The sequence below is a fragment of the Roseibium sp. RKSG952 genome (assembly GCF_009711355.1).
On record NZ_SMMF01000962.1, the window covers coordinates 1 to 47,117 of the forward strand.

The 47,117-nt window shown below is 57.7% G+C and carries 52 protein-coding genes; 30 read left to right on the forward strand and 22 right to left on the reverse strand.

The window, feature by feature from the left end; genetic code table 11:
- Positions 1 to 892, forward strand: an 892-nt coding sequence (locus tag E1297_RS43985) for an efflux RND transporter periplasmic adaptor subunit (RefSeq protein ID WP_155149708.1), incomplete at its 5' end; no start/stop codon positions are given.
- Between the two features lie 5 nt (positions 893 to 897).
- Positions 898 to 4,299: an efflux RND transporter permease subunit gene (locus E1297_RS43990; protein WP_155149709.1), complete on the forward strand. Its 3,402-nt coding sequence runs from the start codon at positions 898 to 900 to the stop codon at positions 4,297 to 4,299.
- On the opposite strand, the gene E1297_RS43995 is transcribed toward E1297_RS43990, so the two are convergent.
- Positions 4,266 to 4,715: an NUDIX hydrolase gene (locus E1297_RS43995; RefSeq protein ID WP_155149711.1), complete on the reverse strand. Its 450-nt coding sequence runs from the start codon at positions 4,713 to 4,715 to the stop codon at positions 4,266 to 4,268. The genes E1297_RS43990 and E1297_RS43995 overlap by 34 nt on opposite strands.
- Before the next feature lie 4 nt (positions 4,716 to 4,719).
- Positions 4,720 to 5,532 (reverse strand): protein-disulfide reductase DsbD domain-containing protein, encoded by an 813-nt coding sequence (locus E1297_RS44000; protein ID WP_155149713.1) that lies wholly within the window; start codon positions 5,530 to 5,532, stop codon positions 4,720 to 4,722.
- Positions 5,533 to 5,678: 146 nt separating this feature from the next.
- Here E1297_RS44000 and E1297_RS44005 point away from each other — a divergent pair, with 146 nt between their 5' ends.
- Positions 5,679 to 6,233: a YqgE/AlgH family protein gene (locus E1297_RS44005; RefSeq protein ID WP_155149715.1), complete on the forward strand. Its 555-nt coding sequence runs from the start codon at positions 5,679 to 5,681 to the stop codon at positions 6,231 to 6,233.
- Here the strand turns inward: E1297_RS44005 and E1297_RS44010 are convergent, their stop codons facing one another.
- Entirely contained in the window at positions 6,234 to 7,184 is a 951-nt protein-coding gene (locus tag E1297_RS44010; protein WP_155149717.1) for an L-threonylcarbamoyladenylate synthase, read from the reverse strand.
- Between the two features lie 136 nt (positions 7,185 to 7,320).
- Here E1297_RS44010 and E1297_RS44015 point away from each other — a divergent pair, with 136 nt between their 5' ends.
- The 7 genes from E1297_RS44015 (at position 7,321) to E1297_RS44045 (ending at position 13,831) form a co-directional block, all read left to right on the forward strand.
- Entirely contained in the window at positions 7,321 to 9,024 is a 1,704-nt protein-coding gene (locus E1297_RS44015; protein WP_155149720.1) for an acyl-CoA dehydrogenase, read from the forward strand.
- Entirely contained in the window at positions 9,024 to 10,070 is a 1,047-nt protein-coding gene (locus E1297_RS44020) for an MBL fold metallo-hydrolase (protein WP_155150498.1), read from the forward strand. The genes E1297_RS44015 and E1297_RS44020 overlap by 1 nt, the downstream gene beginning before the upstream one ends.
- 6 nt (positions 10,071 to 10,076) lie before the next feature.
- Entirely contained in the window at positions 10,077 to 10,529 is a 453-nt protein-coding gene (locus E1297_RS44025) for a DUF6173 family protein (protein ID WP_155149722.1), read from the forward strand.
- 64 nt (positions 10,530 to 10,593) lie between these two features.
- Positions 10,594 to 12,432 (forward strand): glycerophosphodiester phosphodiesterase, encoded by a 1,839-nt coding sequence (locus E1297_RS44030; protein WP_209016354.1) that lies wholly within the window; start codon positions 10,594 to 10,596, stop codon positions 12,430 to 12,432.
- Positions 12,419 to 12,979 carry a hypothetical protein gene (locus E1297_RS44035; RefSeq protein ID WP_155149724.1) on the forward strand — a complete coding sequence of 187 codons (561 nt, stop codon included), beginning with the start codon at positions 12,419 to 12,421 and terminating at the stop codon, positions 12,977 to 12,979. The genes E1297_RS44030 and E1297_RS44035 overlap by 14 nt, the downstream gene beginning before the upstream one ends.
- Before the next feature lie 66 nt (positions 12,980 to 13,045).
- The gene (locus tag E1297_RS44040) at positions 13,046 to 13,180 is read left to right on the forward strand and encodes an aa3-type cytochrome c oxidase subunit IV (RefSeq protein WP_155149726.1); all 135 of its coding nucleotides are present in this window, start codon (positions 13,046 to 13,048) and stop codon (positions 13,178 to 13,180) included.
- Between the two features lie 18 nt (positions 13,181 to 13,198).
- On the forward strand, positions 13,199 to 13,831 hold the full coding sequence (locus E1297_RS44045; protein ID WP_209016355.1) for a hypothetical protein: 633 nt from the start codon (positions 13,199 to 13,201) through the stop codon (positions 13,829 to 13,831).
- Here E1297_RS44045 and E1297_RS44050 read toward each other — a convergent pair.
- Both E1297_RS44050 and E1297_RS44055 read right to left on the reverse strand, forming a co-directional pair.
- Complete coding sequence (locus tag E1297_RS44050) at positions 13,820 to 14,152, reverse strand: AzlD domain-containing protein (RefSeq protein WP_155149728.1); 333 nt, start codon at positions 14,150 to 14,152, stop codon at positions 13,820 to 13,822. The genes E1297_RS44045 and E1297_RS44050 overlap by 12 nt on opposite strands.
- Positions 14,149 to 14,865 carry an AzlC family ABC transporter permease gene (locus E1297_RS44055; RefSeq protein ID WP_155149730.1) on the reverse strand — a complete coding sequence of 239 codons (717 nt, stop codon included), beginning with the start codon at positions 14,863 to 14,865 and terminating at the stop codon, positions 14,149 to 14,151. Before E1297_RS44055 ends, E1297_RS44050 begins: the two co-directional genes overlap by 4 nt.
- Here E1297_RS44055 and E1297_RS44060 point away from each other — a divergent pair.
- The 6 genes from E1297_RS44060 (at position 14,864) to E1297_RS44085 (ending at position 20,045) form a co-directional block, all read left to right on the forward strand.
- Entirely contained in the window at positions 14,864 to 15,820 is a 957-nt protein-coding gene (locus E1297_RS44060) for a formate dehydrogenase accessory sulfurtransferase FdhD (RefSeq protein ID WP_155149732.1), read from the forward strand. The genes E1297_RS44055 and E1297_RS44060 overlap by 2 nt on opposite strands.
- Before the next feature lie 123 nt (positions 15,821 to 15,943).
- Positions 15,944 to 16,897 (forward strand): AEC family transporter, encoded by a 954-nt coding sequence (locus E1297_RS44065; RefSeq protein WP_155149734.1) that lies wholly within the window; start codon positions 15,944 to 15,946, stop codon positions 16,895 to 16,897.
- A 48-nt stretch (positions 16,898 to 16,945) separates the two neighbouring features.
- Positions 16,946 to 17,590 carry a molybdenum cofactor guanylyltransferase MobA gene (gene mobA / locus E1297_RS44070; protein WP_155149735.1) on the forward strand — a complete coding sequence of 215 codons (645 nt, stop codon included), beginning with the start codon at positions 16,946 to 16,948 and terminating at the stop codon, positions 17,588 to 17,590.
- Complete coding sequence (gene mobB / locus E1297_RS44075) at positions 17,587 to 18,078, forward strand: molybdopterin-guanine dinucleotide biosynthesis protein B (RefSeq protein ID WP_155149737.1); 492 nt, start codon at positions 17,587 to 17,589, stop codon at positions 18,076 to 18,078. The genes mobA and mobB overlap by 4 nt, the downstream gene beginning before the upstream one ends.
- Positions 18,079 to 18,177: 99 nt before the next feature.
- Positions 18,178 to 19,455 carry a gephyrin-like molybdotransferase Glp gene (gene glp / locus E1297_RS44080; protein WP_155149739.1) on the forward strand — a complete coding sequence of 426 codons (1,278 nt, stop codon included), beginning with the start codon at positions 18,178 to 18,180 and terminating at the stop codon, positions 19,453 to 19,455.
- Complete coding sequence (locus tag E1297_RS44085) at positions 19,452 to 20,045, forward strand: GNAT family N-acetyltransferase (protein WP_368669853.1); 594 nt, start codon at positions 19,452 to 19,454, stop codon at positions 20,043 to 20,045. The genes glp and E1297_RS44085 overlap by 4 nt, the downstream gene beginning before the upstream one ends.
- Here the strand turns inward: E1297_RS44085 and E1297_RS44090 are convergent.
- The 3 genes from E1297_RS44090 to E1297_RS44100 all read right to left on the reverse strand — a co-directional run bounded on the left by E1297_RS44090 (position 20,042) and on the right by E1297_RS44100 (position 22,040).
- Positions 20,042 to 21,037 carry a hypothetical protein gene (locus E1297_RS44090; RefSeq protein WP_155149741.1) on the reverse strand — a complete coding sequence of 332 codons (996 nt, stop codon included), beginning with the start codon at positions 21,035 to 21,037 and terminating at the stop codon, positions 20,042 to 20,044. The two genes, E1297_RS44085 and E1297_RS44090, sit on opposite strands and share 4 nt — an antisense overlap.
- A gap of 14 nt (positions 21,038 to 21,051) precedes the next feature.
- Positions 21,052 to 21,522, reverse strand: a complete 471-nt coding sequence (gene greA, locus E1297_RS44095; protein WP_155149743.1) for a transcription elongation factor GreA — start codon at positions 21,520 to 21,522, stop codon at positions 21,052 to 21,054.
- Positions 21,523 to 21,659: 137 nt separating this feature from the next.
- Positions 21,660 to 22,040, reverse strand: a complete 381-nt coding sequence (locus E1297_RS44100) for a VOC family protein (RefSeq protein WP_155149745.1) — start codon at positions 22,038 to 22,040, stop codon at positions 21,660 to 21,662.
- An 86-nt stretch (positions 22,041 to 22,126) separates the two neighbouring features.
- Here E1297_RS44100 and soxR point away from each other — a divergent pair, with 86 nt between their 5' ends.
- From soxR to E1297_RS44120, 4 genes are all read left to right on the forward strand, one after another.
- On the forward strand, positions 22,127 to 22,582 hold the full coding sequence (gene soxR, locus E1297_RS44105; protein ID WP_155149747.1) for a redox-sensitive transcriptional activator SoxR: 456 nt from the start codon (positions 22,127 to 22,129) through the stop codon (positions 22,580 to 22,582).
- 137 nt (positions 22,583 to 22,719) lie between these two features.
- Positions 22,720 to 24,366, forward strand: a complete 1,647-nt coding sequence (locus tag E1297_RS44110) for an electron transfer flavoprotein-ubiquinone oxidoreductase (RefSeq protein WP_155149749.1) — start codon at positions 22,720 to 22,722, stop codon at positions 24,364 to 24,366.
- Between the two features lie 104 nt (positions 24,367 to 24,470).
- The gene (locus E1297_RS44115; protein ID WP_209016356.1) at positions 24,471 to 26,183 is read left to right on the forward strand and encodes a tetratricopeptide repeat protein; all 1,713 of its coding nucleotides are present in this window, start codon (positions 24,471 to 24,473) and stop codon (positions 26,181 to 26,183) included.
- Positions 26,173 to 26,994 carry a 4-(cytidine 5'-diphospho)-2-C-methyl-D-erythritol kinase gene (locus tag E1297_RS44120; RefSeq protein ID WP_155149753.1) on the forward strand — a complete coding sequence of 274 codons (822 nt, stop codon included), beginning with the start codon at positions 26,173 to 26,175 and terminating at the stop codon, positions 26,992 to 26,994. The genes E1297_RS44115 and E1297_RS44120 overlap by 11 nt, the downstream gene beginning before the upstream one ends.
- Here E1297_RS44120 and E1297_RS44125 read toward each other — a convergent pair.
- Entirely contained in the window at positions 26,987 to 27,985 is a 999-nt protein-coding gene (locus E1297_RS44125; protein ID WP_155149755.1) for a polyprenyl synthetase family protein, read from the reverse strand. The genes E1297_RS44120 and E1297_RS44125 overlap by 8 nt on opposite strands.
- 56 nt (positions 27,986 to 28,041) lie before the next feature.
- Between E1297_RS44125 and E1297_RS44130 the strand changes: the two genes are divergently transcribed.
- The 3 genes from E1297_RS44130 (at position 28,042) to E1297_RS44140 (ending at position 29,311) form a co-directional block, all read left to right on the forward strand.
- On the forward strand, positions 28,042 to 28,257 hold the full coding sequence (locus tag E1297_RS44130) for a DUF2007 domain-containing protein (protein WP_155149757.1): 216 nt from the start codon (positions 28,042 to 28,044) through the stop codon (positions 28,255 to 28,257).
- Positions 28,254 to 29,024 (forward strand): tRNA1(Val) (adenine(37)-N6)-methyltransferase, encoded by a 771-nt coding sequence (locus E1297_RS44135; protein ID WP_155149759.1) that lies wholly within the window; start codon positions 28,254 to 28,256, stop codon positions 29,022 to 29,024. The genes E1297_RS44130 and E1297_RS44135 overlap by 4 nt, the downstream gene beginning before the upstream one ends.
- A gap of 122 nt (positions 29,025 to 29,146) precedes the next feature.
- On the forward strand, positions 29,147 to 29,311 hold the full coding sequence (locus E1297_RS44140) for a YdcH family protein (RefSeq protein ID WP_155149761.1): 165 nt from the start codon (positions 29,147 to 29,149) through the stop codon (positions 29,309 to 29,311).
- Here E1297_RS44140 and E1297_RS44145 read toward each other — a convergent pair.
- From E1297_RS44145 to E1297_RS44200, 12 genes are all read right to left on the reverse strand, one after another.
- On the reverse strand, positions 29,308 to 30,174 hold the full coding sequence (locus E1297_RS44145; protein WP_155149764.1) for a DMT family transporter: 867 nt from the start codon (positions 30,172 to 30,174) through the stop codon (positions 29,308 to 29,310). The genes E1297_RS44140 and E1297_RS44145 overlap by 4 nt on opposite strands.
- Complete coding sequence (locus tag E1297_RS44150; protein ID WP_155149785.1) at positions 30,167 to 31,117, reverse strand: transcriptional regulator GcvA; 951 nt, start codon at positions 31,115 to 31,117, stop codon at positions 30,167 to 30,169. Before E1297_RS44150 ends, E1297_RS44145 begins: the two co-directional genes overlap by 8 nt.
- 290 nt (positions 31,118 to 31,407) lie before the next feature.
- Complete coding sequence (locus E1297_RS44155) at positions 31,408 to 31,638, reverse strand: hypothetical protein (RefSeq protein WP_155149787.1); 231 nt, start codon at positions 31,636 to 31,638, stop codon at positions 31,408 to 31,410.
- Between the two features lie 24 nt (positions 31,639 to 31,662).
- Positions 31,663 to 33,156, reverse strand: a complete 1,494-nt coding sequence (locus E1297_RS44160; RefSeq protein ID WP_155149789.1) for a S8 family serine peptidase — start codon at positions 33,154 to 33,156, stop codon at positions 31,663 to 31,665.
- Between the two features lie 142 nt (positions 33,157 to 33,298).
- Positions 33,299 to 34,021 carry an acetoacetyl-CoA reductase gene (gene phbB / locus E1297_RS44165; protein ID WP_155149791.1) on the reverse strand — a complete coding sequence of 241 codons (723 nt, stop codon included), beginning with the start codon at positions 34,019 to 34,021 and terminating at the stop codon, positions 33,299 to 33,301.
- A 186-nt stretch (positions 34,022 to 34,207) separates the two neighbouring features.
- Positions 34,208 to 35,383 (reverse strand): acetyl-CoA C-acetyltransferase, encoded by a 1,176-nt coding sequence (locus tag E1297_RS44170; RefSeq protein WP_155149792.1) that lies wholly within the window; start codon positions 35,381 to 35,383, stop codon positions 34,208 to 34,210.
- Positions 35,384 to 35,579: 196 nt separating this feature from the next.
- Positions 35,580 to 36,413, reverse strand: a complete 834-nt coding sequence (locus tag E1297_RS44175; protein WP_155149793.1) for an EAL domain-containing protein — start codon at positions 36,411 to 36,413, stop codon at positions 35,580 to 35,582.
- A gap of 117 nt (positions 36,414 to 36,530) precedes the next feature.
- Positions 36,531 to 36,722 (reverse strand): hypothetical protein, encoded by a 192-nt coding sequence (locus E1297_RS44180; RefSeq protein WP_155149796.1) that lies wholly within the window; start codon positions 36,720 to 36,722, stop codon positions 36,531 to 36,533.
- Positions 36,723 to 36,815: 93 nt separating this feature from the next.
- A complete protein-coding gene (locus E1297_RS44185) occupies positions 36,816 to 37,787 on the reverse strand; it encodes a sterol desaturase family protein (RefSeq protein WP_155149798.1) in 972 nt (323 codons plus the stop codon).
- Positions 37,784 to 38,170: a hypothetical protein gene (locus tag E1297_RS44190; RefSeq protein WP_155149800.1), complete on the reverse strand. Its 387-nt coding sequence runs from the start codon at positions 38,168 to 38,170 to the stop codon at positions 37,784 to 37,786. The genes E1297_RS44185 and E1297_RS44190 overlap by 4 nt, the downstream gene beginning before the upstream one ends.
- Positions 38,171 to 38,229: 59 nt before the next feature.
- Complete coding sequence (locus E1297_RS44195; protein ID WP_155149802.1) at positions 38,230 to 38,559, reverse strand: hypothetical protein; 330 nt, start codon at positions 38,557 to 38,559, stop codon at positions 38,230 to 38,232.
- 93 nt (positions 38,560 to 38,652) lie between these two features.
- Entirely contained in the window at positions 38,653 to 39,219 is a 567-nt protein-coding gene (locus E1297_RS44200) for a TlpA disulfide reductase family protein (RefSeq protein ID WP_155149804.1), read from the reverse strand.
- Between the two features lie 21 nt (positions 39,220 to 39,240).
- Here E1297_RS44200 and argH point away from each other — a divergent pair, with 21 nt between their 5' ends.
- From argH to E1297_RS44225, 6 genes are all read left to right on the forward strand, one after another.
- Positions 39,241 to 40,629 (forward strand): argininosuccinate lyase, encoded by a 1,389-nt coding sequence (gene argH / locus E1297_RS44205; protein WP_155149806.1) that lies wholly within the window; start codon positions 39,241 to 39,243, stop codon positions 40,627 to 40,629.
- Positions 40,629 to 40,811, forward strand: a complete 183-nt coding sequence (locus E1297_RS44210; protein ID WP_155149808.1) for a hypothetical protein — start codon at positions 40,629 to 40,631, stop codon at positions 40,809 to 40,811. Before argH ends, E1297_RS44210 begins: the two co-directional genes overlap by 1 nt.
- 85 nt (positions 40,812 to 40,896) lie before the next feature.
- Entirely contained in the window at positions 40,897 to 41,046 is a 150-nt protein-coding gene (locus tag E1297_RS49345) for a hypothetical protein (protein WP_170332411.1), read from the forward strand.
- 199 nt (positions 41,047 to 41,245) lie between these two features.
- Positions 41,246 to 41,512: a hypothetical protein gene (locus E1297_RS44215; protein ID WP_209016357.1), complete on the forward strand. Its 267-nt coding sequence runs from the start codon at positions 41,246 to 41,248 to the stop codon at positions 41,510 to 41,512.
- A gap of 128 nt (positions 41,513 to 41,640) precedes the next feature.
- Complete coding sequence (gene lysA / locus E1297_RS44220) at positions 41,641 to 42,906, forward strand: diaminopimelate decarboxylase (RefSeq protein ID WP_155149810.1); 1,266 nt, start codon at positions 41,641 to 41,643, stop codon at positions 42,904 to 42,906.
- A gap of 36 nt (positions 42,907 to 42,942) precedes the next feature.
- Positions 42,943 to 45,486: a TIGR02302 family protein gene (locus E1297_RS44225; protein WP_209016358.1), complete on the forward strand. Its 2,544-nt coding sequence runs from the start codon at positions 42,943 to 42,945 to the stop codon at positions 45,484 to 45,486.
- Between the two features lie 15 nt (positions 45,487 to 45,501).
- Here E1297_RS44225 and E1297_RS44230 read toward each other — a convergent pair whose 3' ends face one another.
- Entirely contained in the window at positions 45,502 to 46,239 is a 738-nt protein-coding gene (locus tag E1297_RS44230; protein WP_155149813.1) for a zinc-ribbon domain-containing protein, read from the reverse strand.
- 184 nt (positions 46,240 to 46,423) lie between these two features.
- Between E1297_RS44230 and E1297_RS44235 the strand changes: the two genes are divergently transcribed.
- A complete protein-coding gene (locus E1297_RS44235) occupies positions 46,424 to 47,101 on the forward strand; it encodes an ATP-binding cassette domain-containing protein (protein WP_170332405.1) in 678 nt (225 codons plus the stop codon).
- The last annotated feature ends 16 nt before the right edge of the window (positions 47,102 to 47,117 follow it).

Consider the following 47,117-nt stretch of genomic DNA (forward strand, 5'->3'; position numbering starts at 1 on the left):
CCAGCAGGCGGTGCTTGCGCGCAGGATTGCGCTGGCACAAGCCGAATCCCGGGTGGATCAGGCGACAACTCTTCTGGCCCGGGCCCGTATCGCGCTTGAGGCTGCCGAACGCGATTTGGACGATATGACCATTCGCGCACGGTTCGACGGGACTCTTACCGGTGTCACGCTGGTTGAAGGTCGGTTGGTCGCAGCGAATGAGAAGCTTGCGGAACTTGTCGACCCAAACGCGCTTGAAGTCGCCTTTCGTGTCTCAACAGCACAATATGTTCGCCTGCTGGATCCCGAGGGTGATCTGATCGATGCTCCAGTCACCGTATCGCTTGAGGTTACCGGCACGGATCTGACGGCCAGTGGTCGCATCAGCCGTGACAGTGGCTCGGCTGGCGAAGGTCAGACAGGGCGGTTGATCTATGCACGCCTTGATGATGCGCCCGGGTTCAAACCCGGTGATTTTGTCACGGTCTCGGTCGAAGAACAGCCGCTTGAGCGTGTTGTCCGACTGCCGTCTTCGGTTCTGGATGCAAATGGATCGGTTCTGGTGCTGGGCGTGGATGACCGGCTGGAAACTCTGCCCGTGCAACTGGTGCGCCGTCAGGGGGACGAGGTATTGCTGCGCGGCCCGGGTCTCGAAGGTCGCGAGGTAGTGGTCGGGCGTACACCCCTGTTGGGAACCGGGGTCCGGGTGCGCCCCCTGCGGGTCGAAGCAAGCGTCGAAGCCGAACCGGATATGGTTGAACTGACCGATGAACAACGCGCCCGCTTTGTCGCGCAGGTCGAGGCAAGTGACCGGATGCCGAAAGATGTGAAAGCCCAGGTACTGGGGCAGCTGAACGAGGCGAAGATTCCTGCCTCGCTTCTGCGTCGCCTTGAAAACCGGGCCGGGGGCTGACGGCTATGGTCCGCGAGATTCCCGGCGCGGCGGGCGGTATTCTCAGCTATTTTACACGTCACAGGACCGTTGCGAACCTGCTGTTGCTGGTGATGCTGGTACTGGGTGCTGCGGCAATCCCCAATATGCGGGCGCAGTTCTTTCCTGATGTCATTCTGGAACGCGTTGACGTTAACGTCGTCTGGGATGGTGCAGGACCGGAAGACGTCGACAACGGAATTGTTCAAATCCTCGAGCCTGCGCTGCTGGCCGTTGAGGGCGTGGCAAGCACCGAAGCCACCTCTCGCGAAGGGTCGGCTCGGATTCGGTTGGAGTTTGAGCCCAACTGGGACATGTCGCGCGCTGTGGAAGAAGTGCGCACAGCCGTCGATAGCGTGACCAATCTGCCCGAGGATTCCGAGGAACCTTCAATCCGGCGTGGTGCGTGGCGGGACCGGGTTACCGATGTGGTGATTACTGGCCCGATAGAAGCTGAACAACTGGCAAAGTTCACCGATGAACTGATTAATCGACTGTTCGCAGCGGGGGTCACGCGCACCACGATCCGCGGTGTGGCGGCGCCGCGCATTGTGGTCGAGGTGCCGACAGTCCAACTGATCGCCAACGATATCACGATGTCCGAGATCGCCTCGGCGGTCGCGGCCGAAGTCACGACGAATCCGGCAGGTGATGTCACAGGTGCAAATGCCCGCATTCGGACCGGCGTTGAAAAGCGTACGCCTGAAGAAATTGAGGCAATTGCGCTGCGGACCTTCGAGGATGGCTCCAAGCTTGTGGTCGGCGACGTGGCCGAAATCCGTGTCGAAGGCGTAACTCGTAATCGCAGCTATTACGTCGGGGACAACCCGGCCATGTCCATTCGCGTGGACCGCTCCAATCTTGGGGATGCGATTGGCATTCAGCATACGGTCGAGGACGTGGTGGCCGAAATGCAGGCCAGCCTGCCCGAAGGTATCACGGCCGAACTGATCCGCACGCGGGCGCAGGCCATCACTGATCGTCTGGATATTCTGGTCGACAACGGGCTGGTTGGTCTTGGCCTCGTGGTCTGTCTGTTGTTCCTGTTTCTCAATGCGCGCATCGCGTTCTGGGTGGCTGCGGGTATCCCCGTTGCGATGTCGGCAGCCATCGCGTTCATGTATATCGGCGGGTTGTCGATCAATATGGTCTCGCTCTTTGGTCTGATCATCACGCTGGGTATCGTGGTTGATGATGCCATTGTGGTGGGAGAACACGCTGATTTCCGTGCCCGCCGATTGGGTGAGGCCCCGATGGTCGCAGCCGAACGTGCCGCTCGCCGTATGGCTATGCCGGTCTTTGCGGCAACCGTGACCACAGTAATCGCCTTTTTTGGCCTGACTCTGGTGGGAGGGCGGTTTGGAGAGTTGATCCGGGACATACCCTTCACGGTGATCGCGGTTCTTATTGCCTCGCTGATCGAGTGTTTCCTGATTCTGCCCAACCACATGGCACACGCCATCGCGCATTCGGCCAAGGAACATTGGTATGACTGGCCAAACCGGATCGTGAACAGAGGGTTCCGCTGGGTGCGCGATCATCTGTTCCGCCCCTTGGTGGCCTGGGTGGTCTGGGCGCGATATGTGGTCGTCGCACTGATGATCGCGATACTCGCCAGTCAGATTGCGCTGTTCATCCGAGGCGATGTGAACTGGCGCTTCTTCAATGCACCCGAACGCGGTTCGGTGACCGGCAACTTCATCATGGCCGAAGGTGCGACACGTGCTGATACGCTGGAAATGATGCGGATGCTGCAACAAGCTACCGACGAGCTTGGGAAGATTTACGAAGAGCGTCACGGACGAAATCCGATTGACTATGTTCTCGCCGAGGTTGGTGGCAGCGCCGGATTCGGCTTGTCAGCTGCCGAAGGCAAAGACGAAGACCTGCTGGGCGGCATTTCAATTGAATTGATCGATGCCGATCTGAGGCCCTATTCCAGCTTCGAGTTTGTAGGTGAGCTGCAGGATTTTGTTCCACGCCATCCCAAAGTTGAACTGCTCAGCTTCCGAGGCTGGCGATCGGGGCCCGGTGGCGATGCCATTGATGTTCAGTTCTACGGCGCTGATGTGAACACGCTGAAATCAGCCTCTGAGGATTTGCAGACCGAGCTCTCCAAATACCCTGAGGTATCGGCGCTTGAGGACAACCTTGCCTATGACAAAGAAGAATACATCCTTGATCTGACGGCTCAGGGCGAGGCGCTGGGCTTTCGGATCGAAACGCTGGGTCGCGTCCTGCGTGACCGCCTGAACGGGATTGAGGCAGCAACATTCCCGGATGGTCCGCGCAGTGCTGAAATCCGGGTGGAGTTGCCTGAGGGTGAGCTGACTGCTGATTTTCTTGAGCGAACCCTGATGCGCACCCCGGATGGCGTTTATGTACCTCTGGCGGACATCGTTTCGGTTGAACGCAAATCCGGATTCTCGACCGTGCGACGCGAAAACGGTCTGAGAGTGATTTCGGTGAATGGCGACATTTCCGAAGATGACCCGACTCAGGCTGCCGAAATTGGCCGGGCCATGCGCGAAGAGATCCTGCCCAACATTGCTGCTGAGCGTCAGGTTGAATGGCGTATGGCCGGTCTGAGTGAGCAGGAGGATGAATTCCTGTCCGAGGCACGCTCGGGGCTGATCCTTTGCCTGACTGGCATCTACCTTGTTTTGGCCTGGGTTTTTGCCAGCTGGACACGACCGTTGGTGGTCATGGCGATCATTCCGTTTGGTTTGGTCGGCGCGATCTGGGGACATTACATCTGGGATGTACCGCTGAGCATGTTCACGGTCGTAGGCTTGCTTGGGATGACCGGGATCATCATCAACGATTCTATCGTTCTGGTGACCACAATTGACGGCTATCAAAAAGACCGTGGCCTTGTGCCTTCGATTGTCGAGGGCACCGCCGACCGATTGCGACCCGTCATGCTGACAACTCTGACCACGGTTCTGGGCCTCACGCCATTGCTTTATGAGGGGTCTCAGCAGGCTCAGTTCCTGAAGCCAACGGTCATCACGCTGGTTTACGGCCTGGGTTTTGGAATGTTGTTGGTGCTGCTTTTGGTGCCTGCGTTGCTGGCGATACTACAGGATATGTCCCGGCCAATGACCGCGATGCGACGTGCTGTTCGGGCCCCGGACCATGTTGTGCGCGGTGCAGTTGCGATGACCGGTGCGATTTTGATGGCGTGGTTTGGCGTATCGATGATCTGGCCTGCCGTTGCTGGCACACCCCTTGATCTGCTTTCCGGCTTCTATCCCGCCGAAGATGGGGTTGCCGTCCTGCGAATGGGGTTGGGCGTTTTCCTGACTGGCGCTGTTCTAATCCTGACAATCAGCGCAATCGCATCCGGGTCGCTTTATGCGCGGCTGTCGGGGCGGGCAAAGGCCTGATCCGCCCTCAACGCCTGCTCTAGCAGATCAGGAACGCGATCGCTCATCGGCAGTTTGCCCTGACGGATCTGATCAATTGGAAACCAACTTGCGTCTTTTGCATCGTCACCCGCCTCGGGTTCGCCCGAGATATATTGGCAGGCGACCCCGACAAGCAGGTAGTGCACGCTGACCTGCCCCTCATCATCCCGTTTCAAAAGGTCGAGGTTGTCGAGATAGTGCAGGGGTTCTGCCGTGATCCCCGTTTCCTCAAGTAGTTCACGCTCGGCGGCTTGCAGAACGGTTTCGCCCCATTCCACGTGCCCGCCGGGAAATCCCCACAATCCAGCGTCAGGTTGCTTACTGCGCTGGACTAGCAACACCTGTTCCTGATGCAGGACAACGGCAAGGGCGCCGATCTTTGGCGATGGTGTCATTCAATCAGCCCGCGCTGCATCCCTGGATATCAACCGAGTGTTTCGCACCCAGCACAGTAATACGAACTTCGGAACGGTCCAATGCAAACGGACCGCCCGACGCGCTGATCACCTCGGATCTTGCAACCAGAGTATTTCCGTTCCGTGATGTTTCGGGCGGTGACGCCCAAAGCGTTGGATTGCCCGGTTCAATGACAGCGATTTCCTCACCGCCGCTTGAGGGCATGGTGATATGCGCTTCGATCTGCATGCCGTCTGCTGTTGGCGTGAGATGGCACGCGGCTTTGGCGACACCTGCTTCGCGGGCCGAATATGGGCGTTGTGCCAGTGCAGCGGCAATCGCTGGATTACGCCCGGCATTCGCATCGACGGTGTGGTCGAAATCCAGACGCCCGGGAACGCAGACATCCTTGCAGACGCCCAGATCTATCTCGCCGCGCAGTCGCACGGGTTTCTTTGCATTCCTCGGCGTAATCTCAATCGGCAGAACCAGCTGGTCTTCGTAGCCGATTGAACGCAGCCCATTCTGGTCAAAGACATGAGGTGCGGGCCAGGTGATCGAGATATCCTCGATATTGGCCGATCCGCTCCAGTCAAACTGCGGTGGAATCCCCGCATCACCGGGTGCACGCCAATAGGTTTTCCAACCATCTTTCAGGTCCAGCCGAAGCGCGCCTAGATAGGTGCCCTTGGAGGTCTTCCCGCCATCCAGAATCTCGAGCTGAACAAGGTTGTCGACGCCCTGCGCCATGGCGGGAGCGGCAAAACAGAGACTTGCGGACAAAGCAGCCGCGATGGGTTTGCGAAATGGCTTCATGCTACATACATGCGTGTTACGGCCCGGATTGCCAAGTCACGTTCCGGTCACCACGATGAAATCGGGGGAATTCGCCGTTGGTCCCTTGCCAATGCCCATTGCACGGGGCCATTGTTAAACCAGTCAGTGCCAAGAGATTTCTACGTATGGAACTTACCGGAAAACTGTTGATTGCGATGCCCGGCATGGGCGATCCGCGCTTTGATCATTCGGTGGTCTATATGTGTAGTCATGGCGATGACGGGGCGATGGGGCTGATCATCAACAAGCCCTCTGATCTACGGGTCAAAACCCTGCTTGGACAGCTCAATATTCCATGCCAGATTCCGGTTGTTGGTGAGCGTCTGGTTCATTTTGGCGGGCCGGTCGAAATGTCCCGCGGTTTTGTCCTGCACAGCTCGGATTACGAAGCCAACCTGCATTCGATGCAGATTACGGATGACTTCAGCATGACGGCCACACTGGATGTTCTGGAAGATGTGGCCGCCGGGCGTGGCCCGCTGAATTCGATGCTGATGCTTGGCTATTCCGGCTGGGGGCCGGATCAGCTTGAAGATGAGATTGCCATGAATGGCTGGCTCACGACTGAAGCCACGCCAAAGCTGGTCTTTGATGTCCCCGACGATGAAAAATGGTCGGCGGCGCTTGCCTCGCTTGGTGTCGATCCTCTGACCCTTTCAGCCAGCGCCGGTCGCGCCTGATCAGCTGTCGCGCGGGGCCGCTGCACGCCGCAGACGGTCATTGATTGCAGCACCCAGCCCATTTTCGGGGATCGGGGTGACAGCTATCGGGCGACCTGAGCCGTCGAGCTTATGTAATGCCGCAAACAGATTGGCTGCCGCCTCAATCAGATTTCCTTCAGCAGACAGGTTTTCGTCGCACTCTACCGGCCCGAAACCTAGCAAAACCTCGTCCCCCTGACGCGACTGCGCATTCAGGCGCACGGATGCATCCGGCGCATAGTGGGATTGCAGCTGCCCGGGTGCCGTCAGCAAATCTCCGGACTTGTGGTGGTGCAATTCGGTACCAAGAACGGCTTCGATGTCTTCAAGCACCACACCTCCAGGCCGTAGCAGAGCGGGCTCGCCCGCAAGGCCGACGATGGTGGACTCAAGACCGACACCACATGGACCGTCATCCAGAATGGCCGCAATACGTCCATCCAGACCTTCGCGAACATGCTCTGCGGTGGTGGGGCTGATCCGGCCGGACGGGTTGGCCGAGGGTGCCGCGACCGGACCGTCAACCGCCTCGAGAAGCGCGCGTGCCATCGGATGTGCGGGAACACGGACAGCCAAAGTGTCCAGACCCGCCGTTACCAGCGAAGACACTCCATGACCATCACGCAAGGGCAGAACCAGTGATAGGGGGCCGGGCCAGAAGGCATCCGCCAGTTTTTCCGCCTGACCGGACCACTGCACGAAGCGCCTGGCAGCTTCGGCTGAAGCGACATGCGCGATCAGCGGATTGAAGCTTGGCCGTCCTTTAGCTGCGTAGATAGAGGCGACCGCCTCGCCGTTTCGGGCGTCACCACCTAGGCCGTAGACGGTTTCGGTCGGGAAGGCGACCAGCAAGCCCTGACGCAGCAGGTCAGCAGCCTGAGCGATACCGGATGGATCGGCGGATAAGTATTCAGTGCCGTTAGGGATCATGTATGGTGACGCCGCGTTTTGGTTGCTTGCAACATAGGGAAGCGTAGGTAATCGTCCCAGCCCAGATGATTAACGGCGTGGCTTGTGGAATCCAAGCCCATGTGTACAAGGCGCCAGACAAACTCCGAGGGAAGCCATGCCATATCGCGCTCCAATCTCCGATTACGAGTTCCTGCTCAGCAATGTTGTGGGGTTTGACCAGGTCGCCGCCACCGACAAGTTTTCCGAGGCCAGCGCGGACGTGGTCAGCGCGATCCTGTCCGAGGCGGGCAAGATGTGCGAAGAGGTCATGGCTCCGCTTCAGCGTCCCGGCGATCTGGAACCGGCCCGGCTGGAAAACGGTGTTTTGCGTACGTCGACCGGTTACGCCGATGGCTGGAAAGCGATTGCAGAAGGCGGATGGATCGGGATGAGCGGCGATCCCGAATATGGCGGCATGGGGCTGCCGATGACCGTGACCACGGCCGTAAACGAAATGATGAGCGCGGCTTGCCTGTCGCTGCAGCTGGCTCCGTTAATGAGTCAGGGACAGATCGAGGCGCTGGAACATCACGCGAGCGACGAGCTGAAAGAGCTGTATCTGCCCAAGCTGATGTCAGGTGAATGGTCGGGAACGATGAACCTGACTGAACCGCAGGCCGGATCGGATGTCGGGGCGTTGTCCTCAAAGGCTGTGCCAAATGGTGACGGTACTTACGCTGTGTCCGGGCAGAAGATCTATATCTCGTGGGGTGACAACGACTTCTGCGAGAACATCTGTCATCTGGTGCTGGCGCGGTTGCCCGATGGCGTTCCGGGCACCAAGGGCATTTCGCTGTTCCTGGTGCCTAAGTACATTCCGGATGAAAACGGCAAGCCCGGCGTCGCGAACGATCTCAAGGTCGTCTCGCTCGAGCACAAGATGGGTTTGCACGGCTCTCCGACCTGCGTGATGCAGTATGACGGAGCGACCGGTTGGCTGGTCGGCAAGGAACATGGCGGTATGGCGGCCATGTTTACCATGATGAACAATGCGCGTCTGGGTGTTGGCGGGCAAGGTGTCGGCTCCGCCGAAGGTGCCTACCAGCATGCACTGGCCTACGCGTTGGAGCGGAAACAGGGCAAGACACCTTCCGGCACAATCATCGATCATGCGGATGTGCGTCGTATGCTGACCGAAATGCGCGCTGACGTCTTTGCAGCGCGAGCGATCATGCTGGCCAATGCCCAAGCCATCGATATGGCGCAGGCGACCGGTGATGCAGAATGGGCGGCTCGTGCCGCGCTGCTGACGCCGATCGGCAAGGCCTTTGGTACCCAGACCGGGATGCGGGTCGCCGAAACAGGTGTGCAGGTGCACGGTGGTATGGGCTTCATCGAGGAAACCGGGGCCGCGCAGTACTACCGCGATGTCCGCGTGACTGCGATCTACGAAGGTACCAATGGCATCCAGGCAATGGACCTTGTCGCCCGCAAGATGATGGATGGTGGTGAGGCAGCCTCGCGCCTTCTGGACGAGATAGAGGATCAGGCTGAAAAAGCCCGGGCGACCGTGCCCGAACTGGCTGGTCCGGTCTGGGAAGCAACCGAATCCCTGCGCGAAGCCACCGAATGGCTGGTGTCGCAGGATGACCTCAATAACCGCTTCGCCGGGGCGGTTGCCTATCTCAATGCTTTCGCGCGGGTGCTGGGCGGGCACTACCACCTGTCCGCAGCGCTGGCTGATCCGGACGGTCCGCGGGCGAAGCTGGCGCGCTATTACATCAACGCCCTGCTTCCTGAACATGCAGGCCTGCTGGCGCAGGCGCAGAACGGTGCCGAAGACCTCTTTGCGCTCAGCGCCGATGAGTTGGCCGCGTGATGGACGGCGTGCAGCCTCCGGCGATCCGATACCCCTGGTCCGAACCACCGGCACCGGGTGAGGCCATTGAAGTCGCTGATGGCGTTCTTTGGATGCGTCTTCCGTTGCCGATGGCACTGGATCACGTCAACGTCTATGCGCTGGATGACGGTGACAGCTGGACTGTCATCGACACCGGCATGTCATCGAAAAAGACGCGTGGCATCTGGGAGCAACTGATGTCCGGTCCCCTGTCTGGGAAACCGGTCAAACGCATCGTGGTTACACATCACCACCCCGATCATGTCGGGAATGCGGGTTGGTTTCAGTCAGAACACGGTGCCGAACTGATAACCAGCCGTACAGCCTGGCTGTTCGCCCGGATGCTGACGCTGGACGTTCAGGAGAACTGGCCTCAGGAAACGCTGGATTTCTATCGCAGCGCAGGTATGGCTGCGGAGGTTCTTGAAAAGCGTATGGTCGAGCGGCCGTTCAATTTCTCGGACACTGTTTATCCGATGCCGCTGGGCTTTACCCGGATCAAGCAGGACGACGTGATCCATATGGGCGGGCGCGACTGGGATGTGCATATGGGCAATGGCCATGCCCCCGAACATGCCACGTTCTGGAGTCGGGACGACAATCTGGTGCTGACAGGTGATCAGATCATCAGTTCGATCAGCCCCAACCTGGGAGTCTACGCGACCGAACCCATGGCCGATCCGGTCTCGGACTGGCTTGAGGCTTGCGAGCGTCTGCAATCGCTGGCGCATCCGGATCAACTGGTGTTGGGCGGTCACAAGCTGCCGTTTACCGGATTGCCTGTACGGATGCGGCAACTGATCGAAAACCACCATGGCGCGCTGGAGCGTTTGATTGACGATCTGGATACGCCAAAAGCCGCTGCTGATTGCTTTGCCCCCCTGTTCAAGCGACCAATTCGCGAAGGTGAATATGGCCTCGCACTGGTCGAAGCGGTTGCACACCTGAACCATCTCTACCACATTGGGTCTGTGAGCCGGTCGCGTCGCGCGGACGGGGCATGGGAATACCAGCGCAAAGGGTAGATGCGTATGCAGGACAAGATCGAAACATCGGCCGAGGCTGCCGAGGCAGCAGCGTTGCCACGCTGCTATGAAGTGCATGCCAACCCGAATACCGAATCCGGCACCAAAGCTCTGCCCGAGCCGCTGCAAAAGCCCGTTGCCACCAAAAGCCCCGCCCAATGGGCATATGAGCGACTGATCCTGTACATTCAGAACTTTGAAAAGACGCTGGATGGCGATCACGAAGTTGCCATGGGCTTTACCGGAGGTGACGCGGGCGTGATGCGGATCGAAGGGATGGGGTATTTCGATCCCGATATCATCACCTTCTATGGCTCAGATGGCGCCGGCGCACGTACGCAACTGGTGCAACATGTCAGCCAGCTGAACGTGATGCTGCGTGCCTTGCCCAAGTCCGTTGAGGATAAGCCTGCCAACCGTATCGGTTTCCGACTGGCGGCAGATCTGGAAGAATCCTGACAACCTGACTTGCAATTCACGCTTTCGCAGCCTTGAATGAGTGCGATACTCAGGAGGGCGCCGCGTGACATATTTCTCAGCTGTTACAAATGCCTATGCCGGTGCCTGGGCCCGGCGGCGGGTCTTTGTGCCGATCTATATTGCCGTGCGGTTGCTCTTGGTGGCCCTGATCGCGCCGGGTGTTGCCATCGCTGTAAATCTGGCCGTTTCGCTGTCCAATCAAACAGCGCTGACGGATCAGGACATCGCGATGTTCATCCTTTCACCCGCAGGATTTATCGCTGCGATCGTGGTTTTGAGCATGTTCCTGCTGGCAGAGGTCTTCGTGTTTTCTGTCATGGCAGGCTCACTGCGCATGGGTGAGCGTGATCCATGGCGCGCAGGCAGTGCCGCCATCCGTCTGATCCTGTCACGTCTACCTGCGCTGTTTGGCTTTGCAGTGCGCTTCATATTACGGGTTCTGTTGCTGGCCCTGCCATTCGTGGCGGTCGCCGGAATAATCGCGTGGTGGACGCTGACCGAGTATGACATCAACTATTATCTGACCTTTCACCCGCCTGCCTTTAAGGTTGCCGTTGTTCTGATCGGGATTGTCGTGCTGGCACTGGCATGGGTCCTGATCCGCAAGCTCTCGGCCTGGGCTTTGTCCTTGCATCTGGTTCTTTTTGAAGATTGTGCACCCTCTGCCGCGTTTGATCAGAGCGCTGAACGGATGGAAGGCAAGCGTGGCCGCCTGAAGGTTGAGCTTGTGTTGTGGCTGGCTCTGCGTTTCGTCATCGCGGCACTGATTGCAGCTGTTGCAGGCATATTATTCGCGTTGGTGCCTTTGCAGGATGGGGTAAATCTGAGATTTGCTTTGACCCTGAGTTTGCTGGTGGCTGGACTGTGGTCTCTGGCCGGGCTGGTTTTGGCAGCGACTGCACTGGGTGCGTTGGCGGTGCTGTTGGACGGGTTCTTTGAAACCAAAACCGGTGAAATCCCGCATCCCGAACCCGCAAACATACGCACACCCATGTTTTTGACGGTTGGCGCTGCAATTGCGGCGTTGCTGTTTGGATTGTGGATGGGGCAGGGCCTGCTCGAGCGGGTTCAGGCCCCTGATCATGCCGAGGTTATCGGTCATCGCGGTGCTGCTGCGCTGCGCCCGGAAAACACCATGGCCTCGGTCCTGAAGGCCATTGAGGATGGCGCGGATTGGGTCGAGATTGACGTTCAGGAGACCGCAGACGACGTGGTTATCGTCGCCCATGACAGTGACTTCATGAAGCTTGCTGGCGTGAATCTGAAGGTCTGGGACGCCACGATGGAGGATGTGGCTGAAATTGATATCGGCAGTTGGTTTGGTCCGGAGTATGCCACAGAACGCACCCCGACTCTGCGGCATGTTCTGAGTGCGGCGAAGGGAAAGTCCAAGGTCATCATAGAGCTGAAGTACTATGGCCATGATGTCGATCTGGAAAACCGTGTGATTCAGATCGTTGAAGAACTGGGAATGCAGGATGACATTGCGACAATGTCGCTGAAATACCCAGCTGTCCAAAAGATGAAATCTCTGCGCCCCGATTGGCGTTCCGGTGTTTTGGCCGCGACAGCCATTGGAGACCTGTCCGGCCTGGAAGGGGATTTTGTCGCCGTCAACGCTGCGATGGTCACTCCGGGCCTTATCCGGTCGGTTCATGATGCAGGCAAGGATATCTACGTCTGGACCGTGAATGACCCGTTGCAGATGTCTGCAATGGCTTCGATGGGCGTGGATGGTCTGATCACCGACCGGCCTGCAATGGCCAACGAGGTGCTGCGGGTTCGCGCTGAAATGGGGCCGGGTGAGCGGTTGCTGCTGTGGCTTGCAACAACCTTTGGTCTTTCAGTGGATACTGAGGCAATGCGCGATGAAAGCCCCTGAACTGTCGCTAGTTCTGGCTTGTCTGGCAGTTCCCGTTCAGGCGCAAGAATTGATGCGCGGTGTGGAAATGCCGGGCCACCGCGCATTGATTGAACAACGCGGTACTGGTGAACTGACAGAGTTCGAAACCGACGGATGTTCGGGCGGTATGTCGGCAAGTTGGCGGCTGGTGGCGGACACCTTTCCGGAATTCGCAAGGCTTTACGAAGAGCGCCCTCCTTGGGAAGACTGTTGCGTCATTCACGATAGGGCCTATCACAACGCTGGCGGTGCGTTGCGCGCAGAAGATAGCTTTGATGCCAGATTATCCGCAGATCAGACACTGCGGTCCTGTGTCAAAGAGCACGGGAATGCCCATGCCGAAGAATACGCGATCCGTTACGACATGACACCGGATCAGGTCCGTTCGGCACATTCCATTACTGCAGAAGGCATGTACATGGCGGTCCGTTTTGGCGGGGGCCCCTGCACCGGCCTGCCATGGCGCTGGGGGTTTGGTTACCCAAACTGCTCAGTCTTTGCTTTGCCCACCCCTGCGCGGGAATGACGTGGTGACAGGCCCTGAGTTTTCCATTATTCAACCGATAAACACGCGAATTGGGATTCTAGAGACATGGCTGAATACAAGCACGGCGAGATGGACATCACCGTTCAAACCAAAACCTTTGACGGTTTCATCAAATTCACCACATGGTGCGTTGTGGCGATCGTCCTTCTGTGCCTGTTCCTGGCAGTGTTCGCTGCGTAAATCTGGGCGAGTGCATCCGTGATCAGGATTTTGATTGCCTGCCTTCTGGCAGTGACCGTGTCTGGCTGCGCCGTATCCAAGCGTCCGCAAGCCGATCAGGCTGAGATTGTTGCGCGATCCTATCAAGATCCGGGTCCATCCACACTCACGCTTTATACCATGATCAACACCCGTACAGGGTCTGGCGCGCATACATCCTTGATGATCGGCGCCAGCGAGCGGGTAATTTTTGATCCGGCGGGTTCTTTCCGGGCAGATATTGTGCCGGTCAAGGATGACGTCCTGTACGGAATTACCCCGGCTGTTGAACGGGCCTATCGCAGCTCGCATGCACGCGAGACGCACTATGCCCTCGTTCAGACGATCGAGGTCAGCCCACAGCAGGCCGAGGTTGCCTATCAGCTTGCCAAGCAATCCGGACCGGTGGCGGGGGCCTATTGCGCCAATTCCACCTCTCGGATTCTACAGCAGGTTCCCGGGTTCGAGCAGATCGATGTGACCTTTTTCCCGGTCAAATTGGCCGAGCAATTCGGGCAAATCCCGGGCGTCGTGACCACGGAATACCGGGAATATGACGATGCGGACCTTCAGAAAGGTCTTGCAGCAAACAATGCGCGCCTCAATCAGCAGGCAGCGGGTTTATCCCAGTAAATACAGCAGACCATAAAGTGTGGCGGCCCCGGTAAAGATGGCCGCCAGCACATTCTTGGTGACAAGACCAACGGTCAGGGCAACTGCCGCTGCAGCCATGCGTGGTGCATCAGGCTGCCCCGCAGTTGCGGATGGCCAGACAACCAGTGGCGCAATCAATGCAGGCAGGATCGCAACCGCCGTGTAGCGCAGATGGCGCAGCAGCCATGGTGGCATCGGGCGATCCCCGACAAATCCGATGAAGACAAAGCGCAGGGTATAGCTGCCGACAGCCAGCCCTACGATGATGGTCCACATGGTTACTGGATCGACCTGGTTCATGCGTTGGCCTTTCTGCGTTCCATCATCAGTTCAGCCTGCGCACCAGCCATCATTCCGGCACACCCCGCGATCAGCAGGCCAAGATTGTAAGGGATGGCCACCGTCAGCAGCGAAACTAGTATTGCGACCATTGAGGCGACCACATGGGGCAGCGTTCGCATCATTGGGCCAATCATCGCCAGAAACGTAATTGGCAGCGCAAAATCCAGCGCCCAGCTTTCGGGTATACGCGTGCCAAGCACGGCACCCATGTAAGTGGCCAGTATCCAGAGCGGAGTGATCGGTGCCACAGAACCAAAGAAGTAGGCCATGCGCTGCGGGATTGTCAGATCGGGTTCTTTCTCGAACTGCACGATCGAGCAGGCATAGGATTGATCGACCGTCAGATAGGCCGCGATAGCGCGCTGCCACATCGGAGCGGCCCCCAGATAGGGGGTCAGCGAGGCTGAATACATCGCCATCCGCAGATTGACCGCCAAAGCCGAAACCAGGATGATCGCCGTTGGCGTGTTTTCCTGCAGCAATTGCAGCGCTGCAAACTGCGCCGCCCCGGCAAACACCGTCGCGGTAAAGGCCATCGTCTGCACGATGTTTAGCCCTGTTTCGGTCGCGAAGACGCCAAACAGGGTGCCAAATGGGATCGCTACGAAAATGAACGGGGTTCCATCCCGAAAACCCTTCCAGAAGTATGACTTGGATGTGGTGAATGCCATGGCTAAATCCTATGGTGTTGGACAAAGCAGTAGCTGGCTTGTGAAAGGGTTGCAATTGGCCGTCGAAACAGATCTGTCGGAATACATCATCGCGCCAGACCCAAGTGCCGCGCGCCTGACACGCGCAGTTGAGGGCGTGGATCAGAATGGTGATGTCAGCAACATTTCCGTGGTCGAGGAGCGCCCGCTGACGATCTTCCTGAATTCACAGGAAATCGTGACGGCAATGACGATCGGAGACTATCCGGAGTATCTGGCGCTGGGCTTTCTGCGCAATCAGGGCATGTTGCTGCCCGATGATCAGATCACGCGGGTCGATTATGACGACGATCTGGAAACTGTCATTGTGCGTACCGCGCGTGAAACCTCCTACGAGGACAAGCTGAAGAAAAAGACCCGCACCAGCGGATGTGCCGTGGGCACGGTATTCGGAGACATGATGGAAGGGCTCGAGGATGTGCGCCTGCCACAGGTCCGGGTCCGGACGTCATGGCTTTATGATCTGGCGGCCAAGATCAATCGCACCCCTTCTCTTTATCTCGAAGCGGGTGCGATCCATGGCACGGTCCTGTGTCGCGAGGATCGTCCACTGGTCTACATGGAAGATGTCGGGCGCCACAATGCCGTGGACAAGATTGCAGGCTGGATGCTGTCCGAAGGGGAAGCCGCCGAAGACAAGATACTCTATACGACGGGACGACTGACCTCGGAGATGGTGATCAAGACAGCGATGATGGGCATCCCCGTTCTGGCCTCACGATCAGGCTTTACCGCATGGGGCGTCGAAATCGCGCGCGAAGTTGGCCTGACCCTGATCGGCCGCATGCGTGGTCAGCGGTTTGTCTGCCTGTCTGGCGAAGACCGGCTGGTCCGAGACGCCGACCCGGCAACCGTGGCGGTAGAAGACAAGAAGCATCGCCGGAAGAGCGCTGCAGACTTACCGGCCCCCGACTGAGTATGCTCGGATCGTCTTGATCCAAAAAACACTGCAAAATCCTGAAGATATGTCCTAGGGTGTCGCAATGTTCGGCCCGTTTCCCGGGCCAAAGCGCCGGCCATATTTTAGATTGGGGTTTGCATGGAACTCATTAATCTCATCGCACCGGTTTTTGCGGTCATCCTTACTGGGTACGTCTTTTCCTGGACCAACCTGTTGGCCAAGGACACCTCTGAGTCGCTAGTACAGTTTGCGGTCTATGTTCTGATCCCAGCGATCATGTTCTATCTGATCGGGCAGGAAAAGTTTGAAAACCTCCTCAACTACGGCTTCTACCTTGCCTATGGGGGAACTCTTCTGGTGCTTTTTGTGGTGCTGTTCATCGGCTTCCGGTTGGTACTGGGCAAGCAAGTTGGTTCCGCCACCGTTGCTGCATTCGCGGCCGTTGCCTCCAACACCGCGCTTGTCGCTCTGCCTGTGCTGCATGCGATCTTTGGCGCAAGCGGGGCGTTGCCTGCCGTGCTGGCAAATCTGGTGGTGGCGATGCTGCTGTTGCTGCTGACCACCATTCTGGAAAGCAGCTCGAGGCAATCAGCGGCGACAAAAACGCCTGTGCCGACGATTATCCTGAATATCTTGAAAAACCCGATCATCGCCGCGACGCTGGCCGGTGTCATCTATTCCTTCACCGGGATCGGTTTCGCAGACGCTGTTTCAGATTACCTCGCACTGCTGAGCCAGGCACTGGCCGCAGTTGCACTGTTTGCAATCGGGTATACGACCAGCGTCCGCACGATCCTGCAGACCGGCCCTCTGATCCTGTTTCTGACCCTGACGAAACTGATTGTCGCCCCCGGCCTTGTGCTAATCGCCGCGCATCTTGTGGGGCTCGATCCGCTTTGGACGATTGCGGCGACGGTTTCGGCGGCGGTACCGACTGCAAAGAATATCTTTCTGTTGGCAAAACACTATGATCAGGAACCTCAGCTAGCGGCACATATAGTCTCGGCAACTTCGTTTCTGGCGGTCGGAACGCTGATCATGTGGCTGTTTGTCCTGCATCAACTTTATCCATCGGCATTTCAGCTAGGCTGAAGGAACTGTAGGGTGGCAGCGGCATTGGGCGTAGAACGAGGTTAGAGAATGAAGCGACCTTTGGGGGTTATCCTCGCTGGTGGTCTCGCCACCCGAATGGGCGGCGGAGACAAGGGTTTGCTGCAACTTGGCGGGCAGAGCCTATTGAGCCATGTGATCAACCGTCTCGCTCCGCAGGTGGACGGGCTTGCGCTGAATGCCAATGGTGATCCAGCGCGCTTTGCCGATTTTGATTTACCGGTGATTGCAGACACGATCGAAGGGTTTGCCGGACCACTGGCCGGTGTTCTCGCCGGACTGGATTGGGCAGCGGAACAGGGTGCGGACAGCATCGTGACCGCTGCCGCCGACACGCCATTTTTTCCGCACGATCTGGTTATGCGGCTGATGAATTCAGCTGAGGATCAGAAACATCCTCTGGTCATGGCAACGACACCACGTACCGGAGAGGAGGCGCTGAAATCCGGAGGTGGAAAGCGGGTCAATCGGCACCCCACCTTTGGGCTTTGGCCGGTGGACCTGCGGGACGACCTGCGGGCGGCTTTGAATGACGGGCTGCGCAAGGTAGTTCTGTGGACCGACAAGCATGACGGGCGTGAGGCGCTGTTTTTAGCTGACCCATTCGATCCGTTTTTCAACGTTAACACGCCCGATGATTTGCAACTGGCGCAAGAGATGCTGGAGCGCGCATGAGGATATACGGAGTCACCGGTTGGAAAGACGCGGGCAAAACCGGATTGATGGAGCGGCTGGTGGCAGAAATCACAGGGCGTGGATTTTCCGTTTCAACCGTAAAGCACGCCCATCACGCCTTTGATGTCGATCAGCCGGGGCGCGACAGCTATCGCCACCGGACGGCTGGCGCTAATGAGGTGCTGTTAGCCTCAGGCAAGCGCGTGGCGCTGATGCAGGAACTTCGCGGCGCTCCGGAACCATCACTGGAGGAATTGCTTGGCCGCCTGTCGCCTGTCGATCTGATTTTGATCGAGGGCTATAAACGCGAGCGGCACCCCAAGATCGAGGCTTTTCGAAAAGAACCCGGAAATCCCCTGATCGCGGCCAATGACGAGACCATTCGCGCAGTCGCCAGTGACACGGAACTTACTCTGGATCGTCCGGTTTTTGATCTGAACGATACGCAGGCTATCGCTGACTTTGTGCTGCAGGAGGTTGGATTGTGAGGCTAATCCCCCAAATATCAAAGTCAAAGGATCAAAGTATCCCAGACACGTCCAGCGGATCAGAGACCTGAGTGTCGGCGAACAAAAGGAACGTTGAAATTGACCAGTTCGCAAAACAAACCCGACATTGCGCCGCCGCCTTTGCAGAACGATTGCTTCGCTCTGCCCTCAGGGGTGAACTGGACGCCGGTTGATGATGCGCTGGCTTTGCTGCGCGACAGGCTGAGGCCCGTGACGGGTGTGGCGACGCTGCCGCTCATGCAGGCTTCTGGCCGTATTCTTGCGGAAGACATGATCGCACAACGATCCAACCCGCCGCAGCGCAACACTGCAGTTGATGGCTATGGGTTTGCTGTGGAAATTTCGGACGGAACCTATGTTCTGCCTTTGACCGAAGGACGGGCGGCAGCGGGTATCCCATTCGATGGTCAGGTTCCCGAAGGTTCTGCGCTCAGGGTTCTTACTGGCGCAGCGTTACCCGATGGTGTCGATACGGTCATACTTGAGGAAGACGTCACGGTTCAGGACGGCCATATCGCCTTTCGTGGCCCCTTGAAGCGAGGTGCCAATACGCGCCGTGCGGGCGAGGATGTGGCGGCAGGAGAGCTGGCCCTGTCTGCGGGCCGCAGCTTGACCCCAGCGGATCTGGCACTGTTGTCGGCGGTTGGAGTGTCCGAAGTGCCTGTTCGTCAGCAATTGCGTGTGGCGGTCTTGTCGACCGGGGATGAATTGGTTGAGCCGGGCGCTGCCGCAGGTCCGGGGCAGATTTATGATGCCAACCGACCTATGCTGTTGTCGCTGATCGAACGGATGGGATTTGTGCCGGTCGACCTGGGTCGCATCGCAGATAGTCGCGAGGCCCTGCGTACCTGTCTGGATGAGGCAGCGCAGAATGTGGATGTGATCCTGAGCAGCGGTGGCGCCTCGGCGGGGGATGAAGATCACGTTTCAGCCCTGCTGCGCGATGCTGGAGCAATGCAGGAATGGCGCATAGCACTGAAACCCGGACGCCCGCTGGCATTGGGCATGTGGAATGAAACGCCCGTATTTGGATTGCCGGGCAACCCCGTGGCAGCAATGGTATGTAGCCTGATTTTCGCACGCCCTGCGCTTTGCCTCATGGCGGGGGCAGGCTGGTCTGAACCTCAGGGGTTTGAGCTGCCTGCAGGCTTCGAAAAACGAAAAAAACCGGGTCGCCGCGAATACCAGAGAGCCCGGGTTAGGGACGGTCGCGTCGAAGTGTTCCATTCAGAAGGTTCAGGGCGTATCAGCGGCCTCAGCTGGGCCGAAGGACTGGTCGAGATCGAAGATGGTGAGCGCCATATCAAACCGGGTGATCCGGTTCGGTTCATTCCCTATGGAAGCTTTGGGTTGTGACAGTTTCGGTCTCGCGCGGTTTCAGTGAAGCTGAGCGTGGTCTGGCAGCGCACCTGTTCTGGCAGGCGTTTTCGGGCAAGCTCAACAAGGTCATGGGTCCTGAGGAACGCGGGATCGCGTTCTTCGAGCGCGTCCTGAACCCCGACTATGCACTGGTTGCGCGGGATAAGGATGGGCAGATGCTGGGACTGGCCGGGTTCAAGACATCATCTGGCGGGCTGACTGAAGGCTCGATTACAGATTTAGCCCAGGTCTATGGTTGGCTTGGCGGCACGTGGCGCGGTCTGATCCTGAGTGTGCTCGAACGCAAAACGCAGCCCGGTGTATTTCAGATGGATGGAATCTTTGTGGCTGCCGAAGCTCGCGGGCAAGGGGTCGGGACCAAGCTGCTATCTGCCATCAAGGCGGAGGCGCTGCGAACCGGATTGACCGAAGTCCAGCTGGACGTTATCGACACCAACCCTCGTGCACGCGAACTGTATGCGCGCGAGGGTTTCAGAGTCGTCGGTGAAGAAGAAACCGGACCTTTTCGTCACCTGTTCGGCTTTACCATTTCAACACGGATGAGCTGGCCCGTCCCGAAAGACTAGTCGAAGGTTCCGGCGACGCGGCCCAGCAGCATGAACGCCCGTGCGGTTCGGGTCTCTCCCAGCGCGGTCAGATCGGCATCACTGGCTGCGGGTTCGAACTCCACGATCATATTGTCGAAGCGACGCAGAAAATGATGGGCTGCATCCCGGAATATCGGATCCTGCTTCATGCGGGCCGATGTCAGCGCCAGAGAGGAGCGATCCCGGATGCCGCCGAGCGCTGCAACGGCGCGCCCGCGCGCGCCTTGGGCAAACTGACGCCAAACCTCAGGGCGGGCCATGTCGGGCCGCAGGTCATCCATGTAGATGCCTTCCTGGCTCAGCAATGTCAGAACATCCTGCGACGCCTGTACCAGTTGCGCAGTCTTTCGGTCCTTCAGGGCCAGTCGCAATGCATCGAACCCAACGGTGTCTTCCGCAGTTTCGGGGAAGTTCAGGGCGCGAATGAAGATATCCGTTGTCAGGGGCGGCGCGATATCCTCGGCCGAAGTCCCGAGCTCCAGCGAGGTTTGATCACCAGTTCCGTTTGTCGGCGGAGTAATCTTTGCCGGCTCGGTACGCTGGGACGAAAAGGTTGCCAGTGCGGTTTCGGTGTTTTTGGCGGTCTCAGCTATTTCATCCAGCTTCTTGCTGACGGTTGGCTCATAGGTGCTGGCTGCCCGTTGCTGCTGTATGACATAGGCGTTGCGAATGGCATCGATCGCGGTCTGTAGCCGGGCACTTTCTTCGCGCATGATCCGACTGGCACGCATCGCGGTTGCCGCAACCCAGATCATCGCGACAGGCATGAACACCGCCAGTAGGGTCACCACAAACCCACCAGTTTGATTCGGACCGGGCATGACCAGAAAGACCACCGCCACGATCAGCCATACCACGCTCAGCGCGATGGCTACGATCTCGATAATTGTCACCGAAGGACGCCCCGGGCGATCATAGATGCCCAGCGACGTCGGACGCTCGGTTTCCTGGTCAGGTGTTGACCCCGACATGTTACACGCTCCGGTCAGGAGTACTGGATACTCAGAATCTCATAGGACCGCACACCGCCGGGAGTGCGAACCTCTACACTGTCACCTTCGTCCTTGCCGATCAGGGCGCGGGCGATGGGGGATTTGATATTCAGCAGACCGTTTTCGATGTTGGCTTCGTACTCACCAACGATCTGCCAGGTTTTTTCTTCATCGGTGTCTTCGTCCACCAGCGTTACCTTGGCACCGAATTTGATGGCGCCTGCCAGTTTTTTGGGGTCGATGACATCGGCCAGAGACAGAATTCCTTCCAGCTCTTTGATGCGGCCTTCGATAAAGCCCTGCTTTTCCCGGGCCGAGTGATACTCGGCATTTTCTTTCAGATCGCCAAGCTCACGCGCCGAAGCGATGGCTTCGATGATCGCCGGGCGCTCGACGGATTTGAGGTTTTTCAGTTCCGCCTCGAGCGCGGCGTTGCCCGCAGGCGTCATTGGAATTTTTTCCATTCTCTTGTCGTCCACGCAGAAATTGAGTCGCCCCGCCGCACTAAAGCGTCGGGGCGACAGATGGGGTTAGCCATTACCTGAACCAATCAGGGCGGGGATTGCAAGAGGGCTATGCTCACCAACGCGCGGAATACGGCCTAGTCGTAGCTGATAACTTCAAATTCGATGCCATTGTCATCTTCGAAGTAGAACCGTTTCCCAGGCTCGTAGTCGGCGTGATTGTGGGGCTCGAAGCCCGCCTCGCGTACCTTTGCCTCGGTGGCGTCGATATCTTCGACCAGAACACCGACATGGTTCAGCCCGCCGACGATGTCATAGCTGCTTTCGCCCGAGGACTTTGGATTGCCGGGTGCGTAGAGCGCAAGGTAAGTATGGGCGCTGCCCACATGCACGGTGTACCCACCAGCAATTGCAGGGCCTTCCCAGCGGGTTTTCCAGTCAAACACCTTGTGCATCCATTCAGCCGAGGCTTTGGGGTCGCGAACGGTGAAGTTGGTATGTTCCAAAGTTGCCATCATGGGATCTCCTTTTCAGATTTGGCTTGTCCCGACTCACTGTAATTTCTAAACTTAACTTTAGGTCAAGGTATTATTTGGAGATTCAGATGGCCGTATCAGATGGGTTGTCGATAGGCGCATTGGCACGCAGAACCGGATTGGCAGTTTCTGCGATCCGGTACTACGAAGCACAGGGTTTGATCTCGCCCTGGCGAAACCCGGGCGGACAACGACGTTATCAGAGGGCAGATATCCGGCGGCTGAGTTTTGTCATGATCGCCCAGCAATTCGGACTGACCCTGCCTGAAATCCGAGAGGTATTGTCCGGTCTGCCGGGGAACCGTACGCCGACCCCCAAGGATTGGAAGGAAATCAGCAAGGGCCTGCGTTCTCATCTGGACCAGCGAATCGATACCCTGATCCGACTAAGGGATAATCTGGACGGGTGTATCGGGTGTGGGTGCCTGAGTTTGCCGAAATGTGCCCTATATAACCCCGATGACCGGGCAAAATCGCATGGTAGCGGTCCCAGATACCTCATGGGTGACGCTCCAGAGGGGTGAACTGCCGCATTGCAGCGATGTTACGCCGTGTTTTGATTGACCAAGGTCTTTCACAACGGGTAATCAGCCGTGAAACAAAATTGCGCGAACCATGCAATGAGAGCGCCAATTCGGAAAAGTTAGCTAAGGAGCCCGCGATGGCCGAAATTGAACGCGAAGCGATGGAATATGACGTGGTGATCGTGGGTGCAGGCCCTGCCGGTCTGTCGGCCGCCATCCGTCTGAAACAGCTGGACGCTGACCTGAACGTCGTGGTGCTTGAAAAGGGTTCCGAAGTAGGCGCGCATATCCTGTCCGGTGCGGTTCTCGATCCTTGCGGTCTGGACGCCCTGATCCCGGATTGGAAAGAAAAAGGTGCGCCTCTGAACGTGCCCGTGCACGAAGACAATTTCTACATGCTGGGTGAGGCGGGCAAGATCCGCATCCCCAACTTCCCAATGCCGCCGCTGATGAACAACCACGGTAACTACATCGTCTCGATGGGCAATGTCTGCCGCTGGATGGCTGAACAGGCCGAAGAGCTGGGTGTTGAAATCTTCCCTGGCATGGCCTGTTCTGAGCTGGTTTACGGCGACAATGGCGAAGTCAAAGGCGTTGTGGCCGGTGTCTTCGGTCTGGAGCCTGACGGGTCATATGGCCCCAATACTGAGCCGGGGATGGAGCTGCATGGCAAATATGTCTTCCTGTCGGAAGGCGTTCGCGGCTCGTTGTCCAAAGAGGTCATCAACAAATACGACCTGTCTGCGGGTAAAGAACCGCAGAAATACGGCGTCGGCATGAAAGAGATCTGGGAGATCGATCCGGCCAAACACAAGGAAGGTTCGGTCACGCACACCATGGGCTGGCCCCTGGGCAGCAACGCAGGTGGCGGATCGTTCATCTATCATCTTGAAAACAATCAGGTCTATGTCGGTTTTGTGGTTCACTTGAACTACAAGAATCCGCACCTGTACCCCTACATGGAATTCCAGCGCTTCAAGCACCACCCGATGGTTGCCGAGCTGCTGAAAGGCGGCAAGCGCGTCGCTTACGGCGCCCGCGCGATCACCGAGGGCGGCTATCAGTCGATGCCGAAACTTGTGGCTCCGGGTGTGGCGCTGCTGGGTTGTTCGGCGGGCATGGTCAACGTGCCTCGCATCAAGGGCAACCACAACGCCATGCTGTCGGGTAAAGCTGCGGCCGAGGCTGCGTATGATGCCATCAAGGCCGAGCGTTCGGGCGATGAACTGACCGCCTATGAAGCTGATGTTCGCGATGGTGCCATCGGCGCAGACCTGAAGAAGGTGCGGAACGTCAAGCCTCTGTGGTCGAAATATGGCCTGACCGCTTCGCTGGTGCTGGGTGGCATGGACATGTGGACCAATACGCTGGGCTTCTCGCTTCTGGGTACGCTGGGCCACGGCAAGAACGATGCCGAGGCGACCGAAGAGGCCAGCAAGCACAAGCAGATCGACTATCCGAAACCCGATGGCACGCTGTCCTTTGACCGCTTGACCAACGTGTCCTTCGCGATGACCAACCACGAGGAAAGCCAGCCTTGCCACCTGAAGCTGACCGACCCGGAAATTCCGATAAAGGTCAACCTGCCCAAGTTCGATGAACCGGCGCAGCGCTATTGCCCGGCTGGTGTATACGAAATGGTCGAAGATGAAGACGGTCCGCGATTCGTCATCAACTTCCAGAACTGCGTCCACTGCAAAACCTGCGACATCAAGGATCCGAGCCAGAATATCACCTGGACGACGCCGCAGGGTGGTGACGGACCGAACTATCCGAACATGTAGGCAAAAACACGGGCACTGGCAGGGTCGTGAAGGCTCTGCCATTGCCTCTTTCAGGCCAAAGCCCTAGCTTTACGGTCAGTCAATGACAATAAGGCAGGATTTTGGTGGTTTCCCTGGTTCGTCGCGCGGCTCTGACCGTGCTTATTACCTCGACATTCGCGTTGCCGGCTCTTTCAGATACCGGTTCGGGGTCTTATCTGGCTGGGCGCCAGGCCGTTTACGAAAGCGATTATACTGCCGCTGAGAAATACTATGCGCAGGCGCTGAAATTCGATCCGCAAAATGAACAGCTGCTTGAGAGCGTACTCGTTGCCCGTCTTGCGCTGGGCGAGGTTGAGGGCGCATTGCCCATCGCGCAAAGGATGGAAGAAAGCGATCTGGCCAGCCAAGCCGCGAAAATGGTCATTTCAGCCAGCCTGGTGTCCGAAGGAAAACTGGATGAGTTTCTCGCCCGGGACCCCGAAACACAGGGCGTAGGGCCATTGGTTGACGGGCTGATGATTGCCTGGACCTATATCGGTCAGGGCGAGATGACCAAGGCGATGGAGCAGTTTGACGAAGTCGCAACTCAGGAAGGGTTGCGGGACTTTGCTTTGTATCACAAGGCGATGGCGCTGGCTTCGGTTGGTGATTTCGAAGGGGCCGAAGAGGTTTTCCAGGCAAATGGTGGTGCCGTATCCCGTTTCTCTCGTCGCGCTGTACTGGCACGGGTCGAGGTGCTATCGCAACTCGACCGCAACGAAGAAGCGTTGCAGTTTCTGGACGAGGTATTCGCAGCCGGAAACGACCCATCCATTGATGGCTATGTGAACCGTTTGAAAGCGGGGGAAACGCTGCCGTTCACCCATGTGGGTTCTGCGCAGGATGGCATGGCCGAGGTCTTTTTCTCGGTTGGTGCAGCGCTGAATACCGAAGCTGCCCCCGATTATGTCCTGCTTTATGCACGTATCGCTGCGTTCCTGCGGCCCGATCACATAGATGCAATATTGCTGAGCGCGGAATTGCTGGATGCGCTGAAACAGTATGATCTGGCCGTGGCCGCTTATCGGTCGGTTCCGGCGGACAGTACGGATTACCACGCTGCTGAACTTGGCCGTGCCGAAGTTCTGGGCCGTTCAGGCAAAAATGATGCCGCCGTCGAAGTGCTGCAGAATCTGGCTGCCCGCCAACCGGGTCTGCCCAGCGTCCATGTCGCGCTGGCGGACCTTGAGCGCCAGCAGGAGAATTACGAGGCGGCGATCAAATCCTACAACACAGCCATCGAACTGACCGAAACAGACTCGGGTGGAAATTGGTTCCTGCATTATGCCCGTGGTATCTCGCACGAGCGCCTGAAAAACTGGGAAAATGCCGAGGCTGATTTCCGGCGGGCGCTGGAGTTGAACCCGGATCAACCTCAGGTCCTCAACTACCTTGGATACTCATTGGTAGAACGCCGCGAGAAACTGGATGAGGCGCTGGACATGATCGAACGCGCCGTCGCAGCGCGTCCTGACAGCGGCTATATCGTCGACAGCCTTGGCTGGGTCCTTTTCCGCCTTGGCCGCTACGATGAGGCGGTTGATCATATGGAGCGAGCCGTCGAGTTGATGCCGGTTGATCCGGTCGTGAATGATCACTTGGGCGATGTGTACTGGGCTGTAGGCCGGGAACGTGAGGCTGAGTTCCAGTGGAAGCGAGCGCTGTCGTTCATCGACCCCGAGGATACCGATGGCGAAGCAGATCCGGAACGTATCCGTCGCAAGCTGGATGTGGGCCTGGATCTGGTGCTTTCCGAGGAAGGTGCTGAACCATTGAAGGTCGCCAATGGCAATTAAGGCTTTTGCGCCTGCCAAGATCAACCTGACCCTGCATGTGACCGGCCAGCGCACGGATGGCTATCACTTGCTGGATTCGCTGGTTGCCTTTGCGGATGTCGGTGATGATCTGATATTTGCGACTGCGCCCAACCTGTCGATGGAGGTGGCGGGCGAATTTGCCGAGGGTGTTCCGACGGATGGCCGCAATCTCGTATGGCAAGCGGCCGAGGCTGCAGGATGGTCAGGACATATCAGCCTCAACAAGGTTCTTCCGCATGGTGCCGGGATAGGCGGCGGTTCATCGGATGCTGCGGCTACGCTGAAGGTGCTGTCCGAGCAGGGGTTTGTTGCTTCACCCGATGTGGCGTTGTCCCTGGGGGCAGACGTTCCCGTTTGTGTGGCGGGCCAGGCCTCACGAATGCGGGGCATTGGTGAAGAGATAACCCCGATTGTTCTGCCACCACTGGCAGCGCTGCTGGTTAATCCGGGTGTGGAGGTGCCGACGGGACCGATATTCAAAGCGCTCGCATCACGGCTCAACCCGCCAATGCCAGAAAATATTCCTGCGCTTGAAACCTCCGAAGACTGGGCGGAGTGGCTGGGTGAACAACGCAATGATCTGGAAGCGCCTGCCAAGGCGTTGGCGCCTGAAATCGAACGGACACTTGATGAGTTGCGCGCAACCCGAAACGCCCTGCTCGCGCGGATGTCTGGATCAGGGTCTACCTGCTTTGCGCTCTATCCGTCGATGAAAGCGGCCCATTTCGCAGCTTATGAAATTGGCGCGGCCTTTCCCAACTGGTGGTGCCGCGCCACGCAGCTTAGTTGAGGCGCGAGACCACGTAGTCGGCCAGATCACGCAACAGATTGCGTATTTCATGATCGGGCAGCACATCCAGCGCGGTCTTTGCCTTGGCGGCCCAGCCATATGCGTCAGAGCGCGTTTCATCCAGCGTGCCGTATTTGTTCATCAGGCTCAGGGCGTGATCCAGATCGGCGTCTTCCTGACGGCCTTTCTCGATTGTGCGCTCCCAAAAGGCGCGCTCCTCCGGCGTTGCCTGAGCGACTGCCTTGATCACCGGCAGAGTCAGCTTGCGCTCGCGGAAATCGTCGCCGACATTCTTGCCGGTCGCCTTGCTATCACCTTGATAATCCAGCAGATCGTCTGCAATCTGGAATGCAATACCCAAGGCGTCGCCGTAATCGAACAGGGCCTTGACCTGTTCTTCGGTCGCGCCCGCGATCACGCCGCCAACTTCAGTGGCTGCGGAAAACAGCGCGGCGGTTTTGCCGCGAACCACCTGCAGATACACGCTTTCATCCGTGCGCAGATCGGTGGCGGCGGTCATTTGCAGGACTTCGCCTTCTGCGATCGTCGCGGATGCATTTGCAAGGATGTCCAGCACGCGCAGCGAACCGGTTTCAACCATCAGTTGGAAACTGCGGGAAAACAGGTAGTCACCTACCAGAACACTGGATTTATTGTCCCAAAGCAGGTTCGCTGTGGGGCGTCCGCGACGCTGGGCGCTTTCATCCACAACATCGTCATGCAGCAACGTAGCTGTATGAATGAATTCGACTGTGGCTGCGAGACGCACGTGGTGATCCCCTGGATAGCCAAACAGCCGGGCTGCAGCGAGGGTCAGCATCGGGCGCAGGCGTTTGCCGCCAGCTTCGACCAGATGGGCCGTCACTTCGGGGATACGTGGTGCATGTTCCGACGCCATGCGCGTCCGGATCAGTTCATTCACGGCCTCCATTTCCGGTGCCAGAATGTCCGCCAGTCGCTCATGCGGTTTCGAGATCGTGCTGATATTCATCACACTCCTGATACAAGGCTCGACTTCCGTCCCGCCTTGCCCTTACATCCATCCCCATGAAAGAACTTCTGCGCAGCACCGATCCCACCATTCTGGCCTTTGCATCCGCTCTCCTTGAGGGCGAGGATATAGACTGCTTTCAGATGGACGTAAATATGAGCATCCTCGAAGGTGGCATTGGAATTTTTCCGCGACGGCTGATGGTTCGGGCGGATGATCTTGATCGGGCCGAGCGGGTGATGCGTGACAATGAGATCCCGCTGGGCAGATGAGCGGGTTTGCCGACAACGAACTGACCTGTAACGATTTTCTGGGCGGCCGTGTCCGGCTTTGGCAGCCCGTTGACGGATACCGGGCTGGTGTAGATCCTGTTTTTCTGGCGGCATCTGTTCCGGCAATATCCGGCCAGTCTGTACTCGAGCTGGGCTGCGGGGCAGGGGCTGCGGCGCTATGCCTTGCTGCGCGCGTTCCGGGACTTCACCTGTCAGGAGTTGAATTGCAGGCTGAATACGCTGAGCTGGCGCGCAAAAACGCTGTAGAAAACGGCGCGATTTTCGAAGTTGTTCAGGCAGATCTGTCCGCTTTACCGTCTGAACTCAGGCAGCGGCAGTTCGATCACGTTATCGCCAATCCACCGTATTATCGCCCCGGAGCGCACAGCCCTGCCACCGATAGCGGTCGCCAAATCGCACTCGGTGAACAAACACCATTGGCCAATTGGATCGAAGTAGCCGCGCGACGTCTTGCCCCGCGCGGTTATCTGCACATGATCCAGCGTGTCGAACGGTTACCGGACATGTTGTCTGCTTGTTCGGGGCGACTGGGGTCGGTCGAAATCCTGCCTCTTGGCCCAAGGACTGGCAGGGCGGCCGAGCTGTTGATACTGCGCGCGCGCAAGGGTGGTCGGGCTGATTTCAAACTTCACGCACCATTGGTTTTGCACGTCGGTGAAAGACATATTCGCGATGGTGAAAGTTATACGCCCGAAGTGATGAAAATCCTGCGCGAAGGGGCTGAATTGCCTTGGCCAGCCACATGATAGGCAATGACCAGCCGAAATTGTCGGATTTGTAACAGATTCTGTGCGTCTGCAGCGTGACAGGGTGGAAACGATGTGATCAACTTCTTACGTGACACTTATACGAGAGAAGGAGGATCGCCATGAGCGTGAGCGCACATCTGACCGAACTGAAGAAGAAGCACGAACACCTCAGTCTCGAAGTAGAACAAGCCCAGCGCTCGCCCGGCATTGACGATCTCCACATAGCTCAGCTGAAAAAACAGAAGCTCAGGCTAAAAGAAGAGATCGAACGCCTTTCTACTTAAGAATGGAAGCTGGCGCGTGCCGCAATGATGGCACCGCCAGTGATAAGCAGTGCCGCGATCGCCAATGACCAAGACGGCATGGCGATCCCGGCCAAAACCAGAACAAGCGTAGACAGAAGCGGTGCCGCGTATGAGCTGGTTCCAAGCATCTGAATGTCGCCACGCTTGACCCCGATATCCCAGACATAAAAGGCAAGACCAACAGGCCCGAGCCCAAGTGCCAGTGTCGACGCCCATGCAATGGTCGTTTCCGGCCAAATGGTCTCTTCCAGCGCGAAATGCAGCATCCATGACGCGATTGCCGTCACGACGCAGAACACAGCGACCGAGCTGGTCGGTGTCTCGCCCAAACGTCGCGACAGAACTGAATACCCAGACCATGTCAGAGCGCAAAGCAGGGCTAGGGCGTATCCTGGCAGGTGATCAAGCTGGAACCCGGCGCTTCCGCCTCCGGTTATGATCAGCGCTGCGCCGGAGAAGCCAAGACAGGCACCGATCAGATGTCCAATGCGCAAGCTCTCTCCTGGCAGCAGACCCGACAGCAAAACGATCAGCAGAGGCCAGAGATAGGCAATCAGCCCGGCCTCGGCCGCAGGGGCCATGCGCAAGGCCGAAAAATACAATGCGTGATATCCGAACAGCCCGACAGCGCCGAAGAGATAGATTTTCCAGTTGATATCGCGCAACTGGCTCAGTCCACCCGATGCGTATGTCCAGACCATTCCCAGCGTGCCGCCAATACTGAAGCAAATCGCATTCAGCAGCAGTGGTGGGGTCGGAGCGGAGCCAACTGTAAAAAGCGCAAGCAGTGACCACAGCAAAACGGCCACAAATCCAATTGCTGTCGCACGGGTCTTAGTCATGTTGCGGGATATCCTCGACCGGAATGATTTCGAATCCATCCGAGATATGCGCGGTTTTTTCAATTTCTGCCAGAAACCAATCACGAAACGCCTTGATCTGGGGGCGATCTTCAGCGCCGGGCAGGCACAAAAACCGAAAACGGGCATTGGTTTCGATGGCGGTTTTGAATGGCGCGACTAGCCGCCCCTCCAGCACATCCTTGATAATCATCGGTCGGCGGCCAAGGGCAACACCCAGCCCGGCTACAGCCGCGTCAATTGCATGATCGGCGTTAGAGAAATGGGCGCCATGTTCGGGCACAAAATTCACACCAACCGCCCTGAACCAAGCGGGCCAATCGACCGCAGGTTTTAAGAACCCGATGGAATCGTCGTGTATCAGGGGCGCGTCTTTCAAACTCTGAGGTGTCGTGAATTGCTCTGCCAATTCAGGCGTCATCACAGGCGTCAGCCATTCCTTCCGCACGGGTACAGAATACAAACCGTCATCCTGTCCGTACCCAAATCGGATCGCGACATCCACGTCATCCCGCTCCAGATCCATGCTGCGCAGCGTGGCAGAGAACCGCAGGTCAATTTCCGGATGTGCACGGGCAAATTCATACAGGCGAGGCGCCAGCCATTTTGCGGTCAGCGCCGGTCCCGCGGTGATGGTCAGCGTGGTGTTGTCCTGCAATCTGCGAGTCGCGGCCCATGCTGATTGCAACGTTGCAAACCCTTCAGCGGCGCCCGGAGAGAGCGTGCGTCCTGCTTCTGTCAGTTCTACGGCTCGGTTCAGGCGGCGAAACAGCGGTTGGCCCAGATGCTCTTCAAGCGATTTGATCTGAAAGGACAGGGCGGCGGGTGTCACGTTCAACTCGTCCGCTGCTTTGGCAAAGGACATGTGCCGTGCAGCGGCATCGAACGCGCGCAGGGCAGTCAAAGGGGGAAGGCGATCGGTCATAACAGATAAGAATTTCTAAACTGAACTCTCGAAAACTCTCGTTTGTACCTTTTAAAAACAACAGTCATCTTGGGGGCAAGTCAAGTTCACCTTTACAAAAGGGGAAGTGCAATGATCGAGATGACCACAAACCCAGCTGCGCACCGCGCAATTCTGCGCGCGCATGCCGAGCGCGGCAAAGCCATCAGGCAGTTCTGGAACTGGTTCTTTGGTTCCCGCTGAACGCAGCGCGCGCGTTCTTACGGGATAAAGAGAGGGGCCGATCCTTTTGGGATCGGCCTTTTTCGTATCTACCGACCTTTTTTTGACAGGTCGTGCAGGATGATCGGTTCGATCCGGCACAGTTCACCAAACCGGTTCTTCACTTCGGCGATGCCTGCCGGGCTTGCCGAAATCACAATCCGGCCAGATGGTCCCGGCGTCACATTCACGACCCCAGGTACATTGGTGATCTGTTGTGTCAGGTCTGCAGGTTCCGAGCCGCGCCGCTCGCGGCGTATGGCCATCACATAGTCTGTCATTCCCGCTCCTGCATATAAATCCGATCAATCGCGCGGCATTCCGTGCCCCTGAAATTCAGGTGCGAGGCCGATAGTAACACAGATTTGTGTCAGGATATGTCGCGCCATGTTCGAGCGGTGAATGTTCCGGGGCAACGACAGATATGCGGCATCCTTTGCCAGAACCCGGGCAAGCGTCGCGCAAGCAACTGGTGTCGCCATCGAAGTACCATCCAGCGCGGAATACGGGGCGACAAAGCCGTGGCGCTCGGGAACCGTAGCGATGATGCCGACGCCGGGAGCAATTGCATCAATCTCGGGGCCGAAATTCGAGAATCGTGCCAGAAAGAACCCATCCAGCCCGAATTTCCATGGCTCCTGCGGCAGTTGATTTCCCGAGGTCGAGGTATCCGGAGCTGTCCCGATTTTCCCCGCGGCTGAGATTGCGACGGTTTCCGACAAGGCGGCCGGGAATTTGACCGGTGGTCCACCGTCATTGGCGGCTGCACACAGGCACAGCGTTCCTCGTTCCGCTGCGTCCTGAACCGCATCCTCTACCAGTTCGGATTTTACCGGAGAACCGAGGCTCATGTTGATCAGGTCTGCTCCGGCCTTGCTCAGATGGTCAATCGCGTTGGCGATATCGACGTTCGAAGCCCCGGAATCGGGCGGGAATACGCGCGCGGAGTGCAGATCAACACCCGGCGCAACACCGGCCTGTACCATCTGGCCCCCGGGCCGACCACCAATGCTGCCGGCAACATGCGAGCCATGAATGTCGACATCTGCCCCGGCGACCGGATCGTGTTGATTGTCGATGAAAGCCCCGTGATCGGTACCTATCAGATGGGGGTGGGGGCCGAACCCTGTATCGATGACACCAACGGCGATTCCATCCCCCGCATCGGCCTCAAATGAGTTTACTCCAACAGCCCGATGCCACCAGTCGATTCTGCGATTGCCCGGCAGCTTGTCGCAAACCACCGTCGTCTTTGGACCTGCAACCATGACCTGTCGTGACCAGAAACCATCATATGGGCTGACGATATATGCCAGCGGCTGCATCGAAGGGACGACGTCAAAAACTGCGATACCGCTTGCGTCAGTCATGCCTTCAACGCGCGCGACATCACCACCAAGGGCGCGCAGGAAAAGTGTGACACCGGCGAAAGGCAGGCCCCTGCCACCACCGCGTACCTCGATTTCGAAAAAAAGCCCGGATCCGGCGGTATGGGACAGGTCGATGACTGGCACATTGGTGCCTGCAAACAGGCTCCGAGCGCCTCCGACGCGCTCGTGCATGATCAGAGGCTCGACAATGACATCGTCTGTGCTGGTGGCCGCAAGGGCCTGCATTTCGCCTTCTGTGCCCTCCATGACGACGCTGCGGCGCGCCAGATCATCAGGCGGAGCCAGATCAGACAGCATATGTGTTGTGCTTGATGGTAAGGCCAGAGCTGCGCTCAATGCATCGCGCGAAGCCATTTTTTCCTGTTCGCGAAACTTACCGGCTCGTCGATTGGACATCACGAATTTCATATCAAATGCTCCTTTAAAAGAATGGGAGCATGATAGCACAAATCGCGACGTTTTTCTGGCTTGGGTTGCAGTGTAGGCGACTCTCCACCGCAAAAAGAGAACGCCCGCCAAACTGGCGGGCGTCTAATGTTGTCCAATCGGATCAGACGAAGAACTGAGCACCGTTGGCAGAAATTGTCGAGCCGTTGATGAACTGAGAATCGTCGGACGCCAGGAACGCCACGCAACGCGCTATTTCTTCAGGCTCACCCAGACGACCGGCCGGGATCTGGCCGATGATCGATTCGCGTACTTTTTCCGGAACCGCCATCACCATCTCGGTTGCGATATAGCCAGGGCAGATCGCGTTTGCAGTGATGCCTGCACGTGCGCCCTCTTGCGCCAGCGATTTTACGATGCCCAGATCACCGGCCTTGGTGGCGGCATAGTTCACCTGCGCGAACTGACCCTTTTGACCATTGATCGAGCTGATGACGATAACGCGGCCGAACTTGCGCTCGCGCATGCCGTTCCAGACGGGGTGGACGGTGTTGAATACGCCGGTCAGGTTGGTGTCGATCACCTGATGCCACTGTTCCGGGGTCATCTTGTGGAATGGCGCATCGCGGGTGATGCCCGCATTGGCGACAACGATGTCGATCGGACCAACTTCGGCCTCAACCTTTTCGATGCCCGCTTTCGATTCATCATAGTCGGCGACGTTCCATTTGTAGGTGGCGATGCCGGTTTCTTCGGTGAATTTCGCAGCGGCTTCGTCATTCCCCGCATAGGTGGCTGCAACGTTGTAACCTTCAGCCTTGAGCGCCTTGGAAATTGCTGCGCCGATGCCGCGGGAGCCGCCGGTAACGAGTGCTGTACGTGCCATTTAGGAATCCTCCAAATTTAGTCGCCTTGGTAATGCTGTTACTCTGAGAGATGCAGATGCGCAATATTGTTTCGTTGTGAATTTTCGCTTTCGAGGTGTCAATATCGTCGCATCCAATAGGTAGTGGTTGATTGTAACAAAAAAGGGCGCCGGTCGGCGCCCTTTTTTATTTGGTTGTCAAAGCACTTAGTCGCGCTCCACACAGAGGGCGACGCCCATGCCGCCTCCGATGCAGAGGGTCGCGAGACCTTTCTTGGCATCGCGGCGCTTCATTTCGAACAGCAGAGTGTTCAGTACGCGGCAGCCGGATGCGCCGATCGGGTGCCCTATGGCGATCGCGCCGCCGTTGACGTTTACGATCGACGGGTCCCAACCCATATCCTTGTTCACGGCGCAGGCCTGAGCGGCAAAGGCTTCGTTGGCTTCGACCAGATCCAGATCATCTACGGACCAGCCTGCCTTCTCCAGCGCCTTGCGCGAGGCGTAGATCGGACCGACGCCCATGATCGACGGATCCAGGCCAGCGGTTGCGTAGGATGCGATACGGGCCAGAGGCTCAATGCCGCGCTTTTCTGCGTTCTCGGCCGACATCAACAGGGTGGCGGCCGCGCCGTCGTTCAGGCCCGAAGCGTTGGCTGCGGTGACCGAACCGTCTTTGGCGAAAGCCGGGCGCAGTTTGCCCATGGCTTCGATGGTTGCGCCGTGACGGATGTATTCGTCGCTGTCCATCACGATATCGCCCTTGCGGGTCTTGATGGTGAAAGGAGTGATTTCGTCAGCGAACTTACCGGCTTTTTGCGCGGCTTCAGCCTTGTTCTGCGACGCGACTGCAAACTCGTCCTGCATGTCACGGCTGATCTGCCATTTCTCGGCGACGTTTTCAGCGGTCTGACCCATGTGATAGCCGTTGAAGGCGTCCCACAGACCATCGCGGATCATCGTGTCGATGTATTTCATGTCACCCATCTTGTGACCGGCGCGCAGAGCGGCGGCATGGGGTGACAGAGTCATGTTCTCTTGTCCGCCTGCGGCAACGATATCGGCGTCACCCAGCTGGATGTGCTGAGCACCCAGTGCCACGGCGCGCAAGCCCGAGCCGCAAACCTGGTTGATGCCCCAAGCGGCACTTTCCTGCGGCAGGCCAGCATTGATATGCGCCTGGCGGGCCGGGTTCTGGCCCTGTGCAGCGGTCAGGACCTGACCCATGATGGTTTCGCTTACTTCGCCCTTGTCGATTCCAGCGCGCTCCACGACTGCTTCAAGGACGGCAGCGCCCAAATCATGTGCAGGGGTGTTCGCAAACGAACCGCCAAAGCTACCGACGCCTGTACGTGCGGCGGATGCGATTACTACGTTGGTCATACAGTCAATCCTTTACCGTCATGGTCCTGTGGGAAATCTGACGGCGCAGGTCATGGAGAGGCACTCTCCGGATACAAGAGCGCCTCGTGATCCCCCGCTCAAGCACCTCTTGCCATAGCGTAATGCTGCAGTTGCAGCAACGGACAGCTTGTCTCAGCGTTGTGATCGGCAATTAGTTGCGACAGTGCGGCGCTTGTTAACTTCCTGTCTTCGCTTCACTTTTCGTCTTCCAGGGCGGCGTGATCGAAGGAGCGCCGAAGAGGAAGCCCTGCAGGCAGTCGACCCCATTAGCCACCAGAAACTCGGCATCTTGTCTGGTCTCGACCGATTCGGCGGTTACCAAAATCTCGAACTCACGGGCGACAGCGATCAGCGCGCGAACCAGCGCCTGATTGTCTGAGTTTTCACTTATCCCGCGTATGAACTGGCCATCGATTTTGGCGGCATCAAACAGGAACTCGCGAAAATAGCGAAAGCTGAAATTACTGGCCCCGAAGTCGTCCAACGCGAAGGCGACACCACGTTCCTGCAGGCGGTCCATGAAATCCACGACCAGCTCCGGCACCTGCATCGCCGAGCTTTCCGAGATTTCCAGAATCAACCTTTCCCCGATGCTGGCGTCCTTTTTCAGGAACCGGTCCAGTACGCGGGACCAGCGCGCAAATCCGATGGAACGGGCCGACATGTTGATCGACAGGCGGATTCCGGGGTTTCTGACCAGGGTTCGCAGCCCCATTTCCAGTGCGATGCAATCCAGTTCCCGTCCAACCGGCGTGTTCTCGACCTGCGGCATGAATTCGCGCGCGGGGATTACACGGCCGGTTTCGTCAAGGACGCGGATGAACCCTTCGTAAAAGGCGACACCCTGCGGAGGATGGGCCTGCATGACTGGCTGATAGGCCAGCTTGCATTGCTTGTGCCTGACCGCATCGGTTGCCATCTGCACGACCGAACGATCCCGGGCCGTAACCGCTGAATTCAAAGGGCTGTCCGCGCCTTCTGGCAGGTCTGCAAGTTTCTTGTCCCGCATGGATACCGTTCCCTGAGGGTTGCCGAATGGGGTTCGGCCTCATTCTCAGGGTAAACAGATGAATCTGCAGTTAAGAAATACGACGTATTTGGTATCGGTTTCTGACTGTGCCCGCGGTCAGCGGGCCGATTGCCACGCGCGACCCAGCGATGCTGCAGCCCCGATCACGGCCCCCAGAATGCCCATGACCAACATGACGAAGCTGAGCGCCAGAATGCCAGAGGGTACATTGCTTATCAGCGCAGATACCATCGCCATCACCAGACCCAAAAGGCCAATAACAGTCGAAACAGTTGTCAGACGGGACATGCTGGCCTCCAAGCTACTCATACGCGGCACATCTGGTCGATATGGAGTAGCTGGGCCGAATTTCAAGTCGTCGTGGTGGTCAGTCGGGCAAGATCAAGCCCGTTCTGCCTGTGCATTGGGCGATTTCGCGTCAAATTGCTCAAATCCGGGCGTTCCACGATCTTCTGGGTGGCGTGCAAGGTGTTTGGCTTTGATCTGTTCAGAGTTATCGCGGCTTCCGTCGTGGCTGTAACCGGGCGGTGCAAAGCAATAAGCAAGCCGCTGACGCAGGCTCAGGCCCGGTTGTTTTACATCCTGCCAGATGCCCACCCATTCGTGGAAAGCGACGCGCAAGGGATTAAACGTACCGATATTGTGCACCAGCCCGTAATCGACGCGGTCATCGTCCTGCTCGGGCACAAAGGTACCAAAGAGTTTGTCCCAGATGATGAAGACACCGGCATAGTTGCAATCCAGATACCGCGCATTGCGGCCGTGATGCGCGCGGTGATGGCTGGGGGTATTCATGATGGCCTCGAACCAACGGGGCATCTTTCCGATCGCTTCGGTATGTATCCAGAACTGATAGATCAGGTTGATACCGCCGACGAACAAAACCATCGCAGGGTGGAAGCCAAGCAGGATCAGCGGCGCCCGAACGACCATCATGAAGGTGAACGTATAGGTCCATGTCTGACGCAACGCGGTTGTGAGATTGTAGTGCTGTGAGCTGTGGTGATTGACATGGCTGGCCCAAACCCAGCGCACACGGTGCCCCAAACGGTGCACCCAGTAGTACCGCAGATCATCCAGAACAAAGCACAGAATAATGACAGGGATCGATGTGCCCAGATTTAGGGGTGTGATCTGCCACAGCCACATGAAGAATGCGTAGGCGATGAAGCCCAGCAGAAAGCCCGACGCAATATTGCCAGCCCCCATGATCAGCGACGTCACCGCATCACGGGTTTCATATCGCCCGCCCCGACCCTTGACCGAGATCCACAGGAATTCTGCAAGGATTGCAGCAATGAAGAAGGGAACGGCCCATTGCACGGCGTCCGGAAATGTCACTTGATCAGTCATGCGGGCTCCATCAGGTGTCGCCAGTGGCGGCGTTCGCTTTCATCAAGATGGATAACCACGCGCGGCACGCCAAACTCGTGGAACTGAACCTCCAGTCCCTTTGGGTGCTCAAGCCAGTCGAAATCCATAAGATGCCGCGCAACAGTGTCTGCGCCAAATGACCAGAGCAGACCGGCGCCGACATTGGTTCTGATCAGCGCTGAATGGCAGTCATGCGATATGGTGACATCAATCACGTCATCATCGGGAAAGTGACGCAACCATTCCTTTTGCGCGCTGGCCTTGGTCAGGACGCGCAACCGCGATCTGCCTGTGACATGCAGCAACAGTGTGATCCCGGCGATCCCGCCGACCACCAGAACCAATAGTATTTCGAGTGGCATTCCATCCTCCTGCAGACAACCTGCAAAGGAGTTGAAAGGCTGTCAAAGGTGGCGTTGCGTCAGCTGTTTTCCAGAGTTTCCAGAATCTCGTGCTGCACAACGCGTTCGACGAAGGGCACCAAGCCTTCGGGACCTGACGCGCGATCCTTGAGGTGGATGCAAATGTCAGGCCTGCGTGCTGCAATGATGCCCACCATTTCGCCGCGAATCTTGTCATCAAGACCTGCGCCCATGATGGCACAGACAATCCGCGGTTCCGCCTCCAGTTGCCGCCGGACCTCTTCCTGATCATGAGCGCCCAGCCATTGGATCGGCAGATGATCCAACTGCCGTGCCACATCGCCTATTACGTTCGGCAAACGTCCAATCAACAGAACTACCGGTTTCATCGCTGCCTCCCTTCTATTGGTCAGCAAAGGAAAAACCGGCCCTTCACAGGGCCGGTTTCAGTGTAGCACAAAACTTTGAGGCTGGCTGTGCCGTCAGCTGTTGCCTTCTACAAGGGTCGAGATGATGGCTTTGGCGCTATCTGAATTCCACTCCGCGTCACCGATCAGGCGGGCGATTTCATTGCCGTCCGGGTCGATGATCACGGTGATCGGCAGGCCAATCACACCCATTTTGCTTGCGACGGCCTGCTTTGGGTCCTGATGGCGGGGCAGATTGTCGATGCCGTTCTCGTCGAAGAACTTCTTGATTCCTGCAGGAGAGTTGCGTCCGGTGGCCAATGTCAGAACTTCGAAACTGTCACCGCCAAACTCGTCCTGAAGCTCGGCAATCTGCGGCATCTCCTTGCGGCAGGGGGCGCACCATGTGGCCCAGAAATTCAGCAGCACGTACTTGCCCTTGTAGTCCTCAAGTGACGCAGTACCACCGTCATCTTCAAGCTGAAACTCAACAGCTTCGACCGGCTTGGGCTCTTTGTGCAGGATCAGGCGTTTCAGACTTCCTTCGCGCAGTGGGCCAAGAGTCTCGGCATCTGTCGCCAAAGCGGCGTTTGCACCCAGCGCAAGGGCCATATAAAGGGGGATCAGACGAAATAGGCGCATATCAACTCCGGGTTTTCCAACATGACCGATCAATCCTCGAACCAGATGTGGGGCGGCCGCTTTGCCGCCGGTCCAGACGCGATCATGGAGGCAATCAATGCCTCGATCGGGTTCGATCAGCGGATGGCAGCCCAGGACATCGCAGGCTCGCGCGCCCATGCCGCCATGTTGGCTGCCACAGGCGTCATAAGTGATAGTGATGCCGAGGCTATTCGGGAAGGGCTGCTCACCGTTTTGTCAGAAATCCAGAGCGGAGAATTTCAGTTCTCAACCGCACTGGAAGATATTCACATGAACGTCGAAGCGCGCCTGAAAGAGGTCATTGGTGAGCCCGCAGGCCGTTTGCATACAGGCCGCAGCCGTAATGACCAGGTTGCGACCGATTTCAAGCTCTGGGTTCGTGATCAGTTGGACGCTGCTGAGAGCGGCTTGCTGGCGCTGATCCGCGCGCTTTTGGCGCAGGCCGAGGCCGGGGCGGATTGGGTCATGCCGGGCTTTACCCACCTTCAAACCGCTCAGCCGGTCACGTGGGGTCACCACATGATGGCCTATGTCGAGATGTTTGGCCGCGATCTGTCTCGTGTCCGCGACGCCCGCGCCCGGATGAACGAATCCCCGCTGGGCGCTGCTGCGCTGGCCGGAACATCCTTTCCCATCGATCGCCATATGACGGCCGAGGCTCTTGGTTTTGACCGCCCCGCTGCCAACTCGCTGGACGCCGTCAGCGACCGCGACTTCGCGTTGGAGTTCCTGTCGACCGCGTCGATCTGTGCCATGCACCTGTCACGCTTTGCAGAGGAACTGGTGATCTGGTCTTCGGCCCAATTCCGTTTTGTATCTCTATCGGATCGCTTCTCGACCGGCTCGTCGATAATGCCGCAGAAGAAGAACCCCGATGCTGCAGAACTAATCCGCGCCAAGGTGGGGCGGATTTACGGAGCCAATACCGGTCTTATGATGGTCATGAAAGGCCTGCCCCTGACCTATTCCAAGGACATGCAGGAAGACAAGGAACAGGTCTTTGATGCGGCCGACAACTGGATGCTGGCGCTGGCAGCAATGGAAGGCATGGTCAAGGATATGACCGCCAACCGCGAGAGCCTTGCCGCGGCAGCGGGCTCGGGGTTTTCGACCGCGACCGACCTGGCCGACTGGCTGGTCCGCGTATTGGGCCTGCCGTTCCGTGATGCACACCACGTTACCGGATCTCTGGTTGCGATGGCGGAAAGCAAGGGCTGCGATCTGCCCGACCTGACGCTTGACGACATGCAGTCGGTTCACGCGGACATCACGCAGGATGTCTATTCTGTTCTTGGCGTACAAAATTCGGTAAACTCGCGACAATCTTACGGCGGTACGGCACCGGATCAGGTCCGTATCCAGATTGAAAGATGGAAGGCGAACCTGTGATGACCCTTTTGCGCGCAATTGCTCTTGTGGCCGCTACTGCGATGCTGTCGGGATGCGGGGCGGATGGCGAGCCCATTCAGCCAACGCTGAACGCAAATGTCGGCGTTTCAAACAACGGTGCATATGTCAGTGGCGGCGTGGGTGTAAACCGTGGCCCTCTCAGCGTCTTTTTCGGGCTCTGACCTGACGCCCGATTGAAAACCATGGTCTGATCACCCACCTTTGGGTGGTCATGCCCTCATGACAGAAATTCAGAGGCAAAAAAGAATGAAATTCATCGGTGTATTGACCGCGCTTGTTGTGCTCGCAGCTTGCGACCCGTCTTATCAGTCGCGCCCTGAACCTGCGGCAGAACCGAAGAAATCGGGCATCTCAATATCCGGCTACGGTCGCGTTGGTGTTTCCACCAGAAAGTAACGCGTCAATCAGCAACCACTGCGCAAATTGTGTTTACGAACTGGAGCTGTACGCTAATGCTCGGCCATTCGGCACGCCTGCAAAATATATTTTATTACAATGGGTTAAATTTCAGATTCTTCCCCCTTGTTGGTGCCGGTGTTCCTGAGCAAAAGGGCCGTGCCTGAAAATTCATCAGGTAAACACACAAGAGTACAAAATGAAAAAAATCTTTATTGCCGCAGCAATGATTGCTGCCTCTGCCGGAATTGCGTCTGCTGCGGATCAGGACTGCACTGCTGAGAATGCGCAGTCCAAGGCGCTGGAACTGTCCACAGCACTGCAAACGCTGGCTGCAACGAACCCTACGCGCATGCAGGAGATTGCAACTGAAATGCAGGCCAAAGCAACAGAAGCACAGACATCTGGCGATCTGGCAGGTTTGTGCGCTTACTACGATGAGTTGATCGACGAGGTTAACTCCTGAAGTTTGATTGATTGTTTCTTTGAAAGGGATCCGAATTTGTTTCGGGCCCTTATTTGAATCCTCAAAGGCGCGCGATGGCGCTTCAAAACCATTGATCAACGCTTGCATTTCAGTCTAAGCGCGCTGTCATGGATCACTTTCTTTACCGCGACGGCGCGCTTTACGCCGAGGATGTACCGATCTCCGAAATCGCTGCTGCGGTCGGAACGCCATTCTATGTCTACTCGACTGCGACGCTGCTGCGCCATTTCAAGCTGTTCGATGATGCGCTGGACGGTACCGATCACCTCGTCTGTTACGCGATGAAGGCGGCCAGCAATCAGGCAATCCTGAAGACGCTGGCACAGGCGGGCGCGGGAATGGATGTGGTTTCGGGCGGTGAGTATCTACGCGCCAAAGCGGCCGGAGTGCCCGGCGACAGGATCGTGTTCTCGGGCGTTGGCAAGACGGCAGATGAAATCCGCACCGCGCTGAGCGGCGGCATCCGCCAGTTCAACGTCGAATCCGAACCTGAGATGGAAGTGATCAACGCCGTTGCTTTGGAGTTGGGTGTGGTTGCGCCGATCACCGTTCGGGTGAATCCGGATGTGGATGCCAGGACCCATGCCAAGATCGCGACGGGAAAATCCGAGAACAAATTCGGCATTCCAATTGCACGAGCATCTGAGGTCTATGCCCATGCCGCCAGCCTGCCCGGCCTCGAGGTGATTGGCATCGACGTCCATATCGGCTCGCAGCTGACCGAGCTGGAGCCCTTTGAGCTGGCTTATACCAAGGTAGCTGAACTGACGGAAAAGCTGCGCGCCGAAGGTCACAACATCCGCCGCCTTGATCTGGGGGGCGGGTTGGGCATTCCCTATACCCGTTCCAACGATGCGCCACCGCTGCCGGTGGAGTATGGTGCACTGATCAAGAAGACACTCGGTCATCTGGACTGCGAGATCGAGATCGAGCCAGGTCGTTTGATCGCCGGGAATGCGGGTTTGATGGTCAGCAAAGTGATTTATGTGAAATCCGGAGAAGGTCGCGACTTCCTGATCCTCGATGGCGCAATGAACGATCTGATCCGTCCAGCGATGTACGAGGCGCATCACGATATTGTGGCGGTGCAGGAGCCTGCTCCGGGCGTTGAACAGCAACCCTATGACATCGTGGGGCCGGTCTGTGAAACGGGTGATACCTTTGCCAAGCAGCGCAACATGCCACCGCTGAAATCCGGTGATCTGATCGCCTTTCGCAGCGCGGGCGCATATGGCGCGGTAATGGCCAGCGAATACAATACACGTCCGCTGATCCCAGAGGTTCTGGTAAACGGCGATCAATTCGCAGTAATTCGTGAACGGCCAAGCTTTGACGAAATCATAAACCGCGATACCATACCTTCGTGGCTTTGACGCGATGAACGCGCGGGCCCGATCAGGAGGCCCGCCTTGACCGACAGATCAAACCTGCCAATTCCCCGATTGTCCCTGTGGCTGACGCATGCAGGGATGCTGGCCGAGCAGGTTTGGCGCGCATTCTGGCCGTTTTTTTCGCTGGCAATGGCCATTTTGGCCGCTTTGATGCTGGGTCTGCAGGATCATGTCGGTGTTGAAATTGTCTGGTCCGTAAGTGCGCTGGCGGTGCTTGGGCTTCTGGTGGCAGCAGTTTGGGGAATCAGACGATTCCATATCCCGACGCGTGCCGAAGCGCTCGTGCGGTTGGATGAAACCCTGCCCGGTCGTCCCATTCAGGCCTTGCTGGATGATCAGGCCATCGGTGCAATGGACGCTGATTCTGTCGCGCTCTGGCAAGCGCACCAGACACGCATGGCGCAGAAGGCCTCGAAGGCAGGTGTCGTCAAACCGGATCTTCGGCTGGCTTCGCGCGATCCCTATGCGTTGCGCTACGCGGCATTGCTGGCGCTGGTCGTGGCGTTCTTTTTCGGGTCGTTCTGGCGCATCGGATCAGTTGCCGAGATGACGCCGGGAACAGCCACGGCGGGTCAGGGACCGACATGGGAAGGATGGGTCGAGCCTCCGCGCTATACCGGTTTGCCTACTTTGTATCTGGCCGATCAGACAGATCCGACGCTTTCGGTGCCTCAGGGCAGCCGCATAACATTGCGCTTCTATGGGGAAGTCGGGGCGCATACCCTGACGGAATCCGCATCGTCGACAGGGATTGAGGCTGCGACAGAACCGGAACAGGATTTTGTTGCCGAACGCACCGGTCAGTTGCGCATTGATGGTCCGGCTGGGCGGGATTGGGCACTGAATGTCATTCCGGACACCCAGCCACAGGTCGCCGTATCCGATATCGCCGAGGCCGAGGCGGGTGGTCAGATGAAACTGCCCTTTACCGCCAGTGACGACTACGGTGTGATATCGGGGTCTGCCCGGATTGAGCTTGATCTGGCGTCTGTGGATCGTCGCTATGGCCTGACCGCCGAGCCGGAACCGCGAGAGACGATTACCGTCCAGTTGCCGATGCCAATCACCGGGGACCGTACCGAATTTGAAGAGGATCTGATCGAGGATTTCTCTCAACACCCTTGGGCGCATCTACCGGTCAGGATTACCCTTTCTGTTCGTGACGCTTCTGATCAGCAGTCGGAATCCGAACCCTATCTGACCGCATTGCCTGCGCGCCGTTTCTTTGACCCGCTTGCATCGGCGGTGATCGAACAGAGACGCGATCTGCTTTGGGCTCGTGACAACTCTGGTCGTGTCGCGCAGATATTACGGGCTGTTTCGCATCGTCCCGAAAGCCTGTTCCGATCCGAGACGGCTTATCTTCGCCTGCGCGTACTGCTGCGCAGGCTTGAGACTTTTGATGAATTCGGCCTGAAGCCCGAACAACAAGCCGAAATTGCTCAAGCGCTTTGGGATCTCGCGATTCTGATCGAAGAGGGGACTCTTGCTGATGCGCTGGAACGCATGCGCCGTGCGCAAGAGCGTTTGACCGAAGCGATGCAGAACGGCGCCAGCGACGAAGAGATTGCCGAACTGATGCAGGAGCTGCGCGACGCGACGCAGGATTATCTGCGACAGCTTCAGCGTCTGGCGCAGGAAAACGAAAGTGACGAAGGCCAGCCCGGGCAAAACGGTGAATCGCTGCAAATGACGCAGGATGATCTGCAGCGGATGATGGATCGTATTCAGGAGCTGATGGAACAGGGCCGTATGGCCGAGGCGCAGCAAGCGTTGGAAGAGTTCCAGCAGATGATGGAGAACATGCGTGTCACCCAAGGTCAGGGTGAGGGCGGTCAATCCGAAGGTCAGCAGGCAATGGAAGGGCTCGCCGAGACTCTGCGCGAACAGCAGGGCCTGAGCGATCAGGCTTTCCGCGATTTGCAGGAACAGTTTAATCCGGGTGCGCAGGCGGGTGAAAACTCCGGTAACGAAGGCCGATCGGGTGGACAGGGCCGGGGTCAGAGTCACGAAGGCCAGGGTGGTCAGGGACAAGGTGCCGACCAGCAGGGTGGCGAAGGTCAGCAGGGTCAGGGAACGCTGGCAGACCGCCAGCAGGCGCTGAGAGATGAATTGAGCCGTCAGGAACAAGGCCTGCCCGGTGCAGGAACGGAAGAGGGTGAAGCTGCCCGCGAGGCGCTGGGCCGCGCAGGTCGCGCCATGGACGAGGCAGAAGAAGCGCTGCGCAGCGAAGATCTGGCCGAAGCCATCGACCGTCAGTCCGAAGCGATGGAAGCACTTCGTGAAGGCATGCGTGCGCTTGGTGAAGCCATGGCCCAGAACCAGCAAAACCAACCTGGCCAGGGCACACAGGAAGGCGATATGCAGGCCAACAATCGCGATCCGCTGGGTCGCAATCCGGGCGCGGCCGGTTCGATTTCAACTGATGAGAACCTGCTACAAGGCGAAGACGTCTATCGCCGGGCACGTGAATTGTTGGACGAAATCCGTCGTCGGACAGGCGAGACCGACCGCCCGAAAATCGAACTGGAATACCTCAAGCGTCTGCTTGAACGGTTCTGATCAGAGTTTCTGGAGTTATTGCGAAACTGAACCCGCCTGCGTCTCAAGCCAGATACGGGCTTGGTCCACCAGTGATACGTAAGACTGCAACGCTGGTTCGGCTTGTGGAACCGCCTCGCTGATCTGTGATGCATTGCCGTAGACCAGGAACAGAATCACGCCGATCACAAGGATCAGCACAAACCCCCGTACAAACCCACTGGATTTGCGTGGTGCGACTTCGGTTTCCGCTGATGGGTTGTCGGTCTCATCGGAACGCAGGCTCGAATTGATGGCCTCGACATCCGGTAACACGTCCTTGTGCCCGGCATCCTCTGCCGTTTCGGTCGTCGTGGGCTCTTTGGCCTCCACCTCGGGCTCTTCGGCCGGAGGATCCAGCGCCAGATCCGGCTGGCTTTCCAGCCCCGAGCCTTCCTGCGCCCGCAGTTCCGCTTCGCGGGCTGCTTCCTGCTGCAGGATATTGGCAACAGCGGGATCTACATTGCCGTTGCTTTCCTTTGGTGGTTGGGCTTCTTCTGCCGGCGCGGGTTCAGGCTCTGCCTCGGGGGCAGGGGCTTCAGCGGCGACCTCTTCGTTTTCGGTCTCTTCGACACTCTCATCTTGTGCCGGAGCGGCCTCAGCCTGTGGCTCAGGATACTTGGCCTGAAACCATGTCTCTTCACAATTGGAACATTGTACGTCTCGGCCTTCTTCTGGAATGACCTCGTCCGGAACCTCGTATTGGGCACTACACTTCGGACATGTTAGACGCATACTGCCTCCCCGGCCTGCCTGTCGGCCTGATAGTAGTTTTTTCAGGGATGATATTCCGTTAAGAGCCAACAGCAAAGCGCGTTTTTGGTCTCAGGACACAAGTGTCACCAATTGGACTCGGCACGGGCATTGAAACCAAGGCCGCGCTCGGGCAAGAAGAGCGGCAGAAAATATGGGGACAGGCGTGATCGAGCTGGAAAATGTCAGCTACAGCTATGGCGGAGGAGAGCTGCTCAGCGATGTTTCGGTGCAGTTGCAACCGGGGTCGTTCCATTTTCTGACCGGACCATCCGGGGCCGGTAAGACGACTTTGCTCAAGCTTTGTTATGGTGCCTTGCTGGCTACATCGGGGCGTATCAGCGCCTTTGGTGAAGACATCGCTGGCCTAGATCGGGATCAGATGGCCTTGCTGCGCCGCCGGATCGGGGTTGTGCACCAGAACTGCAACTTTCTGGATCACATGACCCTGTCCGAAAATGTTGCCCTGCCGTTGATGGTTGCAGGACGTGCACAGGATGCGGAACAAGACAACCTAAATGAGTTGCTGAACTGGGTCGGGCTGGGAAACCGGCTGGAGGCTCATCCGCCGGAATTGTCAGGTGGTGAGCGCCAGCGTGCCGCCTTAGCACGTTCGCTTATCTTGTCGCCCGATGTGGTTCTGGCGGACGAACCAACCGGCAATGTTGATTGGGAAATGTCCCAGCGCCTTTTGCGCTTGTTGGTCGAACTCAACCGCATGGGTAAAACCGTTCTGATCGCCACTCATGACCTCAGCCTGATCCGTGCGGCCAAAAGTCAGGTTCAGGCGCGGGTTTTGCGGATTTCGCAGCGTCGGCTGCAGCTGGCGGGGGCGGACCTATGAGCAATGGTGATATCCG

Coding starts and splice junctions, on each gene's coding strand:
- greA (WP_155149743.1), bottom strand. CDS start 21,522: ATGGAAAAAATTCCAATGACGCCTGCGGGCAACGCCGCGCTCGAGGCG.
- E1297_RS44190 (WP_155149800.1), bottom strand. CDS start 38,170: ATGCCACTCGAAATACTATTGGTTCTGGTGGTCGGCGGGATCGCCGGG.
- E1297_RS44135 (WP_155149759.1), top strand. CDS start 28,254: ATGAGCGGGTTTGCCGACAACGAACTGACCTGTAACGATTTTCTGGGC.
- E1297_RS43990 (WP_155149709.1), top strand. CDS start 898: ATGGTCCGCGAGATTCCCGGCGCGGCGGGCGGTATTCTCAGCTATTTT.
- E1297_RS44140 (WP_155149761.1), top strand. CDS start 29,147: ATGAGCGTGAGCGCACATCTGACCGAACTGAAGAAGAAGCACGAACAC.
- E1297_RS44110 (WP_155149749.1), top strand. CDS start 22,720: ATGGCCGAAATTGAACGCGAAGCGATGGAATATGACGTGGTGATCGTG.
- E1297_RS44025 (WP_155149722.1), top strand. CDS start 10,077: ATGCAGGACAAGATCGAAACATCGGCCGAGGCTGCCGAGGCAGCAGCG.
- E1297_RS44160 (WP_155149789.1), bottom strand. CDS start 33,156: ATGAAATTCGTGATGTCCAATCGACGAGCCGGTAAGTTTCGCGAACAG.
- E1297_RS44180 (WP_155149796.1), bottom strand. CDS start 36,722: ATGTCCCGTCTGACAACTGTTTCGACTGTTATTGGCCTTTTGGGTCTG.
- E1297_RS44055 (WP_155149730.1), bottom strand. CDS start 14,865: ATGGCATTCACCACATCCAAGTCATACTTCTGGAAGGGTTTTCGGGAT.
- E1297_RS44215 (WP_209016357.1), top strand. CDS start 41,246: ATGAAAAAAATCTTTATTGCCGCAGCAATGATTGCTGCCTCTGCCGGA.
- mobB (WP_155149737.1), top strand. CDS start 17,587: ATGAGGATATACGGAGTCACCGGTTGGAAAGACGCGGGCAAAACCGGA.
- E1297_RS44145 (WP_155149764.1), bottom strand. CDS start 30,174: ATGACTAAGACCCGTGCGACAGCAATTGGATTTGTGGCCGTTTTGCTG.
- lysA (WP_155149810.1), top strand. CDS start 41,641: ATGGATCACTTTCTTTACCGCGACGGCGCGCTTTACGCCGAGGATGTA.
- E1297_RS44005 (WP_155149715.1), top strand. CDS start 5,679: ATGGAACTTACCGGAAAACTGTTGATTGCGATGCCCGGCATGGGCGAT.
- E1297_RS44050 (WP_155149728.1), bottom strand. CDS start 14,152: ATGAACCAGGTCGATCCAGTAACCATGTGGACCATCATCGTAGGGCTG.
- E1297_RS44020 (WP_155150498.1), top strand. CDS start 9,024: ATGGACGGCGTGCAGCCTCCGGCGATCCGATACCCCTGGTCCGAACCA.
- E1297_RS44100 (WP_155149745.1), bottom strand. CDS start 22,040: ATGATGGCAACTTTGGAACATACCAACTTCACCGTTCGCGACCCCAAA.
- E1297_RS44125 (WP_155149755.1), bottom strand. CDS start 27,985: ATGAATATCAGCACGATCTCGAAACCGCATGAGCGACTGGCGGACATT.
- argH (WP_155149806.1), top strand. CDS start 39,241: ATGACCGATCAATCCTCGAACCAGATGTGGGGCGGCCGCTTTGCCGCC.
- E1297_RS44150 (WP_155149785.1), bottom strand. CDS start 31,117: ATGACCGATCGCCTTCCCCCTTTGACTGCCCTGCGCGCGTTCGATGCC.
- E1297_RS44185 (WP_155149798.1), bottom strand. CDS start 37,787: ATGACTGATCAAGTGACATTTCCGGACGCCGTGCAATGGGCCGTTCCC.
- soxR (WP_155149747.1), top strand. CDS start 22,127: ATGGCCGTATCAGATGGGTTGTCGATAGGCGCATTGGCACGCAGAACC.
- E1297_RS44130 (WP_155149757.1), top strand. CDS start 28,042: ATGAAAGAACTTCTGCGCAGCACCGATCCCACCATTCTGGCCTTTGCA.
- E1297_RS44210 (WP_155149808.1), top strand. CDS start 40,629: ATGACCCTTTTGCGCGCAATTGCTCTTGTGGCCGCTACTGCGATGCTG.
- E1297_RS44040 (WP_155149726.1), top strand. CDS start 13,046: ATGGCTGAATACAAGCACGGCGAGATGGACATCACCGTTCAAACCAAA.
- E1297_RS44120 (WP_155149753.1), top strand. CDS start 26,173: ATGGCAATTAAGGCTTTTGCGCCTGCCAAGATCAACCTGACCCTGCAT.
- E1297_RS44035 (WP_155149724.1), top strand. CDS start 12,419: ATGAAAGCCCCTGAACTGTCGCTAGTTCTGGCTTGTCTGGCAGTTCCC.
- E1297_RS44065 (WP_155149734.1), top strand. CDS start 15,944: ATGGAACTCATTAATCTCATCGCACCGGTTTTTGCGGTCATCCTTACT.
- E1297_RS44195 (WP_155149802.1), bottom strand. CDS start 38,559: ATGAAACCGGTAGTTCTGTTGATTGGACGTTTGCCGAACGTAATAGGC.
- E1297_RS44170 (WP_155149792.1), bottom strand. CDS start 35,383: ATGACCAACGTAGTAATCGCATCCGCCGCACGTACAGGCGTCGGTAGC.
- phbB (WP_155149791.1), bottom strand. CDS start 34,021: ATGGCACGTACAGCACTCGTTACCGGCGGCTCCCGCGGCATCGGCGCA.
- E1297_RS44200 (WP_155149804.1), bottom strand. CDS start 39,219: ATGCGCCTATTTCGTCTGATCCCCCTTTATATGGCCCTTGCGCTGGGT.
- E1297_RS44015 (WP_155149720.1), top strand. CDS start 7,321: ATGCCATATCGCGCTCCAATCTCCGATTACGAGTTCCTGCTCAGCAAT.
- E1297_RS44090 (WP_155149741.1), bottom strand. CDS start 21,037: ATGTCGGGGTCAACACCTGACCAGGAAACCGAGCGTCCGACGTCGCTG.
- E1297_RS44000 (WP_155149713.1), bottom strand. CDS start 5,532: ATGAAGCCATTTCGCAAACCCATCGCGGCTGCTTTGTCCGCAAGTCTC.
- E1297_RS44060 (WP_155149732.1), top strand. CDS start 14,864: ATGGCTAAATCCTATGGTGTTGGACAAAGCAGTAGCTGGCTTGTGAAA.
- E1297_RS44010 (WP_155149717.1), bottom strand. CDS start 7,184: ATGATCCCTAACGGCACTGAATACTTATCCGCCGATCCATCCGGTATC.
- E1297_RS44175 (WP_155149793.1), bottom strand. CDS start 36,413: ATGCGGGACAAGAAACTTGCAGACCTGCCAGAAGGCGCGGACAGCCCT.
- E1297_RS49345 (WP_170332411.1), top strand. CDS start 40,897: ATGAAATTCATCGGTGTATTGACCGCGCTTGTTGTGCTCGCAGCTTGC.
- E1297_RS44230 (WP_155149813.1), bottom strand. CDS start 46,239: ATGCGTCTAACATGTCCGAAGTGTAGTGCCCAATACGAGGTTCCGGAC.
- E1297_RS44155 (WP_155149787.1), bottom strand. CDS start 31,638: ATGACAGACTATGTGATGGCCATACGCCGCGAGCGGCGCGGCTCGGAA.
- E1297_RS43995 (WP_155149711.1), bottom strand. CDS start 4,715: ATGACACCATCGCCAAAGATCGGCGCCCTTGCCGTTGTCCTGCATCAG.
- mobA (WP_155149735.1), top strand. CDS start 16,946: ATGAAGCGACCTTTGGGGGTTATCCTCGCTGGTGGTCTCGCCACCCGA.